The sequence below is a fragment of the Sphingobium fontiphilum genome, from assembly GCF_014196635.1.
Lineage (GTDB): Bacteria > Pseudomonadota > Alphaproteobacteria > Sphingomonadales > Sphingomonadaceae > Sphingobium > Sphingobium fontiphilum.
Genome location: NZ_JACIEB010000004.1, coordinates 1 through 56,389, shown reverse-complemented (window position 1 = coordinate 56,389; position 56,389 = coordinate 1). Strand labels below are relative to the sequence as shown.

Sequence of the window (56,389 nt, the reverse complement as noted above, 5' to 3'; positions counted from 1 at the left end):
CCGCGTCCTGCGGAAACTCCAGCGTCTGGACCATTTCGGTCATCATCCCGCCGGGGGCCAGCGCATTGATCCGCACCGGGGCGTGCATGAATTCCATCGCCAGCGATTTGGTCAGGCTCAGCAGGGCCGCCTTGGTTGCGCTGTACGGCGCGGTGTAGGCCTGGCCGAGGAACGCGGCGGTCGACACCACGTTCACCACATTACCTTTCGTTTCGACCAGATGCGGCATGGCCGCCTGCATCATGAAGAACGGCGCGCTGACATTGGCCGCGAACAGGCGTGCCCAGTCATCGGCCGTCACCTTGGCGAGCGCGTGGAAGCGCAGGATGCCTGCGACGTTGCACAGCACATCGAGCCGCCCGAACGCTTCGATAGCGGTGGCGACCGCCTCCGCGCAGTGGGCCGGATCGCCCAGGTCGCCAGCACAGCTTGCGCTTTCGCCCCCGGCGGCGGTGATCCGTCGGGCGGTTTCGACCAGCCCTTCGGCGTTGAGGTCGGCAAGGCACACCTGCGCGCCCTCGGCCGCAAAGCGCAGTGCCGCGGCGCGGCCCAGCCCCGATGCCGCGCCGGTTACCAGTACGACTTTGCCGGTGAACTCTTTTTCGGCCATGTCAGTTGTCCTCTCCGGTGGCAACTACCAGCGGCGTGATCGCCTGGTAGAGATGCGTTGCCATGCCTTCCATCGAGAAGGCTTCGCTCATGTGCATGGCGCCGGTTTCCACCAGCGACGTCAGGTGTTCCAGCACCTTTTCGGGTTCGTCGGTGTCCATCGTGTAGATGGCCATGTACCGCTGCGAAGGCAGGTTGTCCGCTACCACATCGGTCAGGCGGAACCGCTGTGCCGATACGAAGCCGGGCACGGCGACAACGTCGGCCAGATGGCGGTTGCTGTACCAGTCATTATATTCGTCCTCGCGCCCCGGAACCGGGTTGCTGTGCACGACATAGGCGAACTGTGGCATGTCCTCTCCTTATCCGTATCCGGCCGGCCTTCGGCTCTACCAGACCAGTGGCAGCGTTACCGGCTGAATCATTCCCAGATGGTATTCGATCCGGTGCCCCGGCGCGACGCCGAATTGCGGGATGCGCTGCACGAACTCCTCGATCGCAATGCGCATTTCGCGGCGCGCCAGGTGCATGCCGACGCACATGTGCGGGCCAAACCCGAAAGAGACGTGGCGGGGGTTGCGATCGAACCGGACAGCGCCTGGATCGGGGAAGGCTTCGGGGTCGCGCCCGGCCAGCGTGGTCGACATCGCCACCTTGTCGCCCGGCATCATCCGCACGCCGCCTAGCTCTGTCTCGCGGGTGCAGGTGCGGAACGTGGTGACTGCGGCATAGGCGCGCATCATTTCGTCGATGGCGTGCTGGATGTGCTGCGGGTTTTCCTTGAGGTAGGTCTGGTGTTCCGGGTTGCGCGCCAGATGCAGGAACTGCAGCCCCATGTTGGTCGATACCGTATCCAGCCCGCCGATGAACAGGTTGAAGGCAAAGCCGACCAGTTCGTCCTCTGTCAGCTTGCGCCCTTCGATCTCCACCCCCAGCGCATAGCTGATGATGTCGTCGCGCGGGTTGCGGCGGCGTTCGGTGATCTGTTCGCGCAGGAAGCCGACGACGTTGCGCGTCGCCTGCGCCATCTTGGCCATATCCATTTCGTGCAGCAGGCCGGTTTCCCATTCGAGGAACTGCGCCGTGTTGCTGAGCGGGAAGTCCATCAGCTCAAGGAACACCTTGATCGGAAACTCGAAAGCGAAATCGGCCATGAACTCGCACGAACCGCTTTCGCGGAAACCTTCGATATATTCTATGGCATAGCTGCGGATACGCCCTTCCAGTTTGGCCATGGCCGAAGGGGTGAACAGCGGGTTGATGAACGCCCGGTATTTGCCGTGGTGCGGCGGGTCGATTTCCACCGGCAGGTTGGTCCAGGTATCCCCGATCATCTTGGAATAGGGGGAGAAGTCCTTGCTGGAGAAAGTATCGGTGTCCATGTAGACTTGGCGCAGGTCTTCGACGCGGCGCACGATCCATGCCGGGGTCGCGCCGGGATAGGCGTGGGGGGCATAGAAGATCGGCGGGCCCTGATGCACCGCCGGCGCCCATTCATTGAACGGATCGGCCGCGGTCGTGGTCCCGAACATGTAGGGGAACGGGCGGACCAGATCGGCGGGGACGTGATCGGGGATCACGGGATCGGGCAATTGAAAATCCATGGCAAGGCTCTCCACGCGCTGTGCCGGAACGGTCGCGTGCGGTCCGAAGCTGCCGCCGCCGCGCTGAAACCCGTTCCCGGCTTCCAATTGCGCCAGTTATCGGCCAGCATGAATCGTAACAAGTAGGATCAATTTTGGCAGGTTAGTATCATGGATGTGCCTATTGCGAAGAACAGGGACGTCAAGCCCGAAGAATATGCCGAACTGCGTCGGGCGCTCACCCTGATATCCGGCAAGTGGAAGCTGGAGATTCTCTGGCTGCTCTATCATCGCCCGCACCGCTTCGGGGAATTGCTGCGCACGATCAACGGGGTAACGCAGCACATGCTGACCCGCCAGTTGCGCGAACTGGAGGCGGACGGGCTGGTTACCCGCACCGTCTTTGCCGAGGTGCCGCCGCGCGTCGAATATGGCATGACTGACGCCACCATCGCCCTGGAACCGGCGATCTGGGCCTTGATGGAATGGTCGCGCGAATTCGGCACCCCGGCGCGCATTGCAGCCGAAGCGAAGGCCGCGCGGGACTGAGGCAGGCCAGGACCGGACGCGCGCACGGCGCGGATCGGCCCAGTGCGGATCACAGCAAGGGGCGGAGGAAATCGAGCGCGCGATTCGGCGCGCCGACGATGAAGGCGTGGTCGATGTCCGGCCCGGCGGTCTGCACGTTCCAGCCCAGCGCGCGGGCGCGGTCGTGCTGCGCCGGGTCCATCACGTCGCCAAGGATGCCGAGATAATCCACTGGCTTGTCGATCGCTTCGCCGCCGTGGGTGACCGGGCTGACCATGCCGCGCAGGGGCATGTCGCTGAGATGGGCCAGCAGCCATTCCTGCTTTTCCGCCGACATTTTCATCGGTTTTTCCTTCGCGCCGTTGCGCTGCATTTCATCGACCCCGGTGCCGATCGGGCCTTCGCCCGACGCGAGCAGCGCGTCCAGCCCGGCGGCGTCTTCGGTCTTCATGTAACCGATGGCTTCGCCCACGGCCTTGCCGGTCAGCGGCACGATACCGTCGAAATAGACAACGCGGCGGACGCGATCGCCGGCACGGGCGACGACACCCGGCGCCACCGAACCGCCATAGCTGAACGCCACGAGCACGACGTCGCGCAGATCCTCGAAGGTCAGAACGTTGACGATGTCGGTCACGTGGACATCATGCGTGACATCGCGGCTGATCAGGTGCGAACGTTCCCCGAAACCGGTGAAGGTGGGGGTGAAAACCTTGTGGCCTTCGCCGCGCAGGGTTGTGGCGATCTCGTCCCACACCCAGCCGCCCATGCCGCCGCCGTGGAGGAATACTAGCGTTGCCATCGTTGTCTGTTCCTTGTCTCGTCGGGATAGTGACGGGCCGGGGACACGCCCTGGCCCAACGCTTCAGGCGTCCTGAAGCTCCGTATTGGCGATGAAGTTTTCCGGCGGCGGCGGACCCCACAGGAACATCGAATCTTCGGGCGGATGGTCGGCTGCGGGCCAATCGAACCCGGCGGGCACGAAGTCGATGTCGCAACTATATTCGGCATAGCTGCCCCACGGATCGGGCACATACTGGAAGTAGTTGGCGCCCAGCACATGCTGGCCCACCCCCCAGCCCTTGTCATAGCCAAGGCTCGCCATATGCGCGCCGCCAACGCCCACTTCCTGGATCGACCCGACATCCCAGCTTGAATGGTGCATGCCGGGGCCGGTCGAACCACCCAGCGCGAGCAGGTGGTGGTCGCTGCCGTGGACCCCGTGCAGGAACGCCACGGCATCGGCCGAACGGTCCGACAGCTTCAGCCCCAGCGTCCGCTCGTAGAACGCGATGTCGCGCATAACGTCGCTGGTGAACAACAGGAAGTGCGACAGGCGGCGCGGGCGCACGCGCGGCGCCTTGCTGCGCGGAATGGCGGCACATTCCCCCGGCCCGACCGAACGGGTGAGGAACTCGGCCTTGGTATCGGGCGAACATTTTTCCGCTTCGATGACCTGCATCGGCAGGCCGTCGGGATTGCGGAACCAGATGCCGCCGGGTTCGCCGTTGGCCGGCGTGTCGATGGTTTCGACGCCCAGAGCGGCAAATTTTTCCCGGAAGCGGTCCAGATCGCCCTTGAACACGCCGAACGTGATGTATTCCAGCTTTTTGCGGCCGCCGGGGCGCAGCACCGCCCAGCGGTGCGGGTGGCCGAAGGTGTAAAGCTCCAGCGTGCCGTTCGCGGCGCGCACATCCAAGCCGAACTCGGTAAAGAACGTGCGCGCTTCATCCAGATCGGGCACCGTCAGGCAGAAATGATCCAGCGAGTGAATGGCAGGGCCACCGGCCGACTCTGATATGGCCATCGTCTTAGTCCCCTCATCATCAGGTTGCATTACAGGCAGGCATCCACGGTCGTACGGTCAAGGCGATTGCCGGGCAAAGAAGGCCCGCACAACGCGCAAAAAATCGTCCTTGCGCTGGAAGGCCGCAAAGTGCCCGCCCAGCGGCAATTCCTGCCAGTCCGTCACGTTGCGGTAGTTACGCTCGATCAAAGAACGCGGCCACCGGAACGGTTCGCCTGCAAATCTGGCTATTCCGGTCGGAACATCAACCACCGCATGGGCATAGGCCGCGCGGAAATTGGTTTCATGATAGAGCCGGAAACTGGACGCGGCCGTGCCGGTGAACCAGTAGAGCGACAGGTTGTCGAGCAGGTGGTCAAAATCGAACACGGCATCCAGATCGCCGCCATGGTCAGTCCAGGCATGGAACTTGTCGATGATCCATGCGGCAAGCCCGGCAGGCGAATCGTTCATCGCCACGGCGAGCGTCTGCGGCCGGGTCGTCTGGATGAAGGCATAGCCTGCGTCAATCGCCATGTGCTGCCCCAGGCGGGCGTATTCGGCGGCTTCGTCCGCATCCAGCCCTTCGACCGGTATGGCGGGGTTGGGCGGGCCGCCCGGCGCCATGTTGACATGGAGCGCCGCCACGCGATCGGGAAAATTCTGGGCCATCGCGCTGGTCACGATGGAGCCCCAGTCCCCGCCTTGCAGGAAATAGCGCGGATAGCCCAGCGCCTCCATCACCGCGGCGATCATCGCGCCGGCCTTTTGCGCCGTAACGCCGGGCTGGCGGGTCGGGCCGGAAAAGCCATAGCCAGGCAGGGATGGCACGATGACATGAAAGGCATCGGCGGGATCGCCGCCATGCGCCACAGGATCGGTCAGCGGCCCGATAAGGTCGAGGAACTCCACCACCGAACCGGGCCAGCCATGGACCAGCACCAGCGGCCGTGCGGCTTCCACCGCAGAGCGGATGTGGTAGAAATGCAACTGCTCCCCATCGACCTGGGTCAGGAATTGCGGCCAGGCATTCAGGCGTGCGGCAAATCCGTCAAAATCGAAGCCGTCCTGCCAGTAGGCGCACAGCCGCCGGATATAGCTTTCATCGGTGCCATAGCCCCAGCCGCTGCCGGGAAGCCAGTCGGCCCAGCGGGTGCGGCCAAGGCGCGTGCGCAGATCGGCGATATCGGCCGGGTCAATGGCAGCGGTGAACAGCGTGATGTCGGGGGCGCTCATCTGCGGCTTCCTGTCGGTCAGAGCGCCATGCCGCCTTCGAGCGGGATGACCGCCCCGGTAATGAAGCTGGCGGCCCGACTGGCAAGGAAGGCCACGGTGCCGCCGATGTCATCGGGCGTGCCGATGCGCTTGCGCGGAACCATGCCGGACATCATTTCGACAATTTCCGGCTTGTCCACCGGCGTCAGCGCCGACGGGAAGAAACCGGGGGCGATGGCGTTGACGGTGATGTGTTCGGCGGCCAGGCGCTTGGCGAGTCCGCCCGACATGTGGTGCAGCGCGGCCTTGGCGGCCTGATATGAATAGTTTTCCTTCGGTCCGATGCGCAGCCCGCCGATGGAGCCGATGTTGACCACGGCGGCATGGCACGGCGCCGATGCCGCTGCGCGCAATTGCGGCAGCAGTGCCTGCGTGAAGAAGAACACCGATTTGAGGTTGAGATCCACAACCATGTCCCAGCCTTCTTCGGTAAAGCTGTCGAGCGGGGCATCGTACATCGTGCCGGCGTTGTTCACGAGCAGGTCCAGCTTCGGCTCCTGCGCCGCGAAAGCGGCGGCAACCGCCTTCGCCCCATCGACGCTGGACAGATCGCCCGCCAGGGCAATGCAGGTGCCATGGGCAGACAGTTCCAACGCGGTCGCTTCGAGCGTTTCGCGCGTGCGGCCCACGATATAGGTCTTTGCCCCTTCGGCCACGAGCACCTGCGCGATCATGCGCCCGATGCCGCTGCCGCCTCCGGTGACCAGCGCGACCTTATCTTCAACCGACAACAATCCGCTCATTTCCGCTCCACATGTTCCAGCGCGGCCTGCACATGCGGGCCAGCGGCGCGCCGGGGCAATCGCGGCGCGCATCGGAACCGGACCATGCCCGGCAGCGCCAGTGCGCAAACCTTCCTTACGGCAGGGCGCGCCCGCCAGACAGCGCGCGCGGGAGGGGCCCGGCCTATTTCACCTCGATTCGCACATCGGGGAAGCGGTCGTAATAAAACTGGAAGCGTTCGCGGATCGCGGCCGGTTCGATGCCGAAATCCTCGCGCAGGTTGTACACGAGCTGGCCATGCTTGCCGCGTTTGTTGTGGTCGATCGCCTGCTGGAAAGCATCGCGCGTCTGCTGGTCGAAGGGAACCTGCGCCCCGGCATATACGCGTTCAAGCTGGCCGAACGGATCGGCCATCAGTTCGTGGAAATACAGGTCGTAAGACTGGCTTGCGTCGATCAAATCGCGGTCGCGCACGCACGCGCGCAACAGGCGTTCGTAGCGGTCGATCCAGTATTGCGCGATGCCGCGCATGTCGACCCGCGTCCGCGTAAGCCGCGCGCCATAGGCGATGCCGGTGATCGCCGACTGGATCGACGCCACCGGATCGCGGTGGTTGATGACGACATAGCTGTCGGGAAAGGCGCCGCGCACGGCAGGCAACTGTTCCATGTGCTGCGGGCATTTGCTGACCCAGCGGTTGGGGCCTTTCTGCCACGAAAGCACCTGCATCGCCTTGCGCACATAGCGCAGGATCGGCGTGGCGTCGTAGGCGAACTGGTAATCGCGCCATTCGGGGACGTGCGCGATCCATTCGAAGTAGTAACCGCCGAAATCCAGCCCCTGTAGTTCGATGTCTTCGGAGATGTGATCGGGCGAAAACTCGTGGATCATCTTGATATAGGGCATGATCGCGTCGGTTTGCGCCCATTCGGCGGCGCACAGATCGTGTCTGCTATCGTGGCCGTCCTTGATCCACGGCGCGGCGATGGGCCGCACCGCTTCCCAGTGCGGCAGCGAGCGCAGGCGCGGATCGGCCGACATGAGTTGCAAGGTATAGGTCGTGCCCGAACGCGGCAGTCCGGCGAGGATCAGCGGACGCTCAATCGGGATGTCGAGGATTTCGGGGTGGCGGCGCACCGTGTCTTCAAGCTGGAGGCGGTTGGACGCCAGCCGAACCGCCTCGCTGAACAGCGAACCGCGGCCGACCGCGCTCAGTTCGGCGTCGTTGTCGCCCGCGCGCATCCACACGGCCAACCGTTCGCGGAAATCGCCGGGGCCGAAGTCGCTCAGCCCGGTCTGCGCCTGCGCGGCGGCCAGCACGGCTTCGGGCGTCAGGGTGGTCGGGTTGGCCGCGGCAAAGGCCAGCGCGCCTTTCTGCATTTCGGTCAGGACCGGGTTGGCAAGATCGGTGATGCGGATGTTTTCGGCGGTCGTTGCGGACATGGTCGAGCACTCCCTTAAGCGCCAGTGTCGGCGTCGAGCGCGCGGCGGGTGGCGATGATGCTGCTTTCGAGCCAGCCCAGTTCGTCGAACACGCGGCCCTCGGTAAGGTCGGCCAGCGCCTCGTACACGGCAAGTTCTGTTTCGCGCACGTCGCGATCGTCCGGCGCGGCGACAACCGCCATTTCCACCAGATGCAGTGCCTTTTCGGGATCGCCCTGCGCAAGGTGCGCCCGCGCGCGTTCGGCCAGCGCCCCTGCGCCACCGGCCAGCGCCACGACTTCGGGCCAGACCGCGCTGGGCGGCGTGGCGTAGAGCTCGCTCGTGCGTTCCTGGCGGAACCAGCCCGCATATTCTTCCCAGGTTGCCCGCACGTACCACCGCACCGGGCCGCGCCCGTCGTTGAGCGCCAGTTCGGGCGGCAAGGCGATCGAGGCCATGAGTTCCGGCAGCGTGCGGCCTTCGTTCATCCCGGCAACGGTCTTGTCGTGCATGTACTGTACGGCATCGCGCAGCTTGCACAGATGGGCGCGCACTGCATCGGCGCCGCGGATCGGATCGTCGTGCCCGGTAACCAGCAGCTCGGCGCCCAGGTCGATCATCATCCGGCATTCCTCGAGCCAGAACACCACCGACCGGTCACGATCGCCGCGCGCGGTGTAGAAGTTGGGGAACGCGCCCATGATCGCGCCGGCCCAGTTGCCGAAGAACAGGGTCCGCTCCTGCGGCATCCATACCGCCAGCGCATCGAGCGTTTCGCCCGAAGGGATGGACAGCGCCTGGTACTGGCGGCCCGAAACGGTGAAATCGTGCGCGTTGGCAAACTCCGTCAGCGGTTCGGGATCGCGCGCCTCGAACCAGTAGGCCCCGGTATCGCCCGGCGGGATCAGCGCGGCCAGCACCTTGGCGTTGCGGCGGCCGAAGAACGGTCCCATCTGCTTGCGCTCCTCGCAGATGCGGCGGAACTTGCACTGGACGATGGTTTCCACGCCTTCATCGGCAAAATACTGCCAGCCGCCGGTATGGTCCGGGTGGCTCTGGGTAAAAATGATCGTGGTGACCTTCAGCGGCCGCCCGATCAGCGCTTCGAAGTTCTTGCGGATCTGTTCGCCCTGAACGGCGGTGCCGGTGTTGATGACCACATCGCCCGCATCGCCGGGGATCAGATAGGCGTTCGAGGTCGCGCGGTTCATCGCGATATGATCGTTGATCCATTCTGCCGGACGAGCGGGATTCCACGCGATGGCGGGCATCATTGGATGATCGAGCGTGCGAAAACGGGTCATGCGCCTCTCCTTGCTGCACGGATGTCACAATATTGCCTGCCATCGTCCCGAAACGCCGCTGCGCGGGCAAGCGCCGCATGTAGTTGCGCCGCGCCCAGACTATCGCAGGCCAGCCACGCCGCGCGCCGCGCCTCCATTCAGTGCGGCAAAAGGCCACAGACTGCCCAAAGATATATTCTATAGAATCTTGTTTGCGACGGCGTAAGGCAGAAATTGTGCCCGTGCACATCACTCCGTTCTTCCTGTGAGCCTGTTCCCGCCATGTCGCTTTCGCTTGTCCGTACCGGCGCCCCGCTGATCCGCCGCGAATCCGTGGTCGAGATCGAAGCCCATCGCCACAAGCGGCTGACGCCGATCGACCTTGCCGCGACGCGCGACCTGCTCGATGAGCAGGCCCATCTGTGGCGGCTCGGATATGAACGCTGGATACCCGCACTGGACAGCGCGCAGATGCGCGACCTGCGGCCGCACGTCGGCGTCTACGCCGCGTGCCGGACACGGGGTCGGAGCATGATCCAGCGGACCTGCTGACCGCAATCCGCGCCAGCCATGCGTTTCACACCACGATCATCAGCGCCGCGGCCATTCGGCGGAAACCGACATGCAACGATATTGGCGCGACAGCCGCCTGTGACGCATCGGACCGATCACCAACGAAATGGTGCGCAACGGCATCGCGGAGAGCCTGGGTCTGCCACGGTCCAATTCATAGACGGGTTAAGCGATTGATTGACGTGCCAACCGGCTCCCGGTCCTGGCTGCTGTCGGGCCTGCCTATCTGTAGACAGGTTCCGCAGGGGCCAAGACCGCGCACCGCGACCAAAAATGGCCGTTCCACGCGGCCCCTTCAACCGGGATACGACATGATGACGAAAATGAAGGCGCTACTGCTCGAATCAACCGATGGCCCAGAAGCTGTCGCGGTGCGGGAAGTCGATGTCCCCACCCCCGGTCCCGGTGAAGTTCGTGTTGCGGTCAAGGCCGCTTCGGTAAATCACCGCGAACTGTTCATCGCGCACGGCCAGTATCCGGGCATGACCGTGCCTTCGGTGATGGGCTGCGATGGCGCGGGCGTTGTCGATATGCTGGGCGAAGGCGTGACCGGCGCCAGCGTTGGCGATGAAGTCATCCTCTACCCCGCCCGCCAGTGGGGTCCGCGCCGCGATACCCCGGCGCCCGATTTCGGCCTGCTGGGCATGCCCTTCACCGGCACGATCGCGGAATATATCTGCGTTCCGGTGGAAAACCTTGCCCCCAAGCCCGCCTTCATGACGTGGGAAGAAGCCGGCGCGATGCCGCTGACCGCGCTGACCTCGTGGCGCGCGCTGATGTTCAAGGGCCAGCTCAAGCCCGGCGAAAAGCTGCTGATCTCCGGCATCGGCGGCGGCGTGGCGACGTTCGGTCTGGCTTTTGCTGTGGCGCTCGGTTGCGATGTCTGGTGCACCGGCGAAAGCGAGGAAGTTCTTGAAAATGCCCGCACCATGGGCGCGAAGGACGGGTTGCTGTTCACTGATCCCGAATGGCGCAAGAAGGTCGGCAAGATGACCGGCGGCGTCGATGTCGTGCTCGACGGTGCGCCCAGCCCCAGCCTGCCCAACTATATCCGCGCGATCAATCCCGGCGGCCGTATCGTGATCTACGGATCGACCGCGGGCAATGAGATCAAGTTCAACGCCACCGACCTCTTCCTCAAGAGCGCGACGCTGCTCGGCAGCCAGGTGGGCGACATCATCGACTTCCGCGACATGCTGACCTTTGCCGAGAAGCACAAGATCAAGCCTGTGATCGAGCGGACCTTCCCGCTGACCGAAGCGCGCGAGGCGCTGCTGCACCTGCGCGACAAGCATTCCTTCGGCAAGATTTCGGTGGTGATTTGATGGTGGCGGAATCGTTTGCCGCAAGCCTGTTCGACCTGACGGGCAAGACCGCGCTGGTTTCCGGCGGCGCGCAGGCGCTGGGGCGGCGAAATCAATGCCTTCCCCGACAAGGCGTGGCCGGGCCTCGCGGCGGTGAACGTGCAGACGCCGTTTATCCCGGTGCGCGAACGGCTGCCTGAACTGGCGGCGACCGGCGCCCCCGATGATCCGGCGCGGGTCATCAACATCGGGTCCGCGGCAGGCGTGAAGATCAAACGGCTCAGGGCATACAGCTATGCCGCCTCCAAGGCTGCCGTGCGCATGATGACGCGCGATCTGGCGGGCGATCTTGCCGAACCCAACATGACCGTGAACGCGGCGATTCCCTGCTTCTTCCCCACGAGGATGACCACGCACATGCGCGATGAGGACAGCGTCGACCCCGCCCTGCTGGCGCAGATCCCGCGCGATGGCGGCGTGGTTGGCTGCGGCTGACCATCGCAGCACGCCGGCACGGCGGCGCCACTATCGGTTGGCCCCTATCGGTCGGAAGGCCCGCACAGGACGGGCGGTGCGTAGTCGTAAGGTTCGGGGGTTTTTCCGGTAAAATTGGATACAAGTGACGGGATGGGTTTGGGGATGACGGACAAGGAAGCAGGGTGGGACTATTCGACGACCCTGTCGGAAGATCCGGCGCGCGTGCGGATCGTGGCGACGACTCTGGGCGACCTGCTGCTGAGCGCATATGACCGCGCACCGGACAAGGAAGCGCTGGTCTTCCCCGAAGGCCGCAAGACATACGCCGAACTGGTCGAAGCCGTGCTGCACAAGGCCCGCGCACTGCTCGCGCTGGGCGTCGGGCCGGGCGATCATGTCGGCGTGCTGCTGCCATCGGGCATCGCCTTTGTCGAAACACTGTTCGCCAATGCCATGGTCGGCGCGGTTTCGGTGCTGATGAACGCGCGCTACAAGGCGCCCGAAATGGCCTATGTGGCCGACAACGCCGATCTCGTCGCCATCGTCACCGACGATACCCGGACGCAGCATGTCAACTTCACTGGCCGTCTGGCCGAAGCGTTCCCCGATCTGGCGCAGCAGGCCGATCCTGCGGCGCTGGCGCTTGCCGATGCGCCCGCGCTGCGCCGCATCGTGGTGCTGCGCAGCAGCGATGGCGCCGGGGCGGCAACCACCGCCCCCGGCTTCCTTGGCCATGATGCGTTCGACGCCGCAGCGGCTGCCATATCCGTCAACACCGTGCACCACCGCCGCCTGTGCGTGCGCCTGCGCGACACGGCGATGATCCTCTACACGTCGGGCACATCGGCCAACCCCAAGGGCTGCCTGCTCAGCCATGAGGCGATCGTGCGCGAAACGATCAACCTCACCGCCAACCGCTGGGCCTTCCAGCCTGACGAGCGGGCGTGGTCGCCGATGCCGCTGTTCCACATTGCCGCGATGCTCGCCATGCTGGGCGCGGTGAACGTCGCGGGGACGTTCATCGGCCAGCCGCACTTCGATCCTGGCGAAAGCCTGCGCCAGATCGAGGCGGAAAAGGTGACGATGATGTTCCTGCCCTTCGTCACCTTCCACCAGGCGATGATCGCGCACCCCGATTGGACCAGGACGGACATGTCCTCGGTCCGGTTGCAGAACTCCTGCTTTGCGTTCATGCCGGCCAGCGTGGGCCAGGCCTATCGGGAAAAGGCGCCCGGCATGCGCCAGGTCGGCACCTTCGGGATGACCGAAGCCAGCGGCATCGTCACCACCGGCGGGTACGACATGGACCCCGAAATGGGCTTCACCCGGCTCGGCACGCCGCTTCTGGGCGTTGAAGTGCGCATCGTCGATGCAGATGGCAACGACCTGCCCACGGGCGAACGCGGCGAAGTGCTGATCCGTGGCTACAACCTGTTCCACGGGTACCACAAGGATCCGGTCAAGACGGCCGAGGCGCTGGACCGGCAAGGCTGGTATCATTCGGGCGATATCGGTTCGCTCGACGAGGCCGGGCACCTGATGTTCCACGGCCGCTTCAAGGACATGCTCAAGGTGGGTGGCGAAAATGTTGCCGCCGCCGAAGTGGAAGCCGTGCTTGCCGCCCATCCTTCGGTGCGCCTGGCGCAGGTCGTTGGCCTGCCCGACGCGCGGCTTGCCGAAATCCCGGCGGCTTTTGTCGAAACCGAAGGCCCGATCGACGTCTCGCCCCAGGATTTCGAGGCCGAACTCATCGCCTTCGTCGGCAAGCGCATCGCTTCGTTCAAGGTGCCGCGCCACATCCGCGTAATCGACGAATGGCCCATGTCGGCTTCCAAGATCCAGAAGTTCAAGCTGCGCCAGCAGTTGATCGCGGAACTCGATCTCTCCGAATAAGGGACTTACGCGATGCGCTTCATAATAACCGGCGCAGCCAGCGGCATCGGCAGGGCCTGCGCCGAACTGCTGGTCGACGGTTCGGCCATTGCAGGCGATCACCAGATGCTGCTGGCCGACCGTGACGCGGCGAACCTTGCCGTCGTGGCCGACGCCATCGGTCCGCGCGCGGCCAGCGTGGTCGTGGACCTGTCCGAACTCGATTGCGGCACGCGGATCGTCGATGCCGCGATTGCGCACATGGGCGGGATCGACGCGGTGATTTCCAACGCCGGGATCATCATGGGCGGCGCGCTGGTCGATCTTGCGGCCGAACAGTTCGATCTGATCTATGGCATCAACACCCGCGCAACCTGGCTGATCGGCAAGGCGGCGCATCCCTGGCTGCGCGAAAGCCAGGGCGCGTTCATCGCCACCGCGTCGATGTCGGCCACGCAGCCGACCCCGGCGCTGGGGTTCTATTCATCCAGCAAGGCGGCGCTCCTGATGCTGATGCGCCAGCTTTCGATCGAATGGGGGCCCGACCGTATCCGCTGCAACACCGTTTCTCCGGGGCCGACCTATACCCCGATGACCAAGGCCGGGTATGACGACGAAGCCCGCCGCCGCCAGCGCGAAGCGTCGATTCCGCTGGGAAAGCTCGGCACAGCCGAAGATGTGGCGCGCGCAATCCTGTTCCTGTGTTCGCCGCAGGCAGGGCATATCAATGGCATCGACGTGCTGGTCGATGGCGGCATGTCCAACATGCTGATGCCCGCCACGGGCGGCGGAACCGGCCAGTCCAAATAGACCGCTACCTGGATACAGGACACGAAAAGGCCCCGCATACACGACATATGCGGGGCCATTTTTTGTGCATCTGGCGCCCCGCCCCTTCCCGGCGCGCGACCGGCAAGGGGCGCAAGGGCGATCAGGCGGGTGCGATGACCTTGTTCTCGATCGCACCGATACCGTCGATTTCGCAGCGCACGACATCGCCGGGCTTGAGGAACACGGGGTTCTCCATCGCCGCCGCGACGCCTTCGGGCGTACCGGTGGCGATCAGATCGCCGGGCAGCAGGGTGAAGGCGGTCGACAGATAGGAGATCTGCGACCACACGTTGGCGATCATGCCGCCAGTGTTGTTCGACTGACGCAGTTCGCCGTTGACGTAGCAGCGCAAGTCCAGCGCATGGGGATCGGGCACTTCATCGGCGGTGACGATCCACGGACCCATCGGGCCGTGCGTGTCGAACGACTTGCCCATTGTCATCGTGTTCGAATGCCACTGCCAGTCGCGCGCGGAAACGTCGTTCATCACGAAATAACCGAAGACATAGCCTTTGGCGTCAGCTTGGCCGACCTTCTTCGCCGACTTGCCGATCACGACGCCCAGTTCGACTTCGTAGTCGAGCTTTTCAGTCACGCCGGGATCAATCGCGTCGTACGGACCTGCGATGCAGGTGGTCTGCTTGTTGAACCACACCTGGTTGGCGGCGCGCGGCACGCCGAGCCGGTCGGCCTCTTCAAGATGCTTGGCATAGTTCATGCCGATGGCCATGAACTTGCTGGGCCGCTCGATCGGGGCCAGCAGCTTGGCATCCTTGAGCGCCAGCGCATCAGCGCCAGTATCCAGCACGCCACGCGCCGCGGCAAGCGCTGTATCGCCGCCTTCGATGATTGAAAGCATGGTGGGGTAACGATCGGCAATCGGCGCGAGCGTCACGATCGCTTCACCCCGAACCAGACCAAGACGGGCCGTGCCGCCATCATCGTATCGAACGAACCGCATTAAGAAGCTCCTTGTCCAACCAGGTATGGCTGGCCTCTAGATGAAGAGCGCCCCGGCGCGCCACCCTTCTTTTGGCGGGTAAACGCTATCGTTCTGCGCGCCGCATCGCGGTTTCGCGCCTTTACAGGTCGATACACGCCTGTTCGAAGGCAAGGCGCGGGTTTCGAGGAAACAGCTTGTCCGGCGTGCCATAGCCGATGTTGCACAGGAAGTTGGACTTCCAGCGGCCGTCGGGAAAGAAATCGGCGTCCAGCGTTTCCTTGTTGAAGCCCGACATCGGCCCGGCATCGAGCCCCAGCGCCCGCGCGGCAAGGATCAGATAGGCGCCCGCCAGCGTCGAACTGCGCGTGGCGGTATCGGCAATGACAGCATCCTTGCCGGCAAAGGTCGCCGAAAAATCGCGGCCCGGAAACAGTTGCGGCATGTATTCGTAAAAGCGCGTGTCGTAGGCGACAATGACGCAGCACGGTGCGGCCATGGTCTTTTCGATATTGCCTTCGCTCAGGTGCGGGCGCAGCCGCTCGTGCGCCTGTGCGCTGCGGATGAACACGAAGCGGCCGGGGTGCGAATTGGCCGTGGTCGGCCCCTGCGATACCAGTGCATAAAGTTTGCGCATCATGGCTTCGTCCACCGCGCGGCCGGACCAGCTATTGTAAGTGCGCGCTTCGGTAAACAGCCGGGCCAGCGCGGCGTCGTCAAGCGGTTCGTGGTGCATAGTACCCCTCATGGCAGAACCGGGCCACTGCGGCCCCAAACGACGCCGGATCGGCGCGGATGCAGAAATGTGCAGGTTTTGGCCGTCGTGCAAGACCGGGCGGGCGTGACCTGCCGGGCGACGGGGGAACGGGCATGCGGCGGGGTCCATGATCGCAGGCGACCGGGCTGCGTCAACGCTGCACGGACATCGCCCTGCGGGAGAGGAAGATGGAACGTCCGGTAAAGCTGGTTTCCCTGTTGCGCCCGGTGGCCGCGCCCGGCGGGTGGGACGACTTCGTGAACGGAAAACTGGCGCAAGGCATCGCCGGTTTGCAACGGCTGGTGCTGAACGATGTACTGCCGATCGACATTCGCACCGGAACCGAAGGGGCGCCCCCTTACGCGGCGATCATCGAGGGGTGGTTCGCCAGCCCCACGGACGCGGATCGCTTTGCCGCCGATGTCCGCGCGCATGGCGATGCGGTGCAGATGCATGTCGATGATCTGCTGATTCACGATTGCGGGCGACGCCCCTTGCCCAACAAGATCATGGTCACGCTCAAGCGGCGGGCCGACCTTTCGCGCGAACAGGCGCTGCGCCACTGGCGCACCCGCCATGTCGAGGTCGGGCTGGTGGAACACGATGCGGCCACCTTTCTCCAGCTCTACTACCAGAATCACGTCACGCGCAGCGATCAGCCGGAAGGTTCGGCGTGCGATTTTGATGGCATGCCCGAATACTGGGTCGATCCCGCCGATCTGGCCTCGGTGGGCGAGGATTCGCCGGTAATGCGCGCCATCGCCGAAGACGAAGTCCTGTTCGTCGACCGCAGCGCGATCATCACCATGATGGTGACCGAGCGCGAGCTTTACGTTGCGCCCGGCGCGCCCGGCGGCTGGCCGGTCCGGCCTTCGCCGCTTCACAGCGTCCTCGCGGCGGGCTGATCGCACCCGGCGAACCGCCCCGCGCCCCTATCGGCAGGCAGGGGCAGCACGCCCCGGATGCCGCCAAGGCTGCCGCCGGGAATCCCAGGCCCGAAGGTTTCACTACTTCCGGAGTAATTCAAGCAATGCCCACGCTCATTGTCACCAAGCGCGACGGTTCCGAACAGAGCATCGACGCCGATACCAATGTTTCGGTCATGGAAATCATCCGCGATGCCGGCGTTGACGAACTGCTGGCGCTGTGCGGCGGCTGCTGTTCGTGCGCCACATGCCACATTTACGTGGACGAAAAGTTTGCCAGCCAGTTGCCCGAAATCAGCGCCGACGAAAACGACCTGCTCGACAGTTCGGACCACCGCAACGCCAGTTCGCGGCTTTCGTGCCAGATCAACTTCACCAGCGCGCTGGACGGCATGCGGGTGACGATCGCCCCGGAAGACTGATCGAAAATCCTGAAACGCGCCGCCGGCGGCGGGGCCGGACCGGCCTTTCCGCCTGCGGAATGATGATGCAACCGCTGCGGCCCGCGCCGCGGCGGTTCATTCGTTGGTGCCGAAACAATAGGCGCAGATCTTGTTGCCATCGGGATCGCGTAAATACGCGCCATAGGCATCCTTTACCGCCCCGCGCGGGCCGGGTGCGCCTGCATCGCTGCCTCCCGCGGCCAGCCCGGCGGCATGAAACGCGCGCACCGCCGCGCGGCCCGGCGCCTTGAAGCTCACCGTGCCGCCATTGCCCGCTGCGGCCACCCCGCCGTCGAGCGGGCGCAGGATCAGCAGTTCGGCCACCTTGCGGCCATAGCCGATGCCCTGGTCCTGAAAGCTGCCGAGATTGGCGATACCCAGCGGCGCCAGCGCGGCGTCATAAAACACGCGCGCGCGGTCGATGTCGTTGCTGCCAAGGCAGACATGCGTGAAGATTCCCATGGCGTCCCCTCTTGTCCGACCGCTGGCGGGCGTATCCCCTCTTGCGACAGGCCCGCATGCGCGCAAGGCGCGGCAGTGATTGCCCAAACGCAAGACGGGGGAACAGATGCCGGTGGTTAACGCAAGGCGCAGCCTGGCTGCAATGGGCAGCGCGGCACTGGCAGCAGGCCTGCTTGCTTCGGGCGCGGGATCGGCGATCACTGCGCAAGACGTCTCTGCCGCGGGCATGGCCACCGGATCGTTCACCGCGGCCCAGGCCGAAAGCGGGCAGGCGGTTTTCGCCACGCACTGCGCGGCCTGTCACGATACCAGCTTGCGCGGGTCTTCGCACGGCCCGGCGCTGACCGGCCCGGCGTTCCTTGCCACCTGGCGCCTCCGCAGCAGTGATGATCTGGCGGCCTATATCAAGGCGATGATGCCGCCCGGCTCCCCCGGTCTGCTGACCGACCGGGAAGCGGTGGCGGTGACCGCGCACGTCCTTGCCCATAACGGCCATGGCGCGGGTTCCCGTCCGCTGGCGGGAGGCGCGCCGATTGCCATTGCCGCAGACGGCAGCCCGCCCGCAATCTCCTCTGCCGCTGGCGAACAGACCCCGGTGATCGGCGCGGGGGCCAATGCCGATACTCCCGAAAACCGCGCCTTTGCCCAGCTCATGGCGAGCTTCGCCCCGCGCAACCGCCGGGTCCAATCCTTCACCCCCGTTACCGAAGCGATGCTCACCAGCCCACCGCCGGGCGATTGGCTGAGCTGGCGGCGCACCCGCGATGGCCATGGCGAAAGCCCGCTGACCCAGATCGACACCGGCAATGTCGGCAGGCTGCGCCTGGCCTGGGTCATGGCCCTGCCGGACGGGACAAGCGAGCCGACCCCGATCGTCCATGATGGCGTGATGTTCGTGCTTGCGCCCGGCGGACAGGTCCATGCGCTCGATGCGGCGACGGGCGATTTCATTTGGAAGTACCGCTATGAATCGCGCGATGGCAAGCCGGTGGCGCTTGGCCCGGTGCGCAACATGGCGATCCTGGGCACCAGCCTGTTCATCGCTACGCAGGATGCGGCGCTGGTCGCCATCGACGCGCGCAGCGGCGAGGAACTGTGGCGCACGCAGCGTGCCGATCCGGCCGAAGGGTTCACGCAGACCGCCTCGCCGATCATCGCGGGCGGCGTGCTGGTCGGCGGGATCAACGGGTGCGACCGCTTCAAGAAGACGCCGTGCTTTGTCGCCGGGTATGATCCGGCCACCGGCAAGGAACTGTGGCGCACGGCAACGGTGGCCCAGCCGGGGCAGCCGGGGGGCGATACCTGGGCCGGCCTTGCGCCGGAGTTTCGCGCGGGCGGGGACGGCTGGATTCCCGGCAGCTACGACGCGGCGCTCGATACCTTCTACATCGGCACCGCACAGGCCAAGCCATGGGTCGCGGCCAGCCGCCACATGTCGCCGCGCGATGCGGCGCTCTATACCAATTCCACGCTCGCGCTCGATCCGCGCACGGGGCGGATCAAGTGGCATTTCCAGCATATGCCGGGCGATCCGCTCGATCTCGATAACGTGTTCGAACGCGTGCTTGTCGACATCGGCGGACGGCCGGTGCTGCTGACGGTGGGCAAGGACGGGCTGCTGTGGAAGCTGGACCGCAGGAACGGCGCCTACATTGACGTGGCCGAAACCGTCTATCAGGACGTCTGGGCGGCGATCGACCGCAAGACCGGGCGGCTGACCTACCGGCCCGACATCCTCAAGGCCGAAGTCGGCGATGTGGTGCGCACCTGCCCCACCACCTTCGGTGGGCACGATTGGCCCGCCAGCGCCTATGATTCGCGGCGCGGTACGCTGATCGTCCCGTTGCTGCAGATGTGCGGCGGGATGAAGGGCACGGACGTGGAGTTCAGGATCGGTGGCGGCGGGCTTGGCGGCGCCAACGCCATCGAACCGGGCGGCAAGATCGAAATGCCCGGCAGCAAAGGCAATTTCGGCAAACTGGCCGCCTACGACGTGCGCACCCTGAAGCAGATGTGGGATTACCAGCAGCGCGTCCCGTTCACCGCGGCGGCGCTGACCACGGCGGGCGGGCTGGTCTTTGTCGGTGATGCCGACCGCTATGTTCGCGCGCTCGACAGCGCAAACGGCAAGGTCTTGTGGCAGGCGCGCCTCGGCGCGCCGGCGCACGGCTTTCCGATCAGCTATGCGGCGGGGGGCACGCAATACATCGCCGTGCCCGCGGGGCCGCTGGGCGCGTGGTCGGTGGTGACCGGCCAGATCGGCAACATCTACCAGCCCGCAAACGGCAATGCGATATATGTCTTCGCGCTGAACCCTGCGCCGGAGCAGTGAAGCGGGGCCGAAGGTACGGCAAGGGCGGTTCAGGACCGGTTAGGAGCGTTTCAGGTCGTCATCCAGAATCGCTTCGAAATCGCGCACGATTCGGTCGATTGTGGGCCGGTAGTCGCCCAGCCCCGGCGGGAGCGGAATGACCTTGCCGTGTTCATCAACCCCGGCATTGGCAAGGATCTTGCGCCGCACCAGCAGCACCGCCGCGCCGATGACCGCCTGGTTGGTTTCGACATAGATATCCAGCGCCTGCGTGCGCGTCAGGCCCCGCTTTTCCAGCATGGCAAGGATATTGGCGGCATAGGCCAATTCGCGATCGGTCTTTTCCCCGCCGATCAGGTTGCCGATCATTTCCGGGCGGGAATTGAACATCGCAAAACACAGCGCGGCATGCCCGCGCAGCACTTCCTGCCAGGTGCCGCCGTAATTGTCCGCCAGCGCCCGCGACGCCATGCGTTCCGCCACGAGTTCGAGCAGGTGATCGCGCCCGCGAACATAGCCATAGAGCGTTGCGACGCCGGTGTTCAGCGTCTGCGCCACGGTGTGCATTTCGAGGGCTTCGATCCCCACCGTGCAGGCGGCGTCGACGATAGCGTCCAGCGTCAACCGGCGGGGACGGCCGACCGACCGCTTTACGGGATGAACCTGCGTGGCGACCGCACCGTCGGCGATCGTGCTGCCGGAAGCGGGTTCGTCATTTGCGATCATGGGCGCCCCTTTCGATCCCCGTCCCATCCTTTGCGCCTTTTCCGACGCCGGGACGCAGATTGAACATTCTCGTGCCGATGCACAAGCACCCCACTGCGGCCTTGTCGACCGGGCATCAAGTTATTTTTCGAATCGCTATCGACAATTCGATGAGCGATGATTATTCGGCAGTGACGGCGGGCTACCCCGTCACCCATCGTATCGAAACATTGGTGACAGACATGAAAATCCATTCCGTTCTCGCTCTGGCCCTTGGCCTTGCAGCAGTTCCCGCCGCAGCCCAGACTGCCGAAACCGCAGCGGCGCCCCAAGCAACCACCGCTGCCGCTCTCGAAATCAAGGGCGGCGAAATTCTGTGGTCGGCCGATGGCCGCCGCATCGGCCGCGTCGAACGCGTCCGCGGCTCGACCGTTGCCGTCGTTGCCGACATGAAGATGGTCTATGTGCCGCTCGAAACCGTGAGCGCCAGTGATCGCGGCCTGGTCAGCACCCTGACCCGCAAGGAAATCTCCCGCCTCTGAGCGGATAGCACGGCCAGCCCCGCTGTAGCGGTTCTGTCAGCGCATCAGAAAAGGGCGCCGACCGGTTTCCGGCGGCGCCCTTCTTGCGTGTGTGCCCAGCCGGACATTCGCCATGGGGAAGTATCCGACCGGATACCTGTCATAAGGCAGGCGTGCTTCCGCACCCCGTGAGGCACCCGTTGCAACCATCGGAGACGCCGCATGTACGATCTGGCCAGCTACCAAGACGTTTATCGCAACATCCGCTTTGAACGGCACGACGGCATCTTGCAGATGCAAATTCACACCGACGGCGCCGAAGCGGTGTGGGAAGCCGACCCCGGCTGCCTGCACGAACAACTTGGCGATGCCTTTTACCGTGTCGGCCATGATCGCGGCAACCGCATCGTGATCCTGACCGGGACCGGTACGGAGTTTCTGGCCAAGGTGGCGTTCACCGGCGCTGCGATGATGAACACCGGCACCTGGTACCGCATCTTCAAGGAGGGGCGCGACCTGCTGAACAACCTGCTTGAAATCGACATCCCGATCATTGCCGCCGTCAACGGCCCCGCCTTCGTCCACGCGGAACTGGCCACCTTGTCCGATATCGTCATCGCCGCCAATACCGCCAGCTTTGCCGACAAGGCCCATGCCCCCGGCGGCGTCGTTCCGGGCGATGGCGTCCATGTCTGGTGGCAGATGCTGCTCGGCCCCAATCGCGCCCGCCACTTCCTGCTGACCGGCAACGAGATTGCGGCCGAAGAAGCTCTCACGCTCGGCTTCGTCGCCGAAGTGGTTCCGCAGGACCAAGTGCTTGCTCGCGCATGGGAAGTAGCGCGCGATCTGGCGCAGAAGCCTGATCTCATGCTGCGCTATTCGCGGGTTTCGATGGTCCAGCGGATCAAGCGGCACATGCTCGACGATCTGGGCTATGGCCTGATGCTGGAAGGCATGGGAATCTTCAACCTGCTGGGCAAGTAGAACACCCCCCGCCGCCGGACGCCGACGCTGTTCCGGGCAGCAGGCGCCTCAGGGCCAATCGGGCAGGCGTCCGCCGCAGCCTGTCCTGATAACCGCCAATGGCAAGCCGGTCGGCCAGGGCGGCAATAGCAACGGTCATGGGCACAGCACGCCCCAATGGTTGACGTTCATCGCCAGACAGTGGCCGTCATGCTTCGGGCATCGGCCGACAGACAGGCGGCTGGACCTATCCGCCCCATCGGCGGCGGTGCGGTTCGCGCTCAGGCGTTCAGCATTTCGCCCGCCATCTGCGCGTGCACGGCGGCGGGATCGTTGCCCGCGTGGGCGCGCGCCGCGTTCATGTCCAGCCACAGCTGAGTCAGCGGCCCGTCGCGCTGAATCCCGCGCCCGCCCAGCAGGAGCATCATTTCATCGACCAGCGGGACAAGGCGGCGCATGAAGCCGGTCAATTGCGCGCGGTAGAGCAGGGCTTCGTCCATAGGCAGCGTTTCGTCGCGTGAAATCGCTGTGGCCAGCCGGTCGTAATTGTCGTGGAACTGGCGCTCCACCATGTCGATTTCGACCTTTGCACGCCCGATCACCGACAGGAAGCGCGGATTGTCGCGCGATGCGCCCGATCCGAACGCGCCTTGCCGCTCGCGCGTGGACGCGGTAAAGGCCGCCAGTGCGCCGCGCGCCGCGCCGATCGCCAGGCTGGAGATCGACGAGGCAAACACATAGAGCCACGGCAGGCGGTAAAGTTCGGTCAGCCCCGACGTGGCCGGAAGCGGCAGCAGCCCGGCGTCGGGCGCATAGGTGCGGTAGGCCGGGACGAAGGCATCGTCGATCACCACATCGTTGCTGCCGGTGGCGCGCAGGCCGAACGTATCCCACACCCGGTCGATGCGATAATCGCTCGCAGGGACGAGGAACAGGCGCATCTGCGGCGCGGGGCGGGCTTCGTCGGGCGGCACCATCCCGCCGACAACGGCCCATCCGGCGTGGCTGCTGCCGCTGGAAAAGGTGAAGCGCCCGCTGATCCGGTAACCGCCATCGACCGGCGTCACCTTGCCGACCGGCGCGAACGATGACGATACCAGCGTGTCGGGATTGTCCCCCCAAACGTCGGCCTGCGCCAACGGGTCCATCCGGCCCAGCATGAACGACTGCACCGAAAGCACCCCGAACACCCAGGCGGTGGACAGGCAATGTTCGGCAAAGACGTTCTGCAACGCAAAGACATGGCGGGGATCAAGCTCCATCCCGCCCCACCGCGCCGGCTGGAACGCCCGCAGCAGCCCGGCGGCCTGCATCGCCGCAATCGTTTCAGGCAGCACATCGGCTCGCCGGCTGGCTTCATCGCGCGTGGCGATCACCTGCGGCACCAGCGCGCGCGCGGCGTCGAGCAGCGCCTGCGGATCGGCCCGGTCGATGGATACGGAAGCGGTAGAACTGGCCATCAGACTTTCCTCTTGCAATTGCCTCGGACAATGGGCGGCATGCGTGCGCGACGGGCCTTTCCAAGGATAGGCGCGCGCCGCACCTGCCCTTAAGTTCAGGGCATTGCCGGGCTGGAAGGGATTTCGCGCCGCAAGGCCAGTGCCGCGCGCAGATAGCAAATGATCGCGCCGATCAGCACGGCGCCTGCGGCCATCATTGCGTGCTGCAGGCCCTCCGCCGCCGCCATCGCGCAGGCCGGGTCGGCCATGCCTTTCACGCATGCGGCGCGATAGTCCCCGGCATAGGCTTGCACGGCAAGCCGGTCGCTCAGCCACCCCAGCGCGACCGATCCGATGCCAAGGCCCGCCACGGTCTGCCCGAAGGCGTGCAGCGCCGCGGCCGAGGCGCGCATGCGCGGTTCGACCAGCCGCTGCGTCACGGTCATGATCGCTGGCAGAAAGGCGTTGAGCGAGCCTGCCGCAAAGAACATCAGCACCAGGAACCAGCGCCAGTCATCCTGCATGATGGCCAGCAGATAAAGCGGCAGCGACACCATCAGCAACAGTGCGGGCGCCCGGCCGAACCACCCCACATCGCGCCGCCCCAGCCAGTCGGCCGCGCGGCCGCCCGAATAGTTGCCAATGACCATGGCAAGGCTGAGCGATACGGCGAAAATCAGCCCTGCCTGGGCGATATCCAGCCCGTAACGCCGCACCAGCAGCGGGATCATGAACAGGTTCAGGCCGAAGCTGACCATGCCGACCAGCCCGCTCGCCGCAGTCAGATAGAGAAAGGCGGGCGACCGGCCGACCCGCCGCAGCACCGCGCCAAAGCCGGGGGTTGTCGCTGCATCGCCTGCGTTGCGGCGCGGCGGTTCGGAAATGGTCAGCTTGAGCAGCGCCGCCAGCATGATGCCGGGTATGCCCATGACGACGAACGCGGCGCGCCAGCCGAAGTTCTGCACCACCCAGCCGCCCAGCGTTGCCGATACCGCGCCGCCGATGGAAACCCAGACCGCGATGGTCGAAAAGGCGCTGGCGCGGCGTTCTTCGGGAAAGCGGTCAGAAATCATCGACACCAGCGCGGGCGTGAACCCGGCTTCGCCCACGCCCACGCCCATGCGGCACAACAGCAGTTGCACGAAGCTTCCGGCCGCGCCCGAAAGCGCCGTCATCACCGACCAGATCGCCGTAACGCTAGCGATGATGCCCACCCGGCTGCGGCGTTCCGCCAGCCGCGCGAGCGGGATACCGAGCGCGGCGTAGAAAAGCGAAAAGGCAAGCCCCCCCAGAAGACCCAGTTGCAGGTCGGTCAGCCCCAGATCGCGGCGGATCGCTTCGCCAGCCACCGAGATGATCGTCCGGTCGACAAAGTTCATCATGTAGACCAGACCCAGCAGCAGCAGGAACCAGCGTTCGCTGCCAGCCGCAGGCGCCGCTACGCCCGGCGTTGCCTCGTTCATGCCATGCTCCAGATCGGCCTGCCCCGCCCCATGCGCTGCCACGGCACCACCGTGGCGCTTATCCGGCAATGCGGCAAGGCTTACCTATCATTCGGTGGGCGGGAGCAGCCCTTCGGCCTGCCAGCGCGCCAGCCACGCGCGCAACCGCTCCGGCGTATCTTCACATTCGTGGAACCCCGCCTTGCGCAACTTGATCGTGCTCATCACGCTAACAATGCCCGAAGGCAGTGCGAAATCGAGCAGGGCAAACGATTCCCCCAGGAACGCGCCAAGGTCCGCAGGCGCGGCCAGACCATGGCGCGCCACCGCATCGGCCCATTCGGGCGCAAGCGCACGGGCCAGCGCAACGCACGATTGCCCCGGCCGGTCGGCACCCGGCATCGCCCCGCAGGCATGCGCGATGACGGGCCAGAGCGAGCGCCACCGGGCCACGTCGCCATTGGCGATGTTGAAGATCTCGCCCCGCGCGCTGGCCGCGCCCATCGCCCAGACCATGGCCCGGCCCAGCAGGTCGGCGTCGACCACCTCGAACAGCCCTTCGTCCGGCCCGGCAAGGAAATCGAATGGCCGCCCGGCCAGCCGCGCCAGCGAGGCGATGACCCCCAGCGCCAGGAAATTGCTCAGGTTCGTTCCGATCCCGCCCCCCAGGATGATCGGCGCGCGAAAGATCGTCCACGACCAGGCCTGCCCGCGCGCGCGGCGGGCCAGTTCATCCTCGTGCGCGAAGTAGAAGTTTTCGTGCTCCAAGCGCGGATCGTCTTCGCGGTGGGGCAAGGAAAGCCGCGCGCCCGGAAGATGGACGCCATAGGCCTTTGTGCCATGGACAACCGCAATATGCCGGAACGCGGGCGATGTCGCCAACACGGCATCGAGCAGATGGACCAGCATCGCGCGGTTGCGTTCAACCTGGCCGGGATCGGTCCACTTTTCGACCAGCGAGCCGGGCACTTCGTTGATCGCGCAAAAAGCCACGGCGTCGACCGGCCCGGTCTGATGCAGCAGCGCAGCGCACGCTGCCCGATCAAGCAGATCGGTGCGGTGATAGCGCGCGCCCGCAACGGGCCGGGCCGGGCTGCGACGGGCCGTGGCGTGAACCTCCCATCCCGCAGCCAGAAAGGCCGCCACGGCGCTTGCCCCGGTGACCCCGGTCGCGCCGGCCACGATCACGCGGCGCGGCACGATGCCGCTGCAGCCGCCTGCGCGGCGCAAAATGGGTCAGCGGCGGCAGACATCGAGGATGAACTGTTTCACATAGGCTTTGACGTTGGCGCCGATGGCGGAAGGCTTGCCCACCGCTTCGCCCAGTTCTTGGGCCAGCGTCAGATCCTTTTCACCAATCCCGGCCTGCACCGCCATGAGATCGCGGCGGGTCTGATCACCCGGATTGTTGCGAAACGCTATGAAGCCGTTCATCGGCGGGGTCATCACGCCGTTGCGCTGCATCACGGTCATCAGCTTGTCGATTGGTACGCCCGCCGCTTCGGCCAGATCCATGGCTTCAAGGCCAAGCATGATCTGGCTCCACGAAACCAGATTGTTGCAGATCTTCAGGCCCATGGCCGAACCAAGCGGGCCAACCAGCATGGTATTGGTGGAATAGGCATCAAGCACCGGCTGCACCCGCGTCATCGTCGCCTCGTCGCCACCCAGCATGCAGAATACGAACGGGCCGTCATTGCCCATTTCCGTGCGGGTCACGGCTGCGTCCATCAGGTCGATGCCGACAGCCGCGGCACGTTCGGCAAGCGCCCTGGCCGTGGCAGGGCGGATCGTGCTGTGGACGAGGATGACCGAACCGGGCTTCATCGCCGGGATCAGCGCGTCGCAGCATTCGGTCACCTGCTTGTCGTCCTGGACGCAGATGCCAACAACGTCGCAACCGCCAAGATCGGCGATCGTCGGCGCCAGCGTGGCCTTGCCGCGGAACGGTTCCATCGCGGCGGGGAACTTGTCATGCACGGTCAGCGGCAGCGCCAGCTTGGCCAGTTCGCGCGCCTGGCAACCACCCATGCTGCCCAGCCCGATAAACCCGACGGAACGGATTGCCTGCGCCATTATCATAAACTCCCTATGTGCGATTAGCCCGTGAGGTATAGGCGACGCAGGGCGATTCCGTCACCTGAACAAGCCTTCGCTTTCGCGCCAAAACTATTCGTGGCGTGCCGTCGCGCCCGCCCCGATCAGGCGGTGGCGGCTTGCAGTCCGTCCTGCGAGCCATCGCTGCGGCCCGTGCCCGTGCGCCTCACGTGGCGCGCCGCCAGCGCGAAGTGCAGCGCCGCCAGCGGGTGGCACAACAGCATGATCGACAGCGCCCAGCCGAGCGAGTTGGACCCGCCGATCATATCGGACAGTCGCCCGACAATGAACGGGGCAACGCCAAAGCCAAGCAGCGTCGCGCCCAGTTGCAGCAGGGCGATGGTGAACCCACGCACCTGCGGCGGCACCACGATCAGCAGAAGGCCGTTGGCCGGGCCGTTGTAGCTGTTGAAAAAGAACGCATAACACGCGACCAGGGTCAACGCGGCCACGGTCTCCGGGGTGAGCAGCGAGGCGATGCCCAGGAACGTGGCGGCAAGCGACGTCCCGGCCGCGATCATCCCCGAACGCCACGGATTGGCGCGCGGATCGCGGCGGCTGCTGCGATCGGCCAGCCAGCCGAAGAAGGCTCCCCCCAGCGCGCCCAGCAGGCCGGAAGTGAGGCCCACGGTCAACCCGGCCTGCGAGAGCAAAAGACTGTGCTGGCGGACAAGGAACGAGATCGACCAAGTGGAATAGGACGAGATCGCCGCCGCCGTGAGCAGCACCCCCAGCAGGATGTGGACGGCTGCCGGGCGCGCGCCGATTTCCGCCAGCGACCGGGCAAAGCCAAGCTTTTCGGGCGCCGGGCGCGCGGCGCGTTCGGCCGCCGTGCCATCGCTGGCCCCGCGCACCGGTTCACGGATCACGAAAAACACGACCACCGCCATGATCATGCCGGGAACGCCGGCGAGCAGGAAGGCCATGCGCCAGCCATAGGCCGCCGCGACCATCCCGCCGACGATGAAGGTCACGATCGATCCGATCGCCGAGGAAAGGTACCAAAGGCCGACTGCCGTCGAACGCTCGCGCGGCGGGAAGAAGTCCGATAGGAGCGAAAGCCCGGCAGGCGATCCGCCGGATTCGGCAAGGCCCACAAGGCAGCGCGACACCAGAAGCATGATCCAGCTCGTCGCCAGACCGCACACCGCGGTCATCCCGCTCCACAGCGCAAGGATGAAGGCCAGTGCGTTCTTGCGCACCGTGCGGTCGATCAGCATGCCCATTGGCAGCACCGCCGCGCCATAGAACAGGCCGTAGCCAAGGCTGGAGATCAGGCCGAGCTGGGTGTCGTTCAGGTCGAACTCGTGGCGCACCGGCTCCATCACGATGCTTACCACCATGCGGTCCATGATATGGCAACTGTGCGCCAGCGTAAGGACCAGCAGCACGATCCAGCGATACCCGTAAGCCTGCGCCTCTCCTGTCGAGCCTGACATGCCATCCCCTCTCTGCGTTATTCTGCACGCCGCCATCCGGTCAGACCCATGGGGTCCGCGATCGGGCAGCGCTGCGGGCGCCGTGCCCGCTCGGCGCTACAGGTCTGGCCTATTGGCGCAACGCGAACCCACCTTCGGATAGGACTGCGCCCTTCGCCGCCATGCCATGGCCCATGATTAAGGTGCAGCCGGTCCGCATGACAAGGGGACAGTTTCGGCCACCTGTGATGATATGGAAGGCATGCCCGGATGAACGACTTAGCGACCAGCCCCGCCCCTGCGCGAGACATGCGCCATTGCGCGCTGTTCGACCGCAAGATCGTGTACGAAAACCCGCACGAGACGATCATCCCCGAAATTCATGCCGGACCGCCGGTATTCCTCGCCGATAATGTCTCGTTCAACCAGCCCGGCTGGGTCGTGCGGCGCGCGGAAGACCTGCGCAAGATCTATGCCGACACCGAAAACTATCACAAGCGCGGCAACACCGGGTTTGCGCGGATGATCGGCGAAGACTGGGACATCATCCCGACCGAACTCGATCCGCCGATCCATTCGGCTTACCGTTCGGCGCTTAACCCGATCTATTCGCCCAGCCAGATGATGAAGCTGGATGGAAAGGTGCGCGGGCGCGCCCAGGAACTGATCGCCCGCTTCAAGGACAAGGGCGAATGCGAGTTCGTGCAGGATTTCGCCATCCTGTTTCCGATCACCATCTTCCTTGAAATGATCGACCTTCCGGTCGAGCGGCTCGCACAGTTTCTCGAATGGGAAAACCAGCTCCTGCGCGGAACCGACCGCGACATTCAGGCCGCCAGCGTGCGCGCGGTCAAGGAACTGCTGATGGAAACCATCGCGGAGCGGCGCAAGAACCCCGGCGATGATCTGATCAGCAAGTGCATGGCGCTGGAAGTGGACGGCCGCAAGTGGAACGACCGCGAAGTGTTCGGCCACGCCTTCAACCTCTACCTCGGCGGGTTGGACACGGTTACCGCCAACCTCAGCCTGCAGTTCCGCCATCTTGCTGAAAATCCGCAGGACCAGCAGACGATGCGCGAAAACACGCCGCAACAGAACGTCGTCGCAGTGGAGGAACTGCTCCGCGCGTTTGCGGCGGTTTCCACGCAGCGGATCGTCACTAAGGAACATCAGCTTCACGGCCACACCCTGCTGCCGGGCGACGTCGTCTCGATGTCCACCCCGCTCGCCGGTCGCGATCCCGAAACCTATGAAAACCCGCAGGAAGTGCGCCTCGATCGCAAGCCGATGCACGTCACGCTGGGGCACAGCATCCACCGCTGCCTGGGCCAGCACCTGGCCCGGCGCGAATTGCAGACCGCGATCGAGGAGTTCGTGAAGGTCATCCCGATGTTCCGCATCGAGGAAGGTTTCCGCGTGCCTTGGAACACCGGCAACATCATCCAGGTGACCGAACTTCCGCTGCGCTGGGGCTGATCCGCAACGGTTCCGATCTTTCCGCTGCGCCATGGCGTGCAGCGGGAAGGTTGCCCTCCGGGCGATAGGAACCTTTCGGCCCGCCACATGACAATCTGCCGCCTGATGCCGAAAAGGCCCATGCCGCTCCCGTCCGGGCGCGGCGCCTGAAACAGAGCGGGAGAGTGAAATGCGCAGACTTGAAGGCAAGATTGCCCTGATCACCGGCGGAGCCGGAGGGCTGGGATCGGCCACTGCCGAACGGTTCGTGGCCGAAGGCGCGACCGTGGTCGTGGCCGATGTAATGGAAAGCCGCGCCGCCGACACGGCAAAACGGATTGGCGGCGGGTCGATCGGCCTGCATTTCGATTGCGGCGATGCGGCGTCCATCGAAGCCGGCATTGCCGAAACGATTGCCCGCTTCGGCAAGATCGACATCCTGTTCAACAACGCCGCGGCCACCTCGAAAGAAGTGAACCTGCAGGACCGCACAGCAGTCGATATCCCGATCGAAATCTGGGATCTGGTGATGAACGTGAACGTGCGCGGCGTGATGCTGGGCTGCAAGTACGCCATCCCGCACATGATCCGCAACGGCGGCGGGTCGATCATCAACACTGCGTCGGATTCCGGCCTGGCGGGCGACAACGTGCGTATCGCCTATGGCACATCCAAGGCGGCGGTAATCGGGTTGACTAAATATGTCGCTGCGCAGCACGGGCGTCAGGCCATCCGATGCAACGCGATCCTGCCCGGCCCGATCATCAACGACAGTCTGGCCGAATACCCCGAGCTGGTTGCCCGCATCAAGCGCCAGGCGCTGACCTCGCGCATCGGAATCCCTGCCGATATCGCGGCGATGGCGGCGTTCCTTGCCGCCGATGAATCACAATATATCACCGGGCAGGCATACTCGGTCGATGGCGGTCATCTTGCCCACCAGCCGCAGATGGCCGACATGCGCGAAATCGAAGCACCCGAGCTACCCCCGGTCGATACGTTCTGACCGGGGCGCCCGGTCAAGCGTCGAGCAGTTGATAGCGTATGGCGGCAATCTGCTCCGGGGCAAGGCCGAGCGCCTGCCGGACATAACCCTCGACCGAACCGTACCGGCCCGTGACGACGGCAAGCGCCGCGCGCAGATAGTCCGGGTCGGCGCGGGTCAGCACGCGCATCACGTCCGCGCGGGGGCCTTCGGGGGCGTCAAGCCGCACCGCAAGGCCCAGCCGGGCGGCGCGGTGGCGTGCGGCAAAGTCGACGAAGTCCACCGCCTTGTCGGTGAAGGCATATTCGGCAAGGATCGTTTCTTCCGACACGCCGAGCAGGCCCAGCACGATTGCCGCGCAAAAACCTGTGCGGTCCTTGCCCGCCGAACAGTGGAACAGCACGGCCACGTCTTCGTCCAGCACCGCATCGAAGATCGCGCGCAACGGCTGCGCGAGCCATTCGTGCATGGATTCGTAAGATTGCAGCATGAACCGGCGCGCCTCATCGGGCGTGGCCGATTGCATCCATGGCGATCCGCGCTGCGCCGCCTCGCGTTCAGCATCGAGCCGGTAGGCAAAGCGGCGCACCGGGAACTTCCAGTCCGTCGGCTCCTCGGCAATCTCGTCGGGGCGGCGCAAGTCCACGATGGCGCGGATCTGCGAACGGGCAAGGCAGCAATGGTCCGATGGCGTAAGGTAGGCGAGCACGCCCGAACGGTAGATCACCCCCTTGCGCACTTCCTGCCCGGTGGCGGTTTGATGGCCGCCAAGATCGCGCAGGTTGCACCCGCCCGAAAGCTGCGGCTGATATGGTGGTCTGAAAGTCATGGCCTGCGGTGTATCCCTTTGTGCCTGATCGGTCCCTGATCGTCGCCCGCGCGCCATACAGCCAGGACTTGCGCGGCGCGTGACCTGCCCGGTGGCGGGGAAGGGCCTTAGGTTTGCAGCATTGGCGGACGGAGGATCGCATGCGGCCGCTGGCACAGCGCCCGGCTTGCTGGTAGGCTAGCGCGGTGACCGATGACCAAACCGCCCCGCGCCCGCGCACCGCGCGCGATCCCGCAGCAACAATCCGCCGCATTCTGGAAGCCGCCCGCGAAGAGTTCGGCGCAAATGGCTACGACGGGACCAAGGTCGAACATATTGCCCGCCGCGCCCATGTCAGCAAGCAGATCGTCTATTTCTATTTCAAGGGAAAGGACGAGCTTTACTGGGAATTGTTGAAAGACATATCGCTGACCACAAACGAGCGCCTGCTGCAGATTCCGTTCGAGGAACTGGCGCCGGAAGACGCCGTGCGCCGGTACATTGAAGAGCTTTACGACATCTATGCCGAAGACCCGCTGGTGGGCATGGTCTCGCTCGACCAGAGCCTGCATGGCGGGGCGCAACTGCGTTCGGCCAACGAGATCCGCCGCTTGCAGAAAACCCTGGCCGAGCACTTGTCCGACGTGGTGCGACGCGGCCAGGAGCAGGGGCTATTCAACGCCGACATCGACGGTGACAAGCTTGAGTTCATGAGCGTGATCATCACCATCGGCTGCCTGTCATCCTCCAAGATGCTGGAACGCTATTCCGGGCGGAACTGGCAGCAGAACCCTGGCGATACCCGCGCCTTCGCGCTCGATTTCATTATGCGAGCGCTGCGCCGATAGGCAGATCGCCAGACCACGGATAGGGGTGCCCACGGCAGCAGCCGGCCATGCATGGCCCGTGCTTCTGCCGACAAAGGTGATCTGCCATGCGCGCTGCCGTGTTCAAGACCGAGACCCGCAAGCTGGCGATGGAAACCGTGGCCGATCCCACGCCCGGCCCCGGTCAGGCGGTCATCAAGGTCCACCGCTGCGGCATCTGCGGGTCCGACCTGCACATGGCCGAAGGGCATGCCTATTCCTTTGCCGACGGCGAGATTCCCGGCCACGAGGTTGCAGGTGAAGTGGTGGCGCTGGGCGCACAGGCGCAGGGCGTCGCCATCGGCGATCGCGTGGCGGTGCTGCCGTTCGTGACGTGCGGCGAATGTACCGGCTGCAAGACCGGCGATGCCATGGCCTGCCCGCAGTTCCGCATGTTCGGATCGTTCGGCACGGGCGGCGGCTATGCCGAATATCTGGTCACCAATCCCGCGTGGTGCGTGCGCCTGCCCGGTTCGCTGAGCTTCGACGATGGCGCGCTAGTCGAACCGCTGGCCGTTTCGCTGCGCGCGGCGCGGGCATCGGGCATTTCCACCGGCGACCGCGTGCTGGTGATCGGTGCGGGCGCGATCGGGCTGGCTGCGGCCTATTGGGCACGGCTTTCGGGCGCGCAAAGCGTGGCGATGGCGGCAACATCGCGGCGGCGCGAAGCCATGGCCCGCGCGATTGGCGTTGACGATTTCATCGTGCCCGAAGAAGGCCGCACCCTTGCCGAACAGACGGCTGCGGCGCTGGGCAGCGCGGCGGATATCGTGTTCGAATGCGCGGGCGTTCCCGGCTCGCTCGATCTGGCCGTATCGGCGGTCAAGCGGCGCGGGATGATCGCCGCGCCGGGCTTCTGCTGGACCCCGGACGCCTTTTCCGCAATGCCTGCGATGATCAAGGAAATCACGCTGCGCTACACCAACATGTACGACACGCGCGAGTTCGAGATCGCCGCAGGCGCGCTTGACAAGGGGCACGTCGAACCGCGCGCGATGATCAGCGACGTGGTGGCGCTGGAACAGGCCCCCGCCGCGTTCGAGGAACTGCGCGGGCGCAATGCCAAGTGCAAGGTGCTGATCCGGCCACATTGATCGGGCGGACCGGTCAGCGACACCGGCCTGCGCCCGACATCGCTCAACCCAAGGGTATCAGCGCCGCCGCTTCGGGCGGTGCGGCAAGCACTGCCTTGAGCGGGGCAAAAGCCTCCTTGCCCAGCACCTTGCCGCCTTCCTGGTGCGCCTCGGCCGATGTCCAGCGTTCGAGGAAGACGAAACGCCCCGCTTGCGCGGCGTCTTCGAACAACTCGGTCGCTTCGCACCCGGCAAGCGGGGCGACCTTTGCGGCAAGCTGTTCGATGGCGATGCGCAAGACCGCACCTTCGCCCTCGCGTGCGGTCAGAGCGTAGTAGCGAACATATCCCATCGTGCTTCTCCCGTGCTCAAGCCTGCGCGGTCAGGCCCGCGGCGGCAATGCCTGCCAGCGTGCAGGCTTCGTCCTTGTCGGACAGGTCGCCCGAAATGCCGACCGCGCCGATGGCGTGGCCGTTGGCGTCAACCACGATCACGCCGCCCGCTGCGGGCACCACGCCTCCCGGTGCAATCGGCGCAAGCGATGCCAGAAACGTCGGCCGCTCACCCGCCATATCGCCGATCTTGCGCGACGAAATGCCAAGGAACAGCGCCCCCGATGCCTTGCCCACGGCAAGTTGCAGGCGCCCGGTCGACGCTCCATCCTGCCGCTGCCAGGCAATCAGGTGCCCGCCCGCGTCGAGAACCGCGACGCCCAGCGGTTTGAGCGCCATTTCGCGCGCCTTGGCAAAGGCGCCGGCAATCACGGCGTTGGCCTGTTCCAGGGTAATGCGGTTCATCAATCCAATCCTTTCGATGCACTATGTTGCAAGGCGTCCGGCACCGGGCCGCCCGTGGCCCAGTCCAGCAGTTCAACCGTGTGGACCACGGGGGTTTTCGTGCGCTGGCCGATCTGCATGGCACAGCCGATATTGCCGGTGGCGATCACATCGGCGCCAAGCCGTTCGATATTGGCTGCCTTGCGATCGCCAAGCTGGCCCGCGATTTCGGGTTGCAGGATGTTGTAGGTTCCCGCCGACCCGCAGCACAGATGGGCTTCGGCCGGAGTCTGGACGGAAAAGCCCGCCTCCGCCAGCAGGCGGGCCGGGGCAGCGGTCACCTTTTGCCCATGCTGCAACGAACAGGCGGCGTGATAGGCCACGCGCAAGCCTGTTCCGCGCGCCGGTGGCATGTCGATGCCATCGAGGAACTCGGTAACGTCGCACGCCAGCGCCGAAACGCGTTCCGCCTTTGCCGCATAGGCCGGATCGTTGCGCAGCATGAAGCCATAATTCCTGATCGTGGTCCCGCAGCCCGACGTCGTGATGACGATGGCATCCAGCCCGCCCGCCGCGATTTCGCGCGTCCAGGCATCGACATTGCTGCGGGCGGATTCCAGCGCGGCCTCTTCGCGGCCCATATGGTGGACCAGCGCCCCGCAACAGCCTTCGCCCGCCGCAAAGGTCACGTCATAGCCGCAGCGATTGATAAGCCGCACCGCCGCTGCCCGAAACTGCGGCCGCAGCGCAGGCTCGGCGCAGCCTTGCAGGATGGCGACACGCCCCTTGCGCACCGGCCCGGCCGTCATCGCAGGCGCGGACGATGGCAAGGGCGCCAGCGAGGGCGGAGCAAGCTCCAGCATCGCCGCCATCGGGTGCAGGCCCCTGACCTTGCGCAGCAGTGGCAGGAACGGGCGCGCCAGCGGGGCAAGGCGCAGCGCGACGCGGAACCGTCCGGTGTACGGCAGGATCAGCGCCAGCAGCGCGCGGTATGCCCGCTGCGGCCAGGGCCGGGCGTAATGGTCTTCGATATAGGCGCGGGCATGATCGGCCAGATGCATGTAGTTCACACCCGAAGGGCAGGTCGTCATGCACGCCAGGCACGAAAGGCAGCGGTCGACATGCTTGACGATTTCGGGGGTGGGCGCCCGCTGGTTTTCCAGCATGTCCTTCATCAGGTAAATGCGCCCGCGCGGACTGTCGAGTTCGTCGCCAAGGAGGACATAGGTGGGGCACGTCGCGGTGCAGAACCCGCAGTGCACGCACTTGCGGATGATCGATTCCGATACCCGCATGGCCGGATCGGCCAGGGCCTCAGGCGTGAAGTTGGTCTGCATCGGCTACCCTCCGGACCGCGCAATTTCGAACCGGCCGATCTCGAAAACGCCCGCCGGATCGAACGCACGGCGCACCCGTTCCTCCAGCGCGGCGACCAGCGGTGCGCGCGGGTGCTGTGCCGGAACCACGGCGCGCAAGGACGCAGGCGCGCGGACCAGCATCGCTTCGCCCTCGGCCGCCGCGGCGGCGGCCCGCACCTGCTCTGCCGCTGCGGGCGTTTCATCGTCCAGCGCCAGCCACACAAGGCCGCCACCCCAGTCGAGCGACCAGCGCGGGCCAAACGGCTCCAGCGCGGCAACCGCACCGGGCGCAGCCGCTGGCGGCAGGTGCAACCGCCACAGCACCGCGCCCGCAAGGCCGGCGGCGGCGCCTGCCGTGTGCCACAGCGCCGCCGCTTCGGTTGTATCGAGCCGCCGCAGTGCGCCATGATCGGCCAGCAGGACAGGCAAGACTGCCGCGCGCGCTTCGACCGACGGTGGAAAGCCCGCCAGCCGGAACAGTGTGATGGCGCGCGCGCGATCCGGGCCTTTCGGCACATGCGCCGCCGCCGACACATCGGCATGGCTGCCCAGCGCGCGGGCCATGGCCGCATGCGCGGCGCAGCAATCCAGCCCTTCGATGGCCACCGTCACCGCCATGCGAGGACGGGGCAGCACTTTGAGGGTGAGTTCGGTCATTGCCCCGATCCGCCCCCAGCTTCCGGCCATCAGCTTGGGCAGGTCATAGCCGGTCACGTTCTTGACCACCCTGGCCCCGGCGACGAAGGTTTCTCCCCGGCCCGAAACGGCGGTGAAGCCCAGCAGGTGATCGCGCGCGCCGCCTGCGGTGACACGCCGCGATCCGGCAACGCCCGCGGCCACCACCCCGCCGATCGTCGCGGCTCCGGCGGGCGCGCCGAACAGTGGCCCGTGGTCGAACGGTTCGAAAGCCAGCATCTGCTGTTCGCCCGCGACAAGCGCCTCGACATCGGCCAGTGGCGTGCCCGCCCGCACGGTCAGCACCAGTTCGGCAGGGTCATAATCGATCACGCCCGCCATTGCGGCCATGGAAACGATCCGCGCATCGCGCGGCGCGCCAAAGGCAGCCTTGCTGCCCCCGCCACGGATTTCGAGCCGGGCGCCCTCGCGCAGGGCATCGGCAACTGCATCGCACAGATCCTGCGCGCTTCCGGGAATAATCATATCCATCAGAAGCGCGGCAGTTCGGGGAACGGCACTTGCCCGGCATGCACGTGCATGCGGCCAAGTTCGGCGCACCGGTGCAGGGTTGGGAATACCTTGCCGGGGTTGAGCAGCAGCTTGGGGTCGAACGCGCATTTCACGCGTTGCTGCTGTTGCAGATCGGTCTCGCTGAACATGACCGGCATCAGATCGCGCTTTTCGATGCCCACGCCGTGTTCGCCGGTCAGCACCCCGCCCACCTCGACGCACAGCCGCAGGATGTCGTTGCCGAACGCCTCGGCGCGCTCAAGCTCTCCCGGCTTGTTCGCATCGTAAAGGATCAGCGGGTGCAGGTTGCCATCGCCGGCATGAAACACATTGGCCACGCCAAGCCCGTAATCGACTGAAAGCTGTTCCATCCGGCGCAGCACTTCGGGCAGGCGGCGGCGCGGGATTGTGCCGTCCATGCAGTAATAATCCGGCGAAATGCGGCCGACCGCCGGGAAAGCCGCTTTGCGCCCGGCCCAGAACGCCATGCGTTCGCGCTCGTCGGTCGATGTACGCGATGTGACGGCGCCGTTCGCGCCCGCGATCCGCGCTATTTCCTCGATCAGATAATCGCACTCCGCCGCGGGGCCATCGACCTCGACGATCAGCAATGCCCCGACATCCAGCGGATAGCCCACGTTGACGAAAGCCTCGGCGGCATGAATCGCGGTGCGGTCCATCATTTCCATCCCCGCCGGGATGATCCCTTCGGCGATGACTTGCGCCACGCAGGCGCCCGCGCTTTCGGGATCGGGAAAACCCACAAGCACGGCGCGCGCGCTTTCGGGTTTTGGCAGGATGCGCACGGTCACTTCGGTGACCACGCCCAGCAAACCTTCGGAGCCGACGATCACGCCCAGCAGATCCAGCCCGCACGGATCAAGATGCCGCCCGCCCAGGCGCACGATCTCGCCATCCATCAGCACCAGTTCCACGCCCAGCACGTTATTGGTCGTCAGCCCATATTTGAGGCAGTGCACCCCGCCGGCGTTTTCCGCCACGTTGCCACCGATGGAACAGGCGATCTGGCTCGACGGGTCTGGCGCGTAGTAGAACCCGCGCTCTTCCACCGTCTGCGTTATCGCCAGGTTCGTCACGCCCGGCTGAACCACCGCCACGCGATCGTCATAGTCGATGGCCAGCACGCGCTTGAACTTGCCCATGCCCAGCAGCACCGCATCGGCCAGCGGCAGCGCCCCGCCAGAAAGCGACGTGCCCGAACCGCGCGGCACCACCTTCACCCCTTCGGCATGGCACCAGCGCAATACGGCCGATACCTGTTCCACCGTTTCGGGCAGGACCACCAGCATCGGCGGCTGGCGGTAAGCGGTCAGGCCATCGGATTCATAAGGACGCAACGCGTCGGGATCGTCGATCACGCCTTCGCCGGGCACGATCCCGCGCAAGGCTTCGGCGATCCCGGCACGGCGGGCCAGCACCGCCTGATCGGGATCGGGCATCAAGATGGACACATCTCTCTCCTTCGTGAACCCCGCTGGACGCCGGGAAGCCATTTTCATGCATGAAATTACGGATCGTGTGGAATCATGCCTTCCTATGCCCCGGCGCGCATTTTGGGCCCCTCCGACGGTAGGCCGAAATCGCCCCGGCCACTAACAGCCCGGCCACTAACAGACTGTCCGTCAAGCGAGGGCGCATGCAAGCGCAAGGACGGTATGCTATCCCGCAAACGCATAGACAAGCGAAACGGGCGTGACGGACGCATTGCGGCGCCGGGCCGTGTGCGCGCACGAAACACCGTGAAAAGGCACTGGGGAAAGCCTGATGGATCAGAAGATTCTCGAAGACATGTATGCGGAGGTCGAAAGCGAGTTCCAGCGCAAGACCTACCCAGAAGGCTTCCCCGCGCTCCCCGATCTTCCCGCCGCGCGCTATTTTGATCCCGATTTCTACCGGCTGGAGATGGACCACGTGTTCCACAAGACTTGGCTGTGCGTCGGGCACGCCAGCCAGTTGCCCAGGGCGGGCGCGTTCCGACTGTTCGAACAGTTCGACAAGTCCATCATCCTGAGCCGGGGCCACGACGATAGGATCCGCGCATTCCGCAACACCTGCCGCCACCGCGGCGCGGCGCTGATCACCGAACCCGCAGGCGTGGCCAAGCGGTTCATCTGCCCCTATCACGCCTGGGGCTTTTCGTTGGAGGGCGAGCTGAAATCGGTGCCCGAAGCGCACAACTTCGCTTGTCTGGACAAGGCCGAAAAGCCGCTGTTCCAGATCCGCTGCGAAACCTGGCATGGCTTCATCTTCATCAACTTCGATCAGCAGGCAGCGCCGCTGGCTGATTTCCTTGGCCCGCTCAACACCCAGATCGACGATTTTCCGATCGACGATATGGTGGTCAAGCGCGTGCTGGACGTGGAGATCGACTGCAACTGGAAGACGGCCTACGACAACTTCCTCGAAATCTACCACGTCAACACCGTCCACGCGAAGACGCTGTCACCCTATCTCGAATCCAGGAGCTTCACGGTTTCGCTGTTCGAAGGCGGGCACGCCCGCTTCGTGACGCGCAAGCGCGGGGGGCAGTCGTTCTTTTCCGCAGGCCATGACGAAGCCACCCCGGACGATTTCACCACGCGGTTCAAAGACCACGTCTTCGCGCTGCCGTGCTTTCCCAACAGCTTTACCGCGCTCGACCCGGTCGGCTTCAACTGGCAGACCTTCTGGCCCAAGGGGCCGAACAAGATGGTCATGTCGAACATGTTCATGGGCTGGAAGCGCGACGACGAGGAAGACCGCGCCTTCTGGGAAACCATGCTGCAGAATCAGAAGACCGTTCTGGCCGAAGACATCGGCCTGTTTCCGACGATCCAGCGATCCTACCGCGAAGGCGACATCCGCGACGTGATGCTGAGTGTGCAGGAACAGTTCCTGTACTGGTACAACGAGGAAATCGACCGCAAAATCGGTGCGGAGAACCTGCCTGCGGGCATGGCGATTCCGCAAATCCTCGGCCCGCACATCCGAAAGTGACCGCCGCCGGGCGCCGCCGGGATCAGTCGTTGGCGCCGAAGCAATAGGCGCAGATCTTGTTGCCATCGGGATCGCGCAAATACGCGCCAAAGGCGTGTTCCACCGCCCCGCGCGGCCCCGGCGCACCGGCATCGCTGCCGCCGCACGCCAACCCGGCCCGGTGGAACGCGCGCACGGCATCGCGGCCCGGCGCCTTGAAGCTGACCGTACCACCGTTAGCGGCGCTGGCCGGCGCACCGTCAAGCGGGCGCAGGATCAGCAGTTCGGCCAGCGCATGCCCGTAGGCAATGCCCTGATCGCCGAAATCGCCAAGGTTGCGAATGCCAAGCGGGGCCAGCGCCGCGTCGTAGAAGCGCCTCGCGCGCGGCAGATCGTTGGTGCCAAGGCAGATATGCGTAAAGATGCTCATACCGGCACACCTTGCGATATCAGACCGGCTGCGTATCCCGCCCTGCGGCAGGCGGCTTTAACGCCGCCCGGGCGTCGGGCGGTTCAGACCAACACGCCAAGCTGGCGCGCGCGGGTAACGGCCTGCGGGCGACGGCGCACGCCGAGCTTGTCGTAGATCTGCTGCATGTACCATTTGACGGTGCCTTCCGTCAGGCCGAGCCGGTTGCCGATCTCGCGGTTGCGCAAGCCGCCGCCGACCATGCGAAGGATATCGATTTCGCGGTTCATCAGGCGACCTGACAGGCCATATTCGCCGCCTGTCTCGTCATCGCCGTGTTCGATCGCAATCGCGGTCCGCATGGCGGCGACCAGCCGCCGCCCGAACCGGTCGGGCACGCTGTCGACCAGCGGGCCCTGCCCGTAGGCTTCGCGCAGGATCGACTGGATCGCCTCGCCTTCGTCGAGAAATATCTGCGTCCACCCGCCCGGCGATGCCAGCGTAACTGCCTCGCGCACGGCGCGCCGGGCTTCGGAGCGGTCGCCGCTCAGGATGGCGATTTCGGCTATCAGCAGTTCGAATGTCACGCCGGAGCGCACCGCGCCGCTGCGGCGCGCGAACTCGGCCCAGCGCTTGGCGATCTTGCGTGCCGCCAGCAGGCGGTGCCGCTGCATCTCGATGCGGATCACCGCAATGGCAATGCCTTCCTGATGGCGCGAAGGGTGGAGTGTGGGGAACGGATCTTCCGCCGGCATCAGGCCGCTTGCCGTCATCAGCTCGCGGGCCTGGCGGGCTTCGCCCGACCGAATCAGCATGCGCACCTGTTCGCTCACAGCGCTCGCCCGAAGGCGGTCCAACCCGCATTCGATGGCCAGCACCTGCAATTCCTTGAGCGCATTTTCCGCGCCCGCCACATCGCCAGCGTTGAACAGAAGCCGCGCCTTGATCAGGTGCCCGGCAGCGATCTGGTCGGCAAAACCCCATTCGCGCACGTGCGGCAGATAGTCGTCCACCAGCGCGCGGGCGCGTTCGCAATCGCCGCGATCGTAAAGCACCTCGGCAAGCGCCAGCGCGGGCAGCGCTGCAACATCGGGCCGGCCGCAGTCGCAGGCATGCTGCAAGGCTTCTTCCAGCATCACCCTCGCCGCATCGGAATTGCCCTGCGCAGCAAGCTTGGGAGCAATCGTGGTCTTGAGCGCAATGGCCGCAAACGCCGATCCGGGCCGGGCCAGCGCGCGGCGCGATTCGGCCTGCAACTTGAGACTATCGCCGAAATGGAAGAGTTCGCGGCGCGCTACCATGATCTGCGCCAGCACGGTGCAGCTTAGAAACGGCTCGTCATCACCGCATTTGCGCAGCAGCGGCGCGGCATGGCTTTCAATGGCGCGCACGTCATCGCGGCCAGCCAACAGCATGAACGTGCGGTGTTCGATGGCCAGTTCAAGCGCGCGCAGCTCGGCCGGATCGCTCGTATCGCTTCCGCAGCGCCGCTGCCATTCGGCGCGGGCAAGGTCGATCAGTGTTTCCGCCGAGGCGAATGCAAGGCTGCGGATCCGCCGCCAGGCGATCGCCAGCGCAAGACGAGGCCGCCCGACGCACACGGCAGGGGAAAGTCCGTCCACCAGGCGGTCGATCCGGTCAAGATGTCCGGCATGGATCAGCAGATCGGCCAACTGGTCGAGGATATCGGCGAGAAACGCGGCATCGCCGCTCGCTTCGGCATGGGCCACGGCTTCGAGATGCTTGCCATTCGCGGCGAAGTGGCGCGCGGCGCGGCAATGCAACCGTGTCGCGCGCGCCGGATCGCGGTCGATCAGGCGGCGCAGCACCATGTCGCGGAACAGAGGGTGATAGCGGTAGCTGCGGCGATCGAGGTCGATGGCGCGCAGAAAAAGGCCGCTTTCCTCGACCCGCTCAAGCATAACCCGTGCATCGTCGTTGCCCGTGAGCGCGGCGCAGGCATCGGGCGTCAGTTCTTCCAGAATGATCGTGCTGGCAAGGAAGTGGCGCACTTCATCCGGTTCGCGCGACATCACTTCTTCGCTAAAATACGTCTCAAACTCGCGGCGCAGGCCGGACGGGCGAATGAACGGAGCTTCCCCGCCGCGCATTTCCCGGTCCTGCAACAGCCGGGTCATCGTGATCCCCGCAGGCCAGCCTTGCGTATCTTCGACGATCAGTGCGATTTCCTGCGCGCTCAACGGCACATCGCCGACGCGGGCGACCAGATCGGTCGCCTCCTCAACGGAAAAGCGCAAGTCCGCCCAGCCGATCTCGAACAGGTAGCCTTGCGCCCGCAGCCGGGCGATCGGTATGGCGTTGAGGCTGCGGGACACGATGATCGTGGTCAACGCATCGCGGGCGGCGGCAACAACACCATCGAGAAAGGCAAAGACTTCGGCAGGAAGGCCCTGCGCATCGTCGATGACCAGCACCGGGCGGACCGGCAAGGCCGCGATCATTGCCGCGAAACCGGCCGCGGCCGTCGTGCGGCATCCATCCGCATGCCCGCGCCAGTCCATCTGCTGCGCAGCACACGCCGCGTGCAGCGCGTCGATGAACAGGTCGTAGCTGGCGATCCCGGCGCGTGCCGCCAGCCAGATCACCGGGCGTCCGCGCGCTTCGAGCACCGACGACCATTGCAGTACCGCCATCGTCTTTCCGAAACCGGCGGGGGCAAAGACGGTCGTCACGCGCGAGCGGTCGACGGCGTCGATCTTGGCTTCAAGGTTGGGCCGGGCGATCTGGTCATGCGGCGCGCGCGGCGGCACGATAACGGTGGGCATGATGCTCATTCGATGATCCTCTCCAAGATCCCGGCACGCAATTTCATGCATTAGTGCGGCTATGATTCGTTTTTATTGCGTCCGCGATGTTAGGGTCATCGTCTGGCATCTGGCAACACAGCGGCCCGGCAACCGGGCATCAACCCTATCCGCAATGACGATAAACAGCCGTAATTGCCGGGTTATTGATTGACGCTGCGTCAAATGGGGGTGGTTTCGCGGCAGTGCGCGACCGGGCGCCGGCGCGGGGCGCCCGGCGCGCGAAACCCGATCCCGCCCGCCGCCCGGCAGGTTGCGCCCGCCACGCACCGCACCGATAGACACACATCGACCAGACAGGCTTTTACCGTTTCGGGAACACGCGAACGATGACGCGCAACGAAAAGCATCCCTCGCACCGCCGGCTTGCCGCGCTGGCGGCGCCCGCGCTGCCGATGTCGGCCCTGACGCTGCCCATGATCATCTTCCTGCCGGAGTTCTATGCCCACTCGCTAGGGCTGAATCTGGCGCTTGTCGGCTTCATCTTCACGTTCGTGCGCCTGGGCGATCTGGTGTTCGATCCCTTTGTCGGCGGCCTGATGGACCGCACCCGCACGCGCTGGGGCCAGTTTCGGCCTTGGCTGCTGCTCGGCGGGCCGCTGGTCATGGCAGGCACGTGGATGCTGTTCATGGCGCAGCCCGGCGTCGGCCCGGTGTACCTGTCGCTCGGCCTTGTCATGGCCTATATCGGCTATTCGATCGTGGTGCTGGCGCAGATGGGCATGGGCGCCACGATCACGTCGGACTACCGCCAACGTTCGCGCGTGTTCGCCTGGTGGATGGTGTTCAACACGCTCGGCCAGATTCTGGTCATGGCGATGCCGGTGTTCTTTGCCGACCGGATCGCCAACGACAGCAGCTTTACCGTGCGCACCATGGGCTGGTTCATCCTTGCCAGCGTACCCGTAACGATTGCTGCATGCGTCGCTTGCATTCGCGAAGGCGATGCGCCGACACAGGGCCACGCGGCGCGCCTGCGCGATTATCTTGGCCTCTTCACGCTCCCATCCACCCGGCTGCTGCTGCTCACCCAGCTTCTGGTCGGCCTTGGTCTGGGAATCAGCGCCGCAGTTTTCCTGTTCTTCTTCACCATGCTCAAGCAGGTGCCGTTTGCCTATGTCGGGTTGCAATTCGTGGCGTTCTACATCGTCGGCGTGATCACCGCGCCGGTCTGGTCGTTGATTGCCAACCGCATTGGGCGCCACCGCGCGCTGGCGCTGGGGTGCTGCGGCTTTGCTGCCTACATGGTGCTGATGATGGCTATGCCGCCCGGCAACCTCGTCTATTTCTTCGGCATGGGCCTGCTGGGCGGGACCATGGCCTGTTCGGTGGACATGCTGCCGCGCTCGATGATGGCCGACGTATCGGACGAAGACCGCCTGGCGTCCGGGCAGGACCGCACCGGCATGCTGTTCGCACTGCTGACGGTGACGCACAAGTTCGGACAGGCGATGTCGATTGGCGTGGTCTATTTCGCGCTGGACCTGATCGGCTTCAAGGCGGGCAGCACGGCCAATGGCGCCCTCGCGCTCAATGGCGTGGCGGTGCTTTACGGAATCGTGCCGGGCCTGCTGTACATCGCTTCGGCGCTGGTGGTGAGCCGTTTCGGCCTTACGCCAGCGCGCCACGATGCGATCCGCCGCGAACTTGCCGCTGCGGGCAGCGCGCCAGCCAGCGCCGGCTAAAGACCGCGCGCCTCGGCATCGTCGCGGGCATCGTAGATCCCGACCGGCATACCCGCCAGCACCTTGCCGAAATACCAACCCTTGCGGCCGCTGGAAAACGCGCGTTCGGCCAGAACGCCATGTCCGGCCGCTTCCAGCCTTGCGCGCGATGCTTCCACATCCGCGACCATGATTTCCGACGACAGCACGCAGTGCATCGCGTTGTCCAGCGCCAAGGGCGAAGGCCGTTCGACCAGCTTGATCCGGTGCGGCCCGGCCAGCGCCCGCGCGCCCAGCCCGCCGGCATCGACCGGCACCCATGCCATGCCGAAATAGCGATTGAACCGGGCCGCCATGGCGTCGATATCGTCGGCCGCGATCACCACCTGGCCGCATTTGGGCGCCGGGGCGTGTTCAAGATCGAGAAACGGCTCCATCATGGATTCGTTGTCGCCATCGGTGCAGGCCATCACCGGAATCCCGGCAAAGCCGCGGGCGTATAGATGCTCCTGCGTGTCCGGCCCCGGCAGCGGACTGGTGAACGATGGCAGGATTCCGTCCGCCGCCAGCACGCGGTAGGTTTCCTCGCAATCGTCCACCGCCAGCGCCACTTCCACGAGCGGATAGGGCAGCCCGTTCATGAACGGCAGGTCGGCCGCCGGAACGTATAGCTGGATAGGTTCAAAGCCGTGCTCGTCGATCCCCGCCTTGATGATGTCGCGCGCGATCGGGCCAAAGCGCATGCCAAGGCCGAACAGGTCACGGAACACGGCCTCTGTCGCGTCCATGTCGTCGACAATCCAAGCAATACGGCAAAAACGGGTAGGTCTGGTCATCGTGAAAGTCCCGGAAAAGTGAAGCGCGGGGCGCGGTCAGGAATAGGCGCTGCCAAGCGCCATGGCTTCGACCATCTGCGGCTGGTGCGAGCTTTGCCCGCCGTCGATAGTGATGACCTGCCCGGTGATATATGCGGATTCATCCGACGCCAGAAAGGCGACCAGCGAAGCGATATCGTCAGGCACGCCAACGCGCGGCACCAGGTTGTGACGCTCGTTCAGGGCGACCAGTCTGGGCACCATCGCACGCAGGCGGTCATCCGCTATCATGCCCGGCGCAATGGCGTTGCAGCGCACGCCCTGCTTGCCGTGCTGCGCGGCGATGTACAGCGTCAGCGCGGAAACCGCGCCTTTCGATGTGCCATAGGCAATCCGCACATCGTCGCCACGGTGCCCGGACCCGGAACTGGTGTTGATGATCGCCCCGCCGCCGCGCGCGATCATGTGCGGCAGCGCATGCGCACACGCCACGAAATAGCTGCGCACGTTGACGTTCATGGTCATGTCCCACAAGTCCAGCGGGGTTTCGAGCGCGGTGGTATCCACGCCCATCTCGCCCAGATTCACGAAGGCGGCATTGTTGTGCAGGATGTCCAGCCCGCCGAAGCGGTCCACCGTCGCATCGATCAGCGCCCGCACCGATTGTTCGTCCGCCGCATCAAAGGCGATGGCGTGGGCCATGGCGCCATGGGCGGCGGCAACGTCCTGTGCTTCGGCCAGGTTGATGTCGGCCACGACCGTGTGCACGCCTTCTTCCACGAGCCGGGCCACGACCGCGCGGCCGATCCGCCCTGCCCCGCCTGTCACGACAGCGATCTTTCCATTCAATCCGCGCACGCCATTCTCCCGTTTCGGCCCGGCGGGCCGGCTGATTGTTGCGCCCATCGCATCGCCGCGCCTCAGCGCCAGCGCATCGGCAGGTAGTTCCATCCACAGACGTTGAAACCCGCCGCGCGGCGCGGTTCGCCATCGAGATCGAGGTCGGGCATGCGGTCGAGCAGCCGGTTGAGCACCGCGCGGACCTCCATCCGCACCAGCGGTTCCCCGATGCAGGAGTGGTTGCCGCCCGCGAAAGCGACGTGATGGCGCATCTGCGCGCGCGGCCGGTCAAGCCGGAAGGTATCGGGTTCGGTGAAGATGGCCGGATCACGGTTGGCCGCAGCGATATTGTAGAACACCTTGGCGTGGGCCGGAACGGCAACCCCGCCGAGCGTCGTATCATGGCGCGCCGCCCGGAAAAGCCCGATCACCGGCGGGTCGATGCGCAGGCTTTCCTCGATCGCTGCGTCCACCAGTTTGCGGTCGGCGCGGACCTGTTCCCACAGCGCGCGATCACCCAGCAAGCGGCTCAGCAGGTTGCCAATCAGGTTCATCGTGGTTTCGTTGCCGCCCACGATGATGCCCAGCATGACGCTGAGAATCTCGTCATCGCGCAGATACCGGCCATCGATCCTGTCGCACATGAAGCGCGACAGGAAATCGTGGGGCAGTTCCGCGCCCAACAGCGCAAGGTCCGGTTCCAGCCCTCTGTCAGCGAGCAGCGCACGGCGGCGCGCCAGTTCCGCAAAGACCGGCGTCGATACCTGCGCGAGGCTATCCACCGACATACCGGTTCCGGCATCGTTCAGGATGTCGTAAAAATAGGCATCGGCCCATTCCTTGTAGAGCATGTGATCGGCTTCGGGCACGCCAAGCATCACGCACATCAGGCGGGCGGGCAGCGGCATGACAAACCGTTCAAACAGATCGCCCCGGCCTTGCGGGTCGGCCAGCATCGCGTCGATCAGTTCATCGGCAAGCCGCTGCACCGTTTCGTGCAGCCGTGCCAGTTCGCGTGGGGAAAAGCCGCGCTGCATCACGAAGCGCACCTTGTTGTGATAGGCGGTGTCGTCCATCAGCGCGGTGCGCTGTTCGGGCGGCAACAGCTTGGGCGAACTGCCCTCCTCGATGGTCCAGGTGGCCGGATCCCTGAGGATACCCTCGCGCACGTCGGCCGGATCGCTGGCGACAAAGAAATCGAAGCGTCCGTTGTAGTGGTACACCGGGCAGCGGCTGGCCATCGCGGCAAAGGCGTCAGGCCCGCGTGCGTGAACGGCAGGATCGTAGGGATCGAAGCGGATGCGGTCTGTCACGCCATTGTGCCTTTGACACCGGCATACGGCGCCGCCCGTACCGGCGACGCCGCAGCCCGTTGCCCCATGCGGTCAGAGCTTGACCGTGACGGCTTTGACTTCGGTGTAGTTCTGGATCGCGTATTCGCCCATCTCGCGGCCCCAGCCCGATTGCTTGAACCCGCCGAACGGCAGCGCCGCGTCGTAGACGTTGTGCGAATTGACCCAGACCGTGCCTGCCTTGATCTTTCCGGCCAGCTTGAGGGCTTTGGAAATATCCCGGCTCCAGACCGACGCGGCAAGACCGAAATCGCTGTCGTTGGCAATCGCGGCGATCCGGTCCAGATCGTCATCATCATATGGCATTGCGGTGATGACCGGGCCGAAGATTTCCTCGCGCACCAGCCGCATGGTGTGGCTGGTATCGGCATAAACCGTAGGCTTCACGAAATAGCCCTGGTTGCCCAGTCGCTCCGCCCCGGCCAGCGCCCGTGCGCCTTCCTCGCGGCCGGAATCGAAGAAGCCCATCACGCGGTTGAGCTGTTCTTCGGACACCAGCGGCCCCATGTCGTTGCTTTCATCCAGCCCCGATCCGACCTTGATCGCATTGGCCCGGTCAGCCACCGCGCCGACCACCTTGTCGAAAACCGTCTTGTGCACGTAAAGGCGCGAACCGGCAGTGCAGACCTGACCCTGGTTATAGAAGATCCCGGCGGCGGCGCCTGTCGCGGCGGCATCGAGATCGGCATCGGGCAAGACCACGACAGGGGATTTGCCGCCCAGTTCAAGCGTCACCTTCTTGAGATTGCCGGTCGCGGCGCGGACGATCATCTTGCCCACTTCGGTCGATCCGGTGAAGGCCACCTTGTCCACCGCCGGGTGCGCTGCCATGGCCGCGCCGGCCGTTTCGCCAAAGCCCGAAAGAATGTTGACCGCCCCTGCCGGAAACTCCGCCTCCTCGAAAAGCTCGGCCAGCTTGAATGCCGAAAGCGGCGTCTGTTCGGCGCTCTTGAGCACAACCGAACACCCGGCGGCCAGCGCCGGAGCCAGCTTCCACACCGCCATCAGCAGGGGGAAGTTCCACGGCACGATCTGCGCGGCAACGCCCACCGGTTCGCGGGTGGTATAGCTCAGGTGCGGAAAGCCCAAAGAAAGCGGCGTGGTTTCGCCACGGATCTTCGTAGCCCAGCCCGCCATGTAGCGGAACATGTCGATCGCCAGCGTCACGTCGCCGCGCGAAAACGCCAGCGGCTTGCCGTTGTCGACCGTTTCGAGGTGCACGAAGGCATCGAAATCGCGCTCCAGCAGTTCCGCGATCTTCCACAGCAACTGGCCACGCACCGAAGGCGTAAGCTGCGACCATTTGCCGCCGTCAAACGCGGTGCGCGCGGCGCGCACGGCATCGTCCACGTCTTCCTTGTCGGCCGCGGCGACCTTGGCGATCACGGCCCCGGTCGCCGGATCGAACACGTCCAGCGTCTTGCCCGATTTCGCTTCGACCCACTGGTTGTTGATGAACAGCTTGCCGCCATGCTTCAGGTATTTGAGATGGGCGTCCGCCTTTTCAATCACACTCGCCATTCAACCTCTCCATGAACTATTATCAGAATTGTTGATGATCATACGCCGTGCATGATGCCACGCAACCGGTTGCTGCCGTCACTGCATGACGGTCCGTCAGGACCGGCCGGGGTTTTCATGCATGAAATCCCGCACCGCTCCGGCAAAGAACCGCAGGTGCGCCTCGTTCTCGCCGAACACAACCTCGGCATGCGCCCCGCTGTCCAGACCGCGCTGCTGCACCTGGCTCATGGCGATATCTTCGGTCAGGACATCGCGGGTGGCGGCCAGCATGTTGGCGGCGGCAAACTCTTCCCGCAGGGAGCCGGGGTGGGCGGGCGAACATACCCGTACGTCGATGATCTGCCGGTCAGCCGCCGCCGGCCAATGCGTGAACAGCAGATAGCCGTTGGCCAGCGGTTGCAGGATCACGTTGGGGAAGATGGTGATGACTTCGGTGCCGAAATTGTCGATCCCCACGGCATTGACGCCCGGATGCGCGGTCAATCCCGCCTTCCCCGCCGCCAGCGCATCGAGATCGGGCACCGATGTCGGCAAGAGATGCCGCATGGCGAACTGCTGGACCGCACCTTGCGGCGCCCACCCGTAGTTGCGCTGCAACGTGCTGGAACTGTGCGGGCCGAACCGGCGGATGTCGTGGTATTGCAGGAATGGATTGTCTTCGGTCAGCAGTTGCGGGACCAGCGTCTTGATGTGCAGAAACGGGATATGATAGCCTTCGTTGAAGGCGTTGATCAGCAGCTTCCAGTTGGCCGCAACATTTTCGCGGTAGTGGATCGTGGCCGGATAGGCGGTAAAATCCATCCCGTCGTACATTGTGTCCATTCCGGCCATGAAGGTGGCGAAATCACACTCCGGTTCTGCGGCAAAGTTCAGAAAAACAAAGCCGTTCCAGACCGCAAGATGGATCGGGGCCAGCCCGTTTTCCGCCTTGTCGACATGCGGGAAATCCTCTTCCGAAGGGATCGCGCGCAAGCTGCCGTCGATGCCATAGACCCAGGCATGATAAGGGCAGCGAAAGGTCAGGGCATTGCCCGCCGCTTCGCAGACCAGCGCCACGCCGCGATGCGAACAGGCATTGTGGAAGGCGCGGACAATCCCGTCCTTCCCGCGCGTGATGACCACCGAAGCCTTGAGTGTGGGCACTTCGCGGCGAATGAAATCGCCCGGCTGTGGCACATCGTCCACGCGCGCGACCAGCAGCCACGCCCGCCGGAAGATATGCTCCACTTCCTGCGCGAAACCGTCCGGGTCGGAATAGAGCGCGGTCGGTGCCGTGCCGTTGTCCAGACCCATCGATGATGCGTTCGATCGGTGGCTGCGCCAGTCAATCGCCGCGCGATCCCTGCCCGATTCCGTCACCGTCGATCTTCTCCCTTGTGCAGGGCATTGTTTAAGGGATTGTGCTTTTCATGCATCCTCCCCGGCGATAGGCATGATTGTGCAGGCAAGCTATCCTTTACGCGCAAGCCCCACCGTCGGCAGGTGTTTTTCCACGCAGGCGGCGCACCATGGGCCGAACAATGGCAATAAAGGGGAAAGGCCATGGGCAGGCTCGACGGCAAGGTGGCGATCATTACCGGCGCAGGGCGCGGAATCGGGCGGGCCATGGCGCGACGCTTTGCCGCCGAAGGCGCAAAACTTGCCGTGACATCCTTCACGCCCGCAACCATCGAAGCGCTGGCTGACGAATTGAACGCGCAGCATGGCGCGGGCACCGCGCTCGCCATTCGCTGCGATGTCGGCGAAGAGGCAGAGATCCGGCAGGCCGTCGCCCGCACCGTCGCAGCCTTCGGCACGATCGACATTGCCTGCAACAATGCCTTCGAACTGGCATCGGCAGCCAAGACCGTGCTGGGTACGCAAGTGGCCGATTTCCATCGCCAGATGGTCACCGGGCCGCTGGCCGCGCTGCACATGATGCAGGCAGTCTACCCGCTGATGGAAGGGCGCGACGGGCGCATCCTCAATTTCGGGTCCGCCGCCGCGATCGAAGGGACAATGGGCATGGCGCCCTACAACATGGCCAAGGAAGCAATCCGCGGCCTGACCCGCACCGCCGCACGCGAATGGGGCGACAAGCGCATCACCGTCAACGCGCTGATGCCGGTTGCGCTCACCGAAAGCTTCCAGCGCGCGCTGGACCAGGGGCTGGCGCAAGTCGCGCCCAGCCCGATCCCGCGGATGGGCGATCTTGACGATGACATCGTTCCGGTGGCGCTTTTTCTGGTCAGCCCGGAAGCCCGCTATGTCACCGGGTACAGCTATTTCGCCGATGGCGGGCTGAAGATGGATGCCGGGCGCTAGGGAGGCAGCGATGAGCACCCGCGAAACGCTGGCCGCGAACAAGGCAGTCGTGCGCAAATACCTGCAAGCGGTCGCCGGGTTCGACCTTGATGGCATCCGCGAATGCCTCGCTGAAAACGTGGTGCAACATTACGTTGCGCCATCCTACATGGTCGATGACGGCCAGCATGGCGCACAGGCCATTGCCAGCCGCGATGCGATCGTCGAGGAAATCCGCAGTTGTTTTCACGATGTGCTGTACCGGCGCGGCACCGTGACCATCGAAATCCAGTCGATCATCGCCGAAGGGGATCATGTGGCGTGCCGCTTCATCCTCGACGCGATGACGGTTCGGGCCAACGCCCATTACCGCAACTTCTACAACTTCTTCTACCGATGCGAAGCAGGCCGGGTAGCGGAATACTGGGAATATCTCGACACGAAATATGCCGACCGCCTGCTGTGGGGCAAAGGCGCGGAATGACCCGCATGGCCGCACAGCGATAGCACTGGCGCCCCCCCCGATGGTCGCCACGGCTGTCCCCGCGGCGCTGGCAGGTTCACGATCAGGCCCGCGAATGCGCAACGAAACACCCGTGGGAAAGAGACGTGGGTTGGCGGAAAACCTGTTCGATCTGACTGGCAAGGTGGCGCTGGTCACCGGTGGTGATCGACCCGGCCCATCCGATCGGGCGCGACGATCCGGGCAAGATGGTCGCGCTCGAAATGGGCGACAACAAACCCCTCATCATGTGGGGTACGCTCAACATGTCGAATGTCGCGGCGCTGATCGTGCAATCGGCGTTCACCAGTGCGGGCCAGCGGTGCATCGCCGCGCGGCGCCAGATCGTCAAGGCCGGGTTCTAGGACGAGGTGATCGACAACGTGAAGCGGCTGCCCGACCGCATCGTTGTCGGCGCACCGGTCGATCAGCCCCCCGTTCATGGGGCTGGTGATCGACAACCGCACGGCGGACGGGCTGACCGAAAGTTTCGTCCATCTGCTGTCGTCGGGCGTGTGGCCGATCGAGAACATGGTCCGCCTGCGCGATGACCTGCCGGTCCTTCCGCCGGCCATCATCGACGTCACCGGGGTGGCCGACCGGCCCGATGTCGAACTGTTCGGGCCGCTGCCGCAAGTCATCAAGTTACCCGATCTGGACGAAGCGATTGCCGAAGCCAACGCCACCCGGTTTGGCCTTTCGGCATCGCTGATCGGCTGCGGATCGAGGGAATGCAATCGCTTCGGGGCCAACATTCGCGCAGGCGTGGTCAACTGGAAACGGCCGACGAACAGCGCATCGTCTGGCGCACCGTTTGGCGGCATCGGCCTTTCGGGCAACCGCCGGCCCAACGCCTATTGCACCGCGGACTATCGCGCCTATCCGTTGGCATCGACCGAAATGGAACGCCCCGCGCCAGCATCGCGGTCGGCCTGCGCAGCGACCGACGGGCCTGCGCCGCGTCAGTCCGCCGCCCTTTAACGCATTAACGCGTCGTGCCGCTCACCCCATTTTGAATGCGCACAGCTTGTTGCCGTCGCGGTCACGGACATAGGTAAAATACATGCCCATCTCTTCCGGGCCGCGCAGTCCCGGCGGCCCTTCGCACGTCCCGCCAAGTTCCAGCGCGCGGGCGTGAAACGCATCGACATCCTCGCGCCTGGTCAGCGCAAAACCCATCATCGAACCGTTGCCGAAGCAGGCCGCATTGCCATCGAAAGGCTTGAGCACCCCGAAACGGATCATGCCGTCACGGCCGTAAAAACCGCCGCCATTGGGATGATCGAATATCCGCGCATAGCCCGCCGGGCCAAGCAGGGCGTCATAGAACGCCACCGCCATGGCCGGATCGTTGGTTCCCACCGTTGCATAGTCTACCATCGCAGCCTCCTCCTTGTGCGGCGGCACCGTAACGCGGGGCGCGCACCACCGCCCCCGCCCGTCGCACCGCTTATCACAGCGCCGGGAAGCGATTGGGCCTATCGCGTGGAGGGACTTAGGGAGCCGAAGCAGCCTTGCGCGCAGACGACCGCCGTCCCGTCGGCTTGTCCGCAGCGGCATGGCCAAGATTGGCTTCGATGAAGGCCACCACCTTGTCGTGATTTTCCTGCCAAAGGGTAATCGCGTGTTCCACATTGTGTTCGATCACCGCGTCAAGAAATGCACGGTAATCCTTGTGCAGCCCGCGTTCATAGCGGGCCAGTTCGCGGAAGGTATGACGAAACCGCATCTGTTGAGCATAAAGCTGGGACCACGCCCGCAACAGCCACTGGTTGTCGCAGCGCGAAAACAGAATGCGGTGAAACTCCTCGCGGTGACGCACATAGGCGTCCATGCTGATTTCATCATCGCCGACCTGGGCCAGCACACGTGAGGATACGTGGTAGGCCGACAGCAGGCTGCCTTCCCACGCGAAATCACCCCGCGCTATCGACGAACGCAGCAGCGGCAGTTCTATGGTCAGGCAGGCATCGGCCAGTTCCCGATACCCGTCGGCCGAAAGCGGCACGGCGCGAAAGCCGCTGTTGCGCTCGATCGTCACCAGCCCTTCGGCGGCAAGACGCGAAAGCCCCTCGCGCGCGGCGGCCTGGCTGATATCGAAGTCGCGCTGGAGCTGGGCAATCTTCAGCCGCGAACCCGGCTTGAACCGACACGAGATCAGCGCCGCACGCAGTTGCACATAGGCGCGGTGCGTGATGCTCTGGTCGTCGCTGTCGACAACATCGGGTATCCTTGGCAACAAAGACTGTCCTCCATTCCGCCACACGGCGTCCCGACCCGGCAGGCGGGCGCGCGGCAGCGTGCTGCTGTGTGTCCCGGCTGATAGCGCACAATCGCCATAGCAAGAGCGATGCCGTTCTTGTCAACCGCTGAAAGACAGCAGAACGAATGCCCTGATGGCCATGGAAGCGAATTTCCGGGCAATCCGGCCGTGCAATGCGGCCATGCCGTGCCCGGTCAGGGTCGACCGCGCGTTCCGGGCTTTGCGCGAACCGCCGGCCTGCCCATGCCCTTGACCAGCATGACCGGCAAGGCAAGGCGTGCCTTCCACGGCAGCAGGCAGAACGCCTCCCACAGGTTTTGCGGGGTGACGTGGATGGTCGTGGCCATCGACCCCATCATCTTGCCCTTGACCACCAGAACGCCATCCCGGCGCTCGATCGATTTCACGTCGATCATCTCGACGCCATCCTTGCTGTAGATCTTCACAAGGCCCCCGTGGCAACACTGTCCCGGAACCCGGCCTAAGCCAAAGGCCGGCGCACGCACCTGTCGTCAGGCATGACGGGAACGGCCGCCATGCCGCAATCCGGCCTGTCGGCAGGCAGGTGTCCGAAGCGCCATTCACACCGAAATGCCGCAACGTCGTGGCCCTTGCCTCGCATTCGACACGGCAAGGCGGCAATGCGCGAAAAGGCGATGAGCGAAGGGAGAACCATGGTGGGACGTCTCGAAGGCAAAGTCATTCTGATCAACGGCGCAGGGTCGGGCATCGGCGCCGCGTGCGCCGCCGAATATGCCCGACAGGGGGCGAAAGTCGTCGTCGGCAGCCAGAGCCGCTCGTCCGAAAAAGTCGCCGCGCAAATTCTTGCCGAAGGGTTCGATGCAAAGCCCTTCTCCGCCGACATCGCCGACGAAGCGCAAGTCGGGGCGATGGTGCAGTTCACGCTCGACAGTTATGGCCGGATCGACGTGCTGCACAACAACGCGGCGATGACCGGGCCGGAAATCATCACCCGCGATGTGGATGTCGTCAACATGGACGGCGACTTGTGGGACCGCACCATGGCGGTCAACGTCAAAGGCCCGATGTTCTGCGCCAAGCACACGATTCCGCACATGATCCGGCAGGGTGGCGGATCGATCATCACCACGGGATCGACCAAGGCCCTCCAGGGCGACATCGCGCAGACGGCTTACGGCGCATCAAAGGTCGCCGTGCACAACCTCACCTACAATATCGCCGCGCAATATGGCAAACTCGGCATCCGGGCCAACGTGCTGATGGTCGGCCTGATCGTTTCCGGCGCCACCGAAAACAACATGCCGCCGCCGGTGCGCGATGTCATGCTGCGGCACATGCTCACGCCCTTTATCGGCACGCCGGAAGATTGCGCCAAGGCCGCGGTATTCCTTGCTTCGGACGAATCGCGCTACACGAACGGGCAAAACCTGCATGTCGATGGCGGGTATTCCAGCCACGCGCCGTCGCTTGCCGATTTCCAGGCGATGATGACCGCGATGGCGGCGGGTGGCAAGCCGCCCGCCTGATCGCTTGACCCCATAGGCGCTGCGCAGCTGGCGGCGCGGCGGCGTTGGCGTGTTTGGTGGGTTGGGTGTTTGTGGATGGTTATTCGGCGGCTTGTGCTTCGAGGGGCTGGGCGAAGCGGGACATGTCCCAGCTTTGCACCACGGGCAGCACTTCGCGGCCGAACAGTTCGAGCGAGGCGCGCTGCTGGTCGGGCGTGCCCACCACGAACGGCAGGTCGCACACGCCCAC

General features: G+C 65.0%; 54 protein-coding genes and 1 pseudogene (1 of these 55 cut by a window edge). 21 read left to right on the top strand and 34 right to left on the bottom strand.

Annotated elements, in window-relative coordinates; all coding sequences use genetic code 11:
- The 3 genes in view from GGR44_RS09450 to GGR44_RS09440 are tightly spaced (at most 36 nt apart) and all read right to left on the bottom strand, a layout consistent with a single transcriptional unit that may run on beyond the window.
- Positions 1 to 610, bottom strand: the 5' portion of a protein-coding gene (locus tag GGR44_RS09450; protein WP_183955346.1) for an SDR family NAD(P)-dependent oxidoreductase. It extends 149 nt beyond the left edge of the window; 610 of the gene's 759 nt are visible here — the first part of the coding sequence; it begins with the start codon at positions 608 to 610; the stop codon falls past the left edge of the window.
- 1 nt (position 611) lies between these two features.
- Complete coding sequence (locus tag GGR44_RS09445; RefSeq protein ID WP_183955345.1) at positions 612 to 962, bottom strand: DUF4286 family protein; 351 nt, start codon at positions 960 to 962, stop codon at positions 612 to 614.
- Between the two features lie 36 nt (positions 963 to 998).
- Entirely contained in the window at positions 999 to 2,300 is a 1,302-nt protein-coding gene (locus GGR44_RS09440) for a cytochrome P450 (RefSeq protein WP_246344494.1), read from the bottom strand.
- A 63-nt stretch (positions 2,301 to 2,363) separates the two neighbouring features.
- Here GGR44_RS09440 and GGR44_RS09435 point away from each other — a divergent pair, with 63 nt between their 5' ends.
- On the top strand, positions 2,364 to 2,741 hold the full coding sequence (locus GGR44_RS09435) for a winged helix-turn-helix transcriptional regulator (protein ID WP_183955344.1): 378 nt from the start codon (positions 2,364 to 2,366) through the stop codon (positions 2,739 to 2,741).
- Between the two features lie 49 nt (positions 2,742 to 2,790).
- On the opposite strand, the gene GGR44_RS09430 is transcribed toward GGR44_RS09435, so the two are convergent.
- The 6 genes from GGR44_RS09430 to GGR44_RS09405 all read right to left on the bottom strand — a co-directional run bounded on the left by GGR44_RS09430 (position 2,791) and on the right by GGR44_RS09405 (position 9,230).
- Entirely contained in the window at positions 2,791 to 3,522 is a 732-nt protein-coding gene (locus tag GGR44_RS09430) for an alpha/beta fold hydrolase (protein WP_183955343.1), read from the bottom strand.
- A 63-nt stretch (positions 3,523 to 3,585) separates the two neighbouring features.
- Positions 3,586 to 4,527 carry a VOC family protein gene (locus GGR44_RS09425; protein WP_183955342.1) on the bottom strand — a complete coding sequence of 314 codons (942 nt, stop codon included), beginning with the start codon at positions 4,525 to 4,527 and terminating at the stop codon, positions 3,586 to 3,588.
- A gap of 57 nt (positions 4,528 to 4,584) precedes the next feature.
- Positions 4,585 to 5,742, bottom strand: coding sequence for an epoxide hydrolase family protein (locus GGR44_RS09420; protein ID WP_183955341.1), 1,158 nt, complete (start codon positions 5,740 to 5,742; stop codon positions 4,585 to 4,587).
- A 17-nt stretch (positions 5,743 to 5,759) separates the two neighbouring features.
- Entirely contained in the window at positions 5,760 to 6,524 is a 765-nt protein-coding gene (locus GGR44_RS09415) for an SDR family oxidoreductase (protein ID WP_183955340.1), read from the bottom strand.
- 163 nt (positions 6,525 to 6,687) lie between these two features.
- Positions 6,688 to 7,947, bottom strand: a complete 1,260-nt coding sequence (locus GGR44_RS09410) for a sulfotransferase family protein (protein ID WP_183955339.1) — start codon at positions 7,945 to 7,947, stop codon at positions 6,688 to 6,690.
- 14 nt (positions 7,948 to 7,961) lie between these two features.
- A complete protein-coding gene (locus GGR44_RS09405; RefSeq protein ID WP_183955338.1) occupies positions 7,962 to 9,230 on the bottom strand; it encodes an alkyl sulfatase dimerization domain-containing protein in 1,269 nt (422 codons plus the stop codon).
- Positions 9,231 to 9,491: 261 nt separating this feature from the next.
- Here GGR44_RS09405 and GGR44_RS09400 point away from each other — a divergent pair, with 261 nt between their 5' ends.
- The 5 genes from GGR44_RS09400 to GGR44_RS09380 all read left to right on the top strand — a co-directional run bounded on the left by GGR44_RS09400 (position 9,492) and on the right by GGR44_RS09380 (position 14,245).
- The gene (locus GGR44_RS09400; protein WP_183955337.1) at positions 9,492 to 9,761 is read left to right on the top strand and encodes a hypothetical protein; all 270 of its coding nucleotides are present in this window, start codon (positions 9,492 to 9,494) and stop codon (positions 9,759 to 9,761) included.
- Between the two features lie 332 nt (positions 9,762 to 10,093).
- Entirely contained in the window at positions 10,094 to 11,107 is a 1,014-nt protein-coding gene (locus tag GGR44_RS09395) for a quinone oxidoreductase family protein (protein WP_246344491.1), read from the top strand.
- 90 nt (positions 11,108 to 11,197) lie between these two features.
- Positions 11,198 to 11,581, top strand: coding sequence for an SDR family NAD(P)-dependent oxidoreductase (locus GGR44_RS09390; protein ID WP_183955599.1), 384 nt, complete (start codon positions 11,198 to 11,200; stop codon positions 11,579 to 11,581).
- 144 nt (positions 11,582 to 11,725) lie between these two features.
- Positions 11,726 to 13,456, top strand: coding sequence for a class I adenylate-forming enzyme family protein (locus GGR44_RS09385; protein ID WP_183955336.1), 1,731 nt, complete (start codon positions 11,726 to 11,728; stop codon positions 13,454 to 13,456).
- Between the two features lie 12 nt (positions 13,457 to 13,468).
- Positions 13,469 to 14,245, top strand: a complete 777-nt coding sequence (locus tag GGR44_RS09380; RefSeq protein WP_183955335.1) for an SDR family NAD(P)-dependent oxidoreductase — start codon at positions 13,469 to 13,471, stop codon at positions 14,243 to 14,245.
- A 121-nt stretch (positions 14,246 to 14,366) separates the two neighbouring features.
- On the opposite strand, the gene GGR44_RS09375 is transcribed toward GGR44_RS09380, so the two are convergent.
- Positions 14,367 to 15,227 carry a fumarylacetoacetate hydrolase family protein gene (locus GGR44_RS09375; protein ID WP_183955334.1) on the bottom strand — a complete coding sequence of 287 codons (861 nt, stop codon included), beginning with the start codon at positions 15,225 to 15,227 and terminating at the stop codon, positions 14,367 to 14,369.
- Positions 15,228 to 15,348: 121 nt separating this feature from the next.
- Entirely contained in the window at positions 15,349 to 15,942 is a 594-nt protein-coding gene (locus tag GGR44_RS09370; protein WP_183955333.1) for a malonic semialdehyde reductase, read from the bottom strand.
- Between the two features lie 209 nt (positions 15,943 to 16,151).
- Between GGR44_RS09370 and GGR44_RS09365 the strand changes: the two genes are divergently transcribed.
- Positions 16,152 to 16,868 carry an EthD family reductase gene (locus tag GGR44_RS09365; protein ID WP_183955332.1) on the top strand — a complete coding sequence of 239 codons (717 nt, stop codon included), beginning with the start codon at positions 16,152 to 16,154 and terminating at the stop codon, positions 16,866 to 16,868.
- A 125-nt stretch (positions 16,869 to 16,993) separates the two neighbouring features.
- Positions 16,994 to 17,311 (top strand): 2Fe-2S iron-sulfur cluster-binding protein, encoded by a 318-nt coding sequence (locus tag GGR44_RS09360; protein ID WP_183955331.1) that lies wholly within the window; start codon positions 16,994 to 16,996, stop codon positions 17,309 to 17,311.
- A gap of 96 nt (positions 17,312 to 17,407) precedes the next feature.
- Here the strand turns inward: GGR44_RS09360 and GGR44_RS09355 are convergent, their stop codons facing one another.
- Entirely contained in the window at positions 17,408 to 17,794 is a 387-nt protein-coding gene (locus tag GGR44_RS09355; RefSeq protein WP_183955330.1) for a VOC family protein, read from the bottom strand.
- A 79-nt stretch (positions 17,795 to 17,873) separates the two neighbouring features.
- Here GGR44_RS09355 and GGR44_RS09350 point away from each other — a divergent pair, with 79 nt between their 5' ends.
- Positions 17,874 to 20,126 (top strand): outer membrane protein assembly factor BamB family protein, encoded by a 2,253-nt coding sequence (locus GGR44_RS09350; RefSeq protein ID WP_183955329.1) that lies wholly within the window; start codon positions 17,874 to 17,876, stop codon positions 20,124 to 20,126.
- Positions 20,127 to 20,165: 39 nt separating this feature from the next.
- Here GGR44_RS09350 and GGR44_RS09345 read toward each other — a convergent pair whose 3' ends face one another.
- Positions 20,166 to 20,831 (bottom strand): TetR family transcriptional regulator, encoded by a 666-nt coding sequence (locus GGR44_RS09345; protein WP_183955328.1) that lies wholly within the window; start codon positions 20,829 to 20,831, stop codon positions 20,166 to 20,168.
- 59 nt (positions 20,832 to 20,890) lie between these two features.
- On the opposite strand from GGR44_RS09345, the gene GGR44_RS09340 reads away from it, so the two are divergent.
- Entirely contained in the window at positions 20,891 to 21,352 is a 462-nt protein-coding gene (locus GGR44_RS09340) for a hypothetical protein (RefSeq protein ID WP_183955327.1), read from the top strand.
- Between the two features lie 201 nt (positions 21,353 to 21,553).
- Positions 21,554 to 22,315, top strand: coding sequence for an enoyl-CoA hydratase/isomerase family protein (locus GGR44_RS09335; RefSeq protein ID WP_183955326.1), 762 nt, complete (start codon positions 21,554 to 21,556; stop codon positions 22,313 to 22,315).
- 260 nt (positions 22,316 to 22,575) lie between these two features.
- Here the strand turns inward: GGR44_RS09335 and GGR44_RS09330 are convergent, their stop codons facing one another.
- The 5 genes from GGR44_RS09330 to GGR44_RS09310 all read right to left on the bottom strand — a co-directional run bounded on the left by GGR44_RS09330 (position 22,576) and on the right by GGR44_RS09310 (position 28,711).
- Positions 22,576 to 23,754 carry an acyl-CoA dehydrogenase family protein gene (locus GGR44_RS09330; RefSeq protein ID WP_183955325.1) on the bottom strand — a complete coding sequence of 393 codons (1,179 nt, stop codon included), beginning with the start codon at positions 23,752 to 23,754 and terminating at the stop codon, positions 22,576 to 22,578.
- 95 nt (positions 23,755 to 23,849) lie between these two features.
- Entirely contained in the window at positions 23,850 to 25,238 is a 1,389-nt protein-coding gene (locus GGR44_RS09325) for a spinster family MFS transporter (RefSeq protein WP_343052319.1), read from the bottom strand.
- A 45-nt stretch (positions 25,239 to 25,283) separates the two neighbouring features.
- Complete coding sequence (locus GGR44_RS09320; protein WP_183955324.1) at positions 25,284 to 26,375, bottom strand: NAD-dependent epimerase/dehydratase family protein; 1,092 nt, start codon at positions 26,373 to 26,375, stop codon at positions 25,284 to 25,286.
- 36 nt (positions 26,376 to 26,411) lie between these two features.
- Complete coding sequence (locus tag GGR44_RS09315; RefSeq protein ID WP_183955323.1) at positions 26,412 to 27,251, bottom strand: NAD(P)-dependent oxidoreductase; 840 nt, start codon at positions 27,249 to 27,251, stop codon at positions 26,412 to 26,414.
- A 125-nt stretch (positions 27,252 to 27,376) separates the two neighbouring features.
- A complete protein-coding gene (locus GGR44_RS09310; RefSeq protein ID WP_183955322.1) occupies positions 27,377 to 28,711 on the bottom strand; it encodes a spinster family MFS transporter in 1,335 nt (444 codons plus the stop codon).
- Between the two features lie 249 nt (positions 28,712 to 28,960).
- On the opposite strand from GGR44_RS09310, the gene GGR44_RS09305 reads away from it, so the two are divergent.
- Positions 28,961 to 30,166, top strand: a complete 1,206-nt coding sequence (locus tag GGR44_RS09305) for a cytochrome P450 (protein WP_183955321.1) — start codon at positions 28,961 to 28,963, stop codon at positions 30,164 to 30,166.
- Between the two features lie 169 nt (positions 30,167 to 30,335).
- Positions 30,336 to 31,151, top strand: a complete 816-nt coding sequence (locus GGR44_RS09300; RefSeq protein WP_183955320.1) for an SDR family NAD(P)-dependent oxidoreductase — start codon at positions 30,336 to 30,338, stop codon at positions 31,149 to 31,151.
- A gap of 13 nt (positions 31,152 to 31,164) precedes the next feature.
- On the opposite strand, the gene GGR44_RS09295 is transcribed toward GGR44_RS09300, so the two are convergent.
- A complete protein-coding gene (locus GGR44_RS09295; protein WP_183955319.1) occupies positions 31,165 to 31,959 on the bottom strand; it encodes a tyrosine-protein phosphatase in 795 nt (264 codons plus the stop codon).
- Positions 31,960 to 32,144: 185 nt separating this feature from the next.
- Between GGR44_RS09295 and GGR44_RS09290 the strand changes: the two genes are divergently transcribed.
- Both GGR44_RS09290 and GGR44_RS09285 read left to right on the top strand, forming a co-directional pair.
- The gene (locus tag GGR44_RS09290) at positions 32,145 to 32,786 is read left to right on the top strand and encodes a TetR family transcriptional regulator (RefSeq protein WP_183955318.1); all 642 of its coding nucleotides are present in this window, start codon (positions 32,145 to 32,147) and stop codon (positions 32,784 to 32,786) included.
- Positions 32,787 to 32,872: 86 nt separating this feature from the next.
- A complete protein-coding gene (locus tag GGR44_RS09285; protein ID WP_183955317.1) occupies positions 32,873 to 33,898 on the top strand; it encodes a zinc-dependent alcohol dehydrogenase in 1,026 nt (341 codons plus the stop codon).
- 43 nt (positions 33,899 to 33,941) lie between these two features.
- Here GGR44_RS09285 and GGR44_RS09280 read toward each other — a convergent pair whose 3' ends face one another.
- From GGR44_RS09280 to GGR44_RS09260, 5 genes are read right to left on the bottom strand one after another with little or no spacing between them, the layout of a single operon-like run.
- Complete coding sequence (locus GGR44_RS09280) at positions 33,942 to 34,229, bottom strand: putative quinol monooxygenase (RefSeq protein ID WP_183955316.1); 288 nt, start codon at positions 34,227 to 34,229, stop codon at positions 33,942 to 33,944.
- A 16-nt stretch (positions 34,230 to 34,245) separates the two neighbouring features.
- On the bottom strand, positions 34,246 to 34,674 hold the full coding sequence (locus GGR44_RS09275; protein ID WP_183955315.1) for a GlcG/HbpS family heme-binding protein: 429 nt from the start codon (positions 34,672 to 34,674) through the stop codon (positions 34,246 to 34,248).
- Positions 34,674 to 35,990: a glycolate oxidase subunit GlcF gene (gene glcF, locus GGR44_RS09270; protein WP_183955314.1), complete on the bottom strand. Its 1,317-nt coding sequence runs from the start codon at positions 35,988 to 35,990 to the stop codon at positions 34,674 to 34,676. Before glcF ends, GGR44_RS09275 begins: the two co-directional genes overlap by 1 nt.
- A 3-nt stretch (positions 35,991 to 35,993) precedes the next feature.
- Positions 35,994 to 37,172 carry an FAD-binding protein gene (locus tag GGR44_RS09265; protein ID WP_246344486.1) on the bottom strand — a complete coding sequence of 393 codons (1,179 nt, stop codon included), beginning with the start codon at positions 37,170 to 37,172 and terminating at the stop codon, positions 35,994 to 35,996.
- 5 nt (positions 37,173 to 37,177) lie between these two features.
- Positions 37,178 to 38,659 carry an FAD-linked oxidase C-terminal domain-containing protein gene (locus tag GGR44_RS09260; protein WP_221214341.1) on the bottom strand — a complete coding sequence of 494 codons (1,482 nt, stop codon included), beginning with the start codon at positions 38,657 to 38,659 and terminating at the stop codon, positions 37,178 to 37,180.
- A 325-nt stretch (positions 38,660 to 38,984) separates the two neighbouring features.
- Between GGR44_RS09260 and GGR44_RS09255 the strand changes: the two genes are divergently transcribed.
- On the top strand, positions 38,985 to 40,196 hold the full coding sequence (locus GGR44_RS09255) for an aromatic ring-hydroxylating oxygenase subunit alpha (RefSeq protein WP_183955311.1): 1,212 nt from the start codon (positions 38,985 to 38,987) through the stop codon (positions 40,194 to 40,196).
- A 22-nt stretch (positions 40,197 to 40,218) separates the two neighbouring features.
- Here GGR44_RS09255 and GGR44_RS09250 read toward each other — a convergent pair whose 3' ends face one another.
- Together GGR44_RS09250 and GGR44_RS09245 are read right to left on the bottom strand one after the other, a co-directional pair.
- A complete protein-coding gene (locus tag GGR44_RS09250) occupies positions 40,219 to 40,605 on the bottom strand; it encodes a VOC family protein (RefSeq protein WP_183955310.1) in 387 nt (128 codons plus the stop codon).
- An 83-nt stretch (positions 40,606 to 40,688) separates the two neighbouring features.
- Positions 40,689 to 43,379: a winged helix-turn-helix domain-containing protein gene (locus GGR44_RS09245; protein WP_183955309.1), complete on the bottom strand. Its 2,691-nt coding sequence runs from the start codon at positions 43,377 to 43,379 to the stop codon at positions 40,689 to 40,691.
- 359 nt (positions 43,380 to 43,738) lie between these two features.
- Between GGR44_RS09245 and GGR44_RS09240 the strand changes: the two genes are divergently transcribed.
- Positions 43,739 to 45,094, top strand: a complete 1,356-nt coding sequence (locus GGR44_RS09240) for an MFS transporter (RefSeq protein WP_183955308.1) — start codon at positions 43,739 to 43,741, stop codon at positions 45,092 to 45,094.
- Here the strand turns inward: GGR44_RS09240 and GGR44_RS09235 are convergent.
- The 5 genes from GGR44_RS09235 to GGR44_RS09215 form a co-directional block, all read right to left on the bottom strand.
- Positions 45,091 to 45,909 carry a VOC family protein gene (locus tag GGR44_RS09235; RefSeq protein ID WP_183955307.1) on the bottom strand — a complete coding sequence of 273 codons (819 nt, stop codon included), beginning with the start codon at positions 45,907 to 45,909 and terminating at the stop codon, positions 45,091 to 45,093. The two genes, GGR44_RS09240 and GGR44_RS09235, sit on opposite strands and share 4 nt — an antisense overlap.
- A 36-nt stretch (positions 45,910 to 45,945) precedes the next feature.
- Positions 45,946 to 46,746 (bottom strand): SDR family NAD(P)-dependent oxidoreductase, encoded by an 801-nt coding sequence (locus tag GGR44_RS09230; RefSeq protein ID WP_343052318.1) that lies wholly within the window; start codon positions 46,744 to 46,746, stop codon positions 45,946 to 45,948.
- Between the two features lie 62 nt (positions 46,747 to 46,808).
- Positions 46,809 to 48,041 carry a cytochrome P450 gene (locus tag GGR44_RS17155; RefSeq protein ID WP_183955306.1) on the bottom strand — a complete coding sequence of 411 codons (1,233 nt, stop codon included), beginning with the start codon at positions 48,039 to 48,041 and terminating at the stop codon, positions 46,809 to 46,811.
- Between the two features lie 72 nt (positions 48,042 to 48,113).
- A complete protein-coding gene (locus GGR44_RS09220) occupies positions 48,114 to 49,601 on the bottom strand; it encodes an aldehyde dehydrogenase family protein (protein ID WP_183955305.1) in 1,488 nt (495 codons plus the stop codon).
- 96 nt (positions 49,602 to 49,697) lie between these two features.
- Positions 49,698 to 50,897 (bottom strand): aromatic ring-hydroxylating oxygenase subunit alpha, encoded by a 1,200-nt coding sequence (locus tag GGR44_RS09215; RefSeq protein WP_183955304.1) that lies wholly within the window; start codon positions 50,895 to 50,897, stop codon positions 49,698 to 49,700.
- A gap of 249 nt (positions 50,898 to 51,146) precedes the next feature.
- Here GGR44_RS09215 and GGR44_RS09210 point away from each other — a divergent pair, with 249 nt between their 5' ends.
- From GGR44_RS09210 to GGR44_RS09200, 3 genes and pseudogenes are all read left to right on the top strand, one after another.
- The gene (locus GGR44_RS09210) at positions 51,147 to 51,908 is read left to right on the top strand and encodes an SDR family NAD(P)-dependent oxidoreductase (RefSeq protein ID WP_183955303.1); all 762 of its coding nucleotides are present in this window, start codon (positions 51,147 to 51,149) and stop codon (positions 51,906 to 51,908) included.
- A gap of 10 nt (positions 51,909 to 51,918) precedes the next feature.
- Positions 51,919 to 52,371 (top strand): nuclear transport factor 2 family protein, encoded by a 453-nt coding sequence (locus tag GGR44_RS09205; protein WP_183955302.1) that lies wholly within the window; start codon positions 51,919 to 51,921, stop codon positions 52,369 to 52,371.
- 215 nt (positions 52,372 to 52,586) lie between these two features.
- Positions 52,587 to 53,378, top strand: a pseudogene (locus tag GGR44_RS09200) (aldehyde dehydrogenase family protein); the annotation flags it as partial.
- Positions 53,379 to 53,391: 13 nt separating this feature from the next.
- Here the strand turns inward: GGR44_RS09200 and GGR44_RS09195 are convergent.
- The 3 genes from GGR44_RS09195 to GGR44_RS09185 form a co-directional block, all read right to left on the bottom strand.
- On the bottom strand, positions 53,392 to 53,769 hold the full coding sequence (locus GGR44_RS09195) for a VOC family protein (protein WP_183955301.1): 378 nt from the start codon (positions 53,767 to 53,769) through the stop codon (positions 53,392 to 53,394).
- Positions 53,770 to 53,884: 115 nt separating this feature from the next.
- Positions 53,885 to 54,568 (bottom strand): GntR family transcriptional regulator, encoded by a 684-nt coding sequence (locus tag GGR44_RS09190; RefSeq protein WP_183955300.1) that lies wholly within the window; start codon positions 54,566 to 54,568, stop codon positions 53,885 to 53,887.
- 278 nt (positions 54,569 to 54,846) lie between these two features.
- Positions 54,847 to 55,098: a hypothetical protein gene (locus tag GGR44_RS09185; protein ID WP_183955299.1), complete on the bottom strand. Its 252-nt coding sequence runs from the start codon at positions 55,096 to 55,098 to the stop codon at positions 54,847 to 54,849.
- A 228-nt stretch (positions 55,099 to 55,326) separates the two neighbouring features.
- On the opposite strand from GGR44_RS09185, the gene GGR44_RS09180 reads away from it, so the two are divergent.
- Positions 55,327 to 56,160, top strand: coding sequence for an SDR family NAD(P)-dependent oxidoreductase (locus tag GGR44_RS09180; RefSeq protein WP_183955298.1), 834 nt, complete (start codon positions 55,327 to 55,329; stop codon positions 56,158 to 56,160).
- Positions 56,161 to 56,389 lie beyond the last annotated feature (229 nt).

Bases quoted from the DNA above. Each gene is read 5' to 3' on its own strand.
- GGR44_RS09445 (WP_183955345.1), bottom strand. From the start codon at position 962: ATGCCACAGTTCGCCTATGTCGTGCACAGCAACCCGGTTCCGGGGCGC.
- GGR44_RS09435 (WP_183955344.1), top strand. From the start codon at position 2,364: ATGGATGTGCCTATTGCGAAGAACAGGGACGTCAAGCCCGAAGAATAT.
- GGR44_RS09430 (WP_183955343.1), bottom strand. From the start codon at position 3,522: ATGGCAACGCTAGTATTCCTCCACGGCGGCGGCATGGGCGGCTGGGTG.
- GGR44_RS09425 (WP_183955342.1), bottom strand. From the start codon at position 4,527: ATGGCCATATCAGAGTCGGCCGGTGGCCCTGCCATTCACTCGCTGGAT.
- GGR44_RS09420 (WP_183955341.1), bottom strand. From the start codon at position 5,742: ATGAGCGCCCCCGACATCACGCTGTTCACCGCTGCCATTGACCCGGCC.
- GGR44_RS09415 (WP_183955340.1), bottom strand. From the start codon at position 6,524: ATGAGCGGATTGTTGTCGGTTGAAGATAAGGTCGCGCTGGTCACCGGA.
- GGR44_RS09410 (WP_183955339.1), bottom strand. From the start codon at position 7,947: ATGTCCGCAACGACCGCCGAAAACATCCGCATCACCGATCTTGCCAAC.
- GGR44_RS09405 (WP_183955338.1), bottom strand. From the start codon at position 9,230: ATGACCCGTTTTCGCACGCTCGATCATCCAATGATGCCCGCCATCGCG.
- GGR44_RS09400 (WP_183955337.1), top strand. From the start codon at position 9,492: ATGTCGCTTTCGCTTGTCCGTACCGGCGCCCCGCTGATCCGCCGCGAA.
- GGR44_RS09395 (WP_246344491.1), top strand. From the start codon at position 10,094: ATGATGACGAAAATGAAGGCGCTACTGCTCGAATCAACCGATGGCCCA.
- GGR44_RS09385 (WP_183955336.1), top strand. From the start codon at position 11,726: ATGACGGACAAGGAAGCAGGGTGGGACTATTCGACGACCCTGTCGGAA.
- GGR44_RS09380 (WP_183955335.1), top strand. From the start codon at position 13,469: ATGCGCTTCATAATAACCGGCGCAGCCAGCGGCATCGGCAGGGCCTGC.
- GGR44_RS09375 (WP_183955334.1), bottom strand. From the start codon at position 15,227: ATGCGGTTCGTTCGATACGATGATGGCGGCACGGCCCGTCTTGGTCTG.
- GGR44_RS09370 (WP_183955333.1), bottom strand. From the start codon at position 15,942: ATGCACCACGAACCGCTTGACGACGCCGCGCTGGCCCGGCTGTTTACC.
- GGR44_RS09365 (WP_183955332.1), top strand. From the start codon at position 16,152: ATGGAACGTCCGGTAAAGCTGGTTTCCCTGTTGCGCCCGGTGGCCGCG.
- GGR44_RS09360 (WP_183955331.1), top strand. From the start codon at position 16,994: ATGCCCACGCTCATTGTCACCAAGCGCGACGGTTCCGAACAGAGCATC.
- GGR44_RS09355 (WP_183955330.1), bottom strand. From the start codon at position 17,794: ATGGGAATCTTCACGCATGTCTGCCTTGGCAGCAACGACATCGACCGC.
- GGR44_RS09345 (WP_183955328.1), bottom strand. From the start codon at position 20,831: ATGATCGCAAATGACGAACCCGCTTCCGGCAGCACGATCGCCGACGGT.
- GGR44_RS09335 (WP_183955326.1), top strand. From the start codon at position 21,554: ATGTACGATCTGGCCAGCTACCAAGACGTTTATCGCAACATCCGCTTT.
- GGR44_RS09330 (WP_183955325.1), bottom strand. From the start codon at position 23,754: ATGGCCAGTTCTACCGCTTCCGTATCCATCGACCGGGCCGATCCGCAG.
- GGR44_RS09315 (WP_183955323.1), bottom strand. From the start codon at position 27,251: ATGGCGCAGGCAATCCGTTCCGTCGGGTTTATCGGGCTGGGCAGCATG.
- GGR44_RS09310 (WP_183955322.1), bottom strand. From the start codon at position 28,711: ATGTCAGGCTCGACAGGAGAGGCGCAGGCTTACGGGTATCGCTGGATC.
- GGR44_RS09305 (WP_183955321.1), top strand. From the start codon at position 28,961: ATGAACGACTTAGCGACCAGCCCCGCCCCTGCGCGAGACATGCGCCAT.
- GGR44_RS09300 (WP_183955320.1), top strand. From the start codon at position 30,336: ATGCGCAGACTTGAAGGCAAGATTGCCCTGATCACCGGCGGAGCCGGA.
- GGR44_RS09295 (WP_183955319.1), bottom strand. From the start codon at position 31,959: ATGACTTTCAGACCACCATATCAGCCGCAGCTTTCGGGCGGGTGCAAC.
- GGR44_RS09285 (WP_183955317.1), top strand. From the start codon at position 32,873: ATGCGCGCTGCCGTGTTCAAGACCGAGACCCGCAAGCTGGCGATGGAA.
- GGR44_RS09280 (WP_183955316.1), bottom strand. From the start codon at position 34,229: ATGGGATATGTTCGCTACTACGCTCTGACCGCACGCGAGGGCGAAGGT.
- GGR44_RS09275 (WP_183955315.1), bottom strand. From the start codon at position 34,674: ATGAACCGCATTACCCTGGAACAGGCCAACGCCGTGATTGCCGGCGCC.
- glcF (WP_183955314.1), bottom strand. From the start codon at position 35,990: ATGCAGACCAACTTCACGCCTGAGGCCCTGGCCGATCCGGCCATGCGG.
- GGR44_RS09265 (WP_246344486.1), bottom strand. From the start codon at position 37,172: ATGATTATTCCCGGAAGCGCGCAGGATCTGTGCGATGCAGTTGCCGAT.
- GGR44_RS09260 (WP_221214341.1), bottom strand. From the start codon at position 38,659: ATGCCCGATCCCGATCAGGCGGTGCTGGCCCGCCGTGCCGGGATCGCC.
- GGR44_RS09255 (WP_183955311.1), top strand. From the start codon at position 38,985: ATGGATCAGAAGATTCTCGAAGACATGTATGCGGAGGTCGAAAGCGAG.
- GGR44_RS09250 (WP_183955310.1), bottom strand. From the start codon at position 40,605: ATGAGCATCTTTACGCATATCTGCCTTGGCACCAACGATCTGCCGCGC.
- GGR44_RS09245 (WP_183955309.1), bottom strand. From the start codon at position 43,379: ATGAGCATCATGCCCACCGTTATCGTGCCGCCGCGCGCGCCGCATGAC.
- GGR44_RS09240 (WP_183955308.1), top strand. From the start codon at position 43,739: ATGACGCGCAACGAAAAGCATCCCTCGCACCGCCGGCTTGCCGCGCTG.
- GGR44_RS09235 (WP_183955307.1), bottom strand. From the start codon at position 45,909: ATGACCAGACCTACCCGTTTTTGCCGTATTGCTTGGATTGTCGACGAC.
- GGR44_RS09220 (WP_183955305.1), bottom strand. From the start codon at position 49,601: ATGGCGAGTGTGATTGAAAAGGCGGACGCCCATCTCAAATACCTGAAG.
- GGR44_RS09215 (WP_183955304.1), bottom strand. From the start codon at position 50,897: ATGGGTCTGGACAACGGCACGGCACCGACCGCGCTCTATTCCGACCCG.
- GGR44_RS09210 (WP_183955303.1), top strand. From the start codon at position 51,147: ATGGGCAGGCTCGACGGCAAGGTGGCGATCATTACCGGCGCAGGGCGC.
- GGR44_RS09205 (WP_183955302.1), top strand. From the start codon at position 51,919: ATGAGCACCCGCGAAACGCTGGCCGCGAACAAGGCAGTCGTGCGCAAA.
- GGR44_RS09195 (WP_183955301.1), bottom strand. From the start codon at position 53,769: ATGGTAGACTATGCAACGGTGGGAACCAACGATCCGGCCATGGCGGTG.
- GGR44_RS09180 (WP_183955298.1), top strand. From the start codon at position 55,327: ATGGTGGGACGTCTCGAAGGCAAAGTCATTCTGATCAACGGCGCAGGG.